The organism is Pigmentiphaga sp. MLSB6-MA01 (assembly GCF_058793475.1).
On record NZ_JBXAFV010000012.1, the window covers coordinates 165,284 to 213,724 of the forward strand.

Below are 48,441 nucleotides of genomic sequence, written 5' to 3' on the forward strand. Positions count from 1 at the left end.
GACCGGAAGTGTCAGGCTGAACAGTTGCGCATCAAATTAAGCAGTTTCCGTGCCAGCGATGGCTTCCACGGTTTGCCGACCCGCTTGTGCAGGGCGGCGCGGCATTCTCGCATATCGGCACGCCGGGAAGATGTCAGGCCTCGCACCACCATGAAGCAAATCCCGGCAGAGAATTCCCAATATTGGTGCACAAAGGGGAATAAGGCCTATTTTGCACCAAAAAAGTGCAGATGTGCCGCGCGATGGCGCGGCATGCACATTTGCGGGCGCCGTTTCCCGCCACTCACAGAAACAGGCCCTGGAGATCGTTCAGGAAACGCCGCCCCAGCGGCGTCGCCCGGATGCGGGTCGGATCCTCGTCCAGCAGCCCCCGTTCGACGGCGCGGGCAAGCGGCCGGGCAATCGTGGCCAGGTTCAGGCCGGTACGCTCGGCGAAGCTCGCCGCCGGCACGCCGTCGGCCAGCCGCAGCGCATTCAGCATGAACTCGAAAGGCAGTTCCTTCGCCTCCACCAGTCGTGATTCCGCGAGATGCGTGGCAGCGGCCGCGGGGTCCAGCAGCGCGTCCATCCACGACTGGGGATTGCGCACCCGCGCCTCGCGCAGGATACGGTCGTGGAACGACAGCTTGCCGTGCGCGCCCGGACCGATGCCCAGGTAGTCGCCGAACTCCCAGTAGTTCAGGTTGTGGCGGCAGCGGGCGCCGGGCCGGGCGTAGGCCGAAATCTCATAGTGGTCGTATCCCGCCCCGGCCAGCCGCGCCTCGATGCGGTCCTGCATCTCGAAAGCCGTATCGTCGTCGGGCAGTTCCGGCGGGTACTTGGCGAAGACCGTGTTCGGCTCCAGCGTCAGGTGGTACAGGGACAGATGTTCCGTCCCGAAGGACAGCGCCGTCTCGACATCGTCCAGGCAGCCATCCAGCGTTTGCCCCGGCAGCGCGAACATCAGATCCAGGTTGATCCGTTCCACGTGGCGCTGCGCGATGGCGATCGCCTCGCGCGCGGCGCGGCCGTCGTGGATACGGCCCAGCGCCCGCAGGCGGTCGTCGTCGAAGCTCTGTATGCCCAGCGAAATGCGGTTGATCCCGCTGGCCGCGAAGTCGGCGAAGCGCGCGGCCTCGACCGTGCCGGGATTGGCCTCCATCGTGATTTCCGCGTCGGGCAGGAGCGGCAGCCGCGAGCGCAGCAGCGCCAGCATGGCGTCCATCGTGGCGGCCGACAGGAGACTGGGCGTGCCGCCGCCAATGAAGACCGACACCACCTTGCGCCCCCATACCTGTGGCAGGCTCTGGTCGAGATCCTCGGTCAGCGCCTGCAGATAGCGATCCTCCGGCAGCTCGTCGGGCGCCGCATGCGAATTGAAATCGCAATAGGGGCACTTGCGCACGCACCAGGGCACATGCACGTACACCGACAGGGGCGGCAGGCTGGTCAGCAGGCTCGGGCCGGGCGCGAACGGCATGGCCGCGCGCGCCACGGGAGCCCCCTGCCCCGCCGGCCGGATCGGGATCGATCGGGCCATCAGAACGTATCCAGCTTGCTCATCAGCACCGCCAGCGCCTGGGCGCGATGGCTGATGCGGTTCTTCTCGTCGGCGGACAGCTCGGCCGCCGTGCGGCCCAGGCCGGGCAGCAGGAAATGCTGGTCGTAGCCGAATCCACCTTCGCCGCGCGGCTGCTCGACGATCTCGCCCCACCAGAGCCCTTCGCCGATCAAGGGCTGGGGGTCGTGCGCCGAACGCACCAGCACCAGCGCGGCGTAGTAATAGGCCCGGCGGTCTTGCGCGCCCCGCAGGCGCTCGACCACCAGCGCATTGTTGGCGGCGTCGGATTTTTCGCCGCCGTTGCGCGCCGCGTAGCGCGCCGAATAGACGCCGGGCTCGCCGCCCAGCGCCGTGACGCATACGCCGGAATCATCGGCCAGCGCGGGCAGGCCGGTCAGCTGGCTGGCGTGCCTGGCCTTGGCCAGGGCGTTCTCGATGAACGTGGCGTGGGGTTCCTCGGCCTCGGGCACGCCCAGGCTGCCCTGGGGCACGAGCTCGAAGCCGCGCGGCGCCAGCAGCGACGAAAATTCGCGCAGCTTGCCCGCGTTGTTGGAAGCCAGGACCAGTTTTCCTGCCATCGTTCGCTCCGGTCTCGCGGGCATCAGCGGCCCGGATACGGCTGGGCCAGCGCCTCGCGCTGCAGGCGCACGAGATCGGCGATGCCGGTCTCGGCCAGGCCCAGCAGCGCATCCATCTCCTGGCGCGAGAACGGCACGCCCTCGGCCGTGCCCTGGACTTCGACATACGCGCCGCTGCCCGTCATGACGACATTCATGTCGGTCTCGCACTGCGAGTCCTCGGCATAGTCCAGGTCCAGGACCGGCTGCCCCTGGTAGATGCCCACCGACACCGCGGCCACGTGGTCGCGGATGGGCGAGGCGGCCAGGGCGCCGCGCGCCATCAGCAGCGCGATGGCGTCGCTGGCCGCAACGAAGGCTCCGGTGATGCTGGCCGTGCGGGTGCCACCGTCGGCCTGGATCACGTCGCAATCCAGATGCAGGGTGCGCTCGCCCAGTTTTTCCAGGTCGAACACGGCACGCAGGCTGCGGCCGATCAGCCGCTGGATCTCCTGCGTCCGGCCGGTCTGCTTGCCCTTGGCCGCCTCGCGGCCGCCGCGTGTATGCGTGGCGCGCGGCAGCATCCCGTATTCGGCCGTGACCCAGCCCTGCCCCATGCCCTTCAGGAAAGGCGGGACCTTGTCCTCGACGCTGGCGGTACAGATCACCTGCGTGTCGCCGAAGCTCACCAGCACCGACCCTTCGGCATAGCGGGTGTAGCCGCGCTGCAGGGAAACGGGACGCAGCGAATCGAGGCCGCGGCCGGACGGCCGGGCAAAGGCGGAAGGGGCAATGCTCATGAAAAAACTCCAGATCGGCGGACGGACCGGCGCGCCGGCGCCCAGGACGCATGGGCCGCGCCGCGGCGGCCGGATACGGACATTGTACGGGCAAGGCCCCACGAATCTTCCCATGCGATTTATCATGCTGGCTCATGCCGACAAACGCACCGGCCCCGTCGCCGTGCACGTCGGCCTTGCCCACGTCCTGACAGGCTTTCGCCATGATCCGTAGCATGACCGCCTTCGGCGCCGCCCGCGCCGACACCGAACACGGTTCGGTGTCCATCGAACTGCGCAGCGTCAACAGCCGCTTCCTCGATCTTCACTTCCGCATGCCGGACGAGCTGCGCGCGCTGGAATCCCCGCTGCGCGAATTGCTGACCAAGGCCGTGGCGCGCGGCAAGATCGAAGTGCGGGCCTCCATCCAGCGCCGCCTCAGCACCGACCCCGAGTCCATCAACGTCGCCGCCCTGGAACAGGCCGCCACGCTGTTCCGCAAGGTCCAGGCCGTGCTCCAGGACGTCCAGCCTCCGCGCCTGTCCGAACTGCTGTCCTGGCCCGGCGTGCAGGCGGCCGAGGAATCCGAAGACACCTGGCGCGAAGCCGCCCTGCGCGCCGCCGGCGAAGCCCTGGCCCAGATGCAGGACGCGCGCGACCGCGAGGGCGAACGCCTGGCCGCCATGCTGGTCGACCGCGCCGACTCGGTCGCGGCCATCGTGGCCGAGGTCGAGCAACGCATGCCCCAGCTCGTGCAGGAATACCGCGAACGGCTCGCGCGCAAGCTGCGCGACACCGTCGAGGCCGCCTTCCCCGGCGGCTTCCAGAACATCCGCGGCGAAGAACTGTCCGAGCGCCTGGCCCATGAAGCCACCCTGTTCGGCCTGCGCATCGACGTGGCCGAGGAACTGTCGCGCCTGCACTCGCACCTGGCCGAGCTCAGGCAGTTGATCGGCAAGGGCGGCGCGGGCAAGAAGGCCGACAAGGGCAGCGCCGGCAAGCGGCTGGACTTCCTGTTCCAGGAAATGAACCGCGAGGCCAACACGCTGGGGTCCAAGGCCGGCGGGTTGGAAGTGACGCGGGCGGCGATGGACCTGAAGCTGTTGATCGAGCAGATGCGGGAACAGGCGCAGAACATAGAGTGAGGTTTCAGGACGGTACATGCCCCCGGAAAACCAACGCACCTCCTGATGGCCACGCCCTATAAAAACCATTAAAATGGCACTTATATAGGTTTTTATGGCATAAAAGTCATAATAATGGTACTAAATCTAGCTCCGTCTGGCGAAATACTTCAGGTGCTGGGCCAACGCGTGCGTGCGCAGCGGTTGGCCCAGGGGTTGCCCCAGCGCGAGTTGGCGCAGATGGCGGGTCTTTCGTTAGGCGCACTGCGCAAGCTGGAAAGTAGCGGCCAGTCTTCGCTGGAGACCCTGGTTCGCACGGTGCAGGCGCTCGGGCTGGTCAATGAGCTGGAGGATTTGTTCGTACTCAAGCGCCAGTCCATCGCCCAGATGGAAAAAGCCGAAGCAGCCAGCCAGCGGCAGCGAGCCAGCCGCCGAAAAAGCACATGAAACGCCTGGCCGTCCACTACTGCGGCTGGGGCGAGGACCTGCCACTGGGCTTGCTCGCCGACGATGGCACCACGCTCCTGTTCGAATATGCGCCCGAGGCGCTGGCGCAAGGGCTGGAACTGTCACCGCTGCACCTCAAGCTGCGTGCCACCGCCTACGGCGACTTCCCCCCCCATCTGCTCCGCCTGCCAGGCCTGATCGCCGACAGCCTGCCCGATGGCTGGGGCCTGCTGCTGATGGACCGGCTGTTCCGCCAGCAGGGCCTGCGCCATCCCGGCCCGCTGGATCGCCTGGCCTTCATCGGGGATCGCGCCATGGGTGCCCTGCGCTTCGTGCCGGCTGCAAAGTTTGATGCCGAGGAGCCAGACTGGAACCTGTTGGCCTTGGCCCAGGAAAACGAGCGCGCCCTGGCCGGTGAAGCAGGAGTCGCCTTGCGCGAGCTGGCGCTGACGGGGGGTTCCCCGCAAGGCGCACGGCCCAAGGCGCTCGTGCAATACGACACAGGATCGGGCCACGTCAGCACGCGCGGCGACGCTTCAGGCGAACCCTGGCTGGTGAAATTCCCCGCCCTGGGCGAACACAAAGAGGTCTGCGTCATCGAGCAGATGTATGCCGAACTCGCTCGCGACTGCGGGCTGGAGATGCCTGCCAGTGCATGGTTCGATCTATCGTCCAAACTAGCCGCCTTCGGCGTGGCACGCTTCGATCGCGAACAAGGTTTGCGCGTGCCGGTGCACAGCCTGGCGGGTCTGCTACAGGTGGACTTTCGCCTGCCTGGCAGCGCGGACTACACCGCCCTCCTGCGCGCCACACGCCTGCTGACCCGCGACGAGCGCGAGGTGGAGAAGGCTTACGCGCGAGCCGTCTTCAACGTGCTGTTTCACAATCGCGACGACCACCCGAAGAACTTCGCCTGGCGCCTCGGGCGGGATCGGCGCTGGCGGCTGGCCCCGGCCTTCGACCTGACCTTCAGCGAAGGCCCCATGGGCCAGCACCACATGGATGTCTGCGGCGAAGGCCGTGCCGTGAAACGAAGCCATCTGCTGCGCCTGGCCTCGGAGGGTGGCGTGGCGGCGGAGGCAGCCGAAGTCACCATTGACCGGATGCTGGCGCAGGCGGCGACCTTCTCTGAACGTGCGACGGCGTATCCGATCCGACGAAAGACGGTGCGGTTGATGAAAGCATCGATCCACGACTGCCAAGAGAAACTCATGCGGGGGTGATGAATGCTGACGGGACTGCAGGATAGCCCCATCCCACCTCGGGGCCCCTGAATAAAGGCTGCCCTACCGTGAACCGCATTAAGCAAAGCTTGCCAGGAGTAGCATTGTTCTCCAAGACCCCGTAGCCATGAATGCCACGGCACGCGGTCGCGACTTCCGTTCCGCCCCTTTCTTTCCATCGGAGCAAATGCCTTGCTCGACCGGACCAACGCCCTGCCCGGGCACGCCGACCCCGCCGCCCGCGGCACTCAGCTCGCCGCCTTCGCCACCCATCCGGACGCATTCGACGCGCGCCTCTTCGCCCGCCTGCTGGCCGCCCGCGAAGTCCGGCACGAACTGCCTTTGCTGGGGTTGCCACAGGACATATTGCGGGACCTGTACCTTCGATGGTTCCCCGGCGCTCCCCTTCCCCCGCTGCCGGCGCAACCCGAGGCCGGCACCACGTTCACGGCCAACCTGCGCGCCCACATGCTGGCCTGGCGCAACCCGGCATTGCCGGCCGCGGACACCGCCTGCCTGGCGACGATCATCGCCCACGCCTGTCTGCGGCCCGACCACCTGTGGCGCGACCTGGGGCTGGCGGGGCGCGACGACGTCACGCGCGCGCTGCACCGCTACTTCCCGGGGCTGCCCGAGCGCAACACAGGCGACATGCGCTGGAAAAAATTCCTGGCGCACGACCTGGCGGTCACGCGCGGGGAAACGCCGCAGCCCGCGCCGGGCTGTCCGGGCTGCGAGGAATACGGGCGGTGCTTTCCGAAGCGCCTGCGCTAGACCGCACGCGGAAGGATCACGCGTCTTCCGGCCCGCTCGCCGGCCGGTCGACATGCCCAAGATCGCGCCCCGGGTCCAGCCTGTCGCGCACACGCTGCTTGAGCGCCTTGGCGTCCGGGAAACCGCCGTCGGCCTTGCGGTCCCAGATCAGTTCACCGTCATAGCGGATCTGGAACACCCCGCCCGTGCCGGGCACCAGCGCGACCTGCCCCAGGTCCGTGCCGAAGGTGGAAAGCAGTTCCTGCGCCATCCAGGCCGCGCGCAGCAGCCATAGGCACTGCGTGCAATAGGTGATGGAAATCGCGGGTCCATTCATGGCGGAACCTCCTTCAGGCGGGCGGCAGCAGCGCGTCCAGCCGGGCTTGCAGCAACCGGGGAAAATGCGGCCGCCAGCGGGCATTGGCGGGCGAAGGATGCGGCAAGGGATGCAAGCGCAGGACCCGCTCCCGGCCCCCCGCGCGCAGGGTCACGGCAACGCTGGACTCGTACTTGTCCTCGCGCCGCCAGAATTCGCGCACGGCGGCCAGTTCGTCGCCGGCAAGACCGATGCTGAACCATTCGAAGGCTTCGTTGCCCAGGGTGATGACATCGCCGCCGCGCCATTGCGCCGACAGTATCTGCCGGATCAGCGGCTGGAACCGCTGCCGTACCGCGGGCGGCCACGCCTTGTTGTGCAAGGGCTTGTAGGGCACGGTGCTGATCCAGAAGCAATCCGCGCCGACGCGCAGGCCTTCGTCGAACGAATATGGCCTATCCGGCGCCAGGTGGCGGAGCAGTCCGGCGCGCAGCAACTGGCCCGAGCTGCCCACGAAGGGTTGCCCGTGCCTGACCTCGTCCCCGCCCGGATCCCGGCCGAAGAAACACAATGGCGCGTCGACAGGTCCCAGACCTAGAATAGGAACGAGCGGATCGCGGCCGGCGGCGGCATAGGCCTCGGCGTCGATGCGATCAAGACCGGCGGCCAGGCGGCGGAAGGCGGCAAGTTGTTCGGCGTCCAGGGGCATGGCGGGGCGAAACGAGAACCGGAACGGCATTGTAGGGTCGGCCGGCGCGAGGGAGAAGCAGCGCATGGGCAAGGCGAAAAGCATGGCTCCGATACGTGTGGGCATAGGCGGATGGGTGTTCGAGCCCTGGCGCGGCAGTTTCTATCCCGAGGGCCTCGTGCAAAGCCGCGAGCTGGACTATGCCAGCCGCCACGTGACCTCCATCGAGATCAACGGCACGTTCTACGGAACGCAGAAACCGGCCAGCTTCGCGCGCTGGCACGACGAGACGCCCGAGGATTTCGTGTTCGCGATGAAAGGACCCCGTTTCGCCACCAACCGGCGCGTGCTGGCCGAGGCCGGTCCTTCCGTCGACAAGTTCCTGGCCAGCGGCCTGGTGGAACTGAAGGACAAGCTCGGCCCGATCAATTGGCAGTTTCCGCCCACCAAGAAGTTCGACCCCGAGGACTTCGCGGCCTTCCTGGCGCTCCTGCCTCCGGAGTACGAGGGACGGCGGCTGCGCCATGCGGTCGAAGTGCGGCACGAAAGCTTCGCGGTGCCCGGGTTCGTCGATCTGCTGCGCCGGCACGAGGTGGCGGCGGTCGTGGCGGACAAGGACGGCGTACCGCACCTGCACGACGCGACGGCGCCGTTCGTCTATGTCCGGCTGCAAGACGCGCGGGAAGACCGCGAGCTGGGCTATGCGCCGGCCGATCTCGATGCCTGGGCCGGACGTGTCCGGGCGTGGGCCGGCGGCACGGCGCCGGCCGACCTGCCCTGCCTGGCCGCCCCGCCGGCCAAGGCCGCGCAGGGACGCGACGTGTTCGTCTACATGATCAATGGCTTCAAACCCAAGGCGCCGGCCGCGGCCATGGCCTTGATCGAGCGGCTGGGCTGAACGATCCACTGTCGATTCACCCCGCCAGCGACGCGCCTCCGCAGACCTGGATATCCTGTCCCGTGATGGCCGCTGCGGCATCCGACAGCAGGAACCCCACCAGCGCCGCCACTTCGGCCGGTTCGATCAGCCGGCCCAGCGGCGGCAGGCGTGGCGCGCTGGCGGCACGGCCGGGATCGTCCAGCATGGCCGTGCGCGTGGCGGCGGGCGACACCACGTTCACCGTCACGCCGCATGCCGCCACTTCGGCCGCCCAGCTGCGCCCGAGGGCCACCAGCGCGGCCTTCACCGCGGCGTATTGGCTGCGCCCGGCCATGCCACGGGACACGCGGCTGCCGATCAGCACCACCCGGCCCCGGCCGCGCGCCGCCATCGCGGGCACCATGCCATCGGCGAGCTGGGTGGCCGCGGCCACGTGCAGCCGCCACATCAGGTCGCCCGCGGCGCCGTCCAGGCGGCCCAGCGGCGCGGTCCGCATGATGCCCGCCGCGTGGACCAGCGCATCGCAGGCCGACAGGCCGGGCAGCACCCCGGCGATGGCGCCGGCATCCGCGAGATCGACCGCCCGGCCTTCGAAGCACGGGTGACCCAGGGTTGCCGCCGCGAGATCCAGCCCGACGACGCGCCAACCCCGGTCCAGCAGCGCCGCCGCCACCGCCCGGCCGATGCCGGCGCTGCTGCCCGTCACGACGGCGCACCGCTCATTCCGCACGGATGTTGCCCTCGACAATGATCTTCTTCGCCCGCGCCATGTCCTCCTGCTGGAAGCGCGCGAAGTCCTCGATGGAGCCGGCCTTCAGGACCAGCCCCTGCTGCTCCAGCTTCTCGCGCATGCCCGCCTCCAGCGCCTTGTTGACTTCCGCGTTGAGCTTGTGGGCAATGTCCATCGGCAGCCGGGCCGGGCCCCACAGGCCGTACCAGCTGTAGAACTCGTAGCCCGGCACGGTCTCGCCCACGGTGGGCACCTCGGGCAGTGTCGGCACGCGCGAGCGCGAGGTGACGGCCAGGATCTTCAGCATGCCGCCCTTATGGTAGGACATCGCCCCCAGGATGGGATCGATGAAACCGGAGATCTGGCCGCCCACCAGATCCTGGTAGGCCGGCGCGGATCCCTTGTAGGGCACGATCAGATAGTTCATCTGCCCCGCCCGGCGCAACAGCTCGGTGGCGAGCTGGCCCGCCGAGCCGGTCGAGCCGACCGCGAAGCTGAGCTTGCCGGGATTCTGCCTGGCGTACTCCAGCAGGCCCTTGACGTCGTTGAACGGCAGCGATTTGTTCACCGCCACCGACAGCGGCGCCTGGGCCACCAGCGAGATGGGCTGGAAGTCCTTCTCCATGTCGAAGGGCGCGGATTTCATGGTCATCGGCGTGGTGGTCACCGTCGATGCATTGAACATCAGCGTGTAGCCGTCGGGCGGCGCCTTGGCGACGGCGGCCGCGCCGATCATGCCGTTGCCGCCGGCCCGGTTCTCCACCACGAACGACTGGCCGGTCTGCTCGCTCAGGCGCTGCGCCAGTTGCCGCCCCACCGTGTCCAGCGTGCCGCCGGGCGGGAACGGAATGATGATGCGCACCTCGCGGGCGGGATACGGCTGCGCCGATACGCCACCGGGCAGGCACAGGGCCGCGGCCGCCAGCCCGGCGGAGAGAAATACCCCCACGCCTGCCGCTACGCGGCGGCGCTGCCCCCCGAGGAGGCGCTTTTTGCCTTGGGACGGCCCGGCGGCAAGAAAAGGTCTGCGTTGCATGCTTGTCTCCGTCTTGTTCTATGTCTGGTTGCAATCAGGTCAGCGCCGCAGCAGTCCGGCCTGCTGCACCGCCGCGCGCAATGCCGCCATTTCCCTGGCATCGGGCGCCTCGGTAGGCGGACGGACGGTCGCGTCGTCCAGCACGCTGGCCAGATACATCCCGGCCTTCATGCGCGCATGGGCCTCGCCCGTCGGTTCGCCGCCGCCGTACACGGCATCCTTGAGCGGCGTGATGATCGACTGGATCCGCTGCGCGCCCTTCAGGTCCCCTTCCTGCACCGCGCGCCACAGGTCGCCGATCAATTGCGGAATGAAGGTGGCGAAACCCACCAGCGCGCCGTCCACGCCCTGCACCATGGACGCCAGCAGGTATTCGTCGTGGCAGGTCAGGATGGCCTTGCCAGCGTCGGCGTCGCGGATGGCCTGGATGTCGCGCGCATACTTGTTCATGTCGCGCTGCCCGACCTTGAAGGCCTGGACGTACGGCAGCCGGGCCAGGTCGGCCAAGAGGGCCGAGGAATACGCCGCGCGCGTCCAGGCGGGATACACGTGGCAGACCAGGTCGGCGCCCGGCGCCGCGCGGTGGATGGCGTCGAAGTATTGCAGGGCATGGCCGGACGTGAAGCCGAAGCGCAGCCAGTGGTGCGGCGGCATGACATCCAGCCCGGCCGCGCCCGCCTCGACGGCGGCGCGCGCGTGCTCGGCGGCCTCGGACAAACCTTCGCAGACGATCGAGGAGATCACCGGCAGCCGGCCCCGCAGCTCGTCGGCGACAATGCGGGTCACGGTGGCCCGCTCCGCCGGCGTCAGCGAAAAGACCTCGCCGGTGTGGCCGTTGGTCATGACCGCGACCACGCCGTCGTGGCCGGCCAGCCAGGCGGCCAGTTTGCGCAGGGCGGGTTCGTCGATGCGGTGATCCGGGGTGAAGGGGCAGGCAATGGCGGGGATGATGCCGCGATAATTGGCGATGGAAGGCAAGCGGGTCTCCATGAGGCTGCGGTGAGTAGAATCCATCATTGCCGGCCGCCCGCGCGCCGTCCAATACTCGAAATGCATACAACTATCGCGGAGACGAGACCCCTCGATGGGACCGGACAATCGCCCCCTGGACCTGGAATGGCTGGAAGATTTCGTCGCGCTGGCCGACAGCGGCAACTTCTCGCGCGCGGCCGAGGCCCGCGCCATCGCGCAGCCGGCGTTCAGCCGGCACATCCGCGCGCTGGAGGAATGGGTGGGCGCCGATCTGATCGACCGCGGCGCGCACCCGGCCACGCTCACTCCCGCCGGCCGGCGCCTCCTGCCCCTGGTCGAAGACGTGCTGGCCCGGCTGGTGGCTGCCCGCATCAAGGCCCGCATGGCCCATGACCAGAGCGTCGCCAGCCTGCGCATCGCGGTCACGCACGCCTTGTCGCTGTCTTTCCTTCCCGGGTGGCTGGCGCGCCTGGAAGCCAGCCTGCAACTGGGCGCGGTCGAGATGATGTCCGACGGCACGGCCGCGTGCGAAGAACTGATGCTGCAGCGCAAGGTCCAGTTCCTGCTGTGCCACGCCCACCCCGCCCTGCCCGGCCGGCTGGACGAAGCCGCCTATCCGGTGGTGCGGCTGGCCGACGATGCGCTGGTCCCCGTCTGCGTCCCCACACCCTCGGGTACCCCCCGCCACGACCTGCGGCAGGATGCACCCATCCCGCTGCTGGCCTATGGCGAAGCCTCGGGGCTGGGCCGCATCCTGCGCGCCGGGCTGGGCGCCGCGGCGCGCGACCCCAGGCTGCATCCGGTGTTCACCGCGCCACATGCCCTGCTGCTGGAAGCCCTGGCCCTGGAAGGCCGGGGCGTGGCCTGGCTGCCCCGCAGCCTGGCGGCGCCGGCGCTGGCCGATGGACGGCTGGTCGAGGCCGGAGATGCCTCCTGGCGCGTCGCCATCGAGATCCGCCTGTACCGGCAGCATGCCGACATGGCCTCGGCCGCCGAATCCCTGTGGCAACTCGCGCGGCAGGGTGACGCGCCGGCCCTGGCCTAGGCCGGGGCCGGTTCACGCCGAACCCCGGGCCCGGGGCATGGCTTCAGAACACGCCGCCCACGCCCACGAAGGCCCCGACGCCGTTGCCGCTGCCGGCCAGTCCGCCCTCCACGCTCCACGCTCCGCTGGGGGCCGTGTGGCGCAGGCTGACGCCAAGCGCGCTCTGGCCCTTGTAGTTGGCGACATTGGCGGCATAGCTGAACTTGCCGGGCACGAAGGGCGCCTGGCGCGCCGCCATGGCCGCGGCCGTGCCTGCGTAGGCATGCTTCTCGACATTGTCGATGCGGTCGCTCAGCCCGCCCAGGGACCGGTTGAGCGTGGACATGGCGCCGCGCAGTTGATCGACGTTGACCGCGTCGTTGCCGGCGCTGCCCGCCGCCACGCCCGTGACCTGCCGATTGCCCACGTTCAGCTCGCCCGACGAGTTCTGCGGCGCGGCCAGCCCGTAGGCCTCGTAACCGGACTGCGCGCCACGGTCGGCCGTCGAACCGGCTCCCAGCGCCACGCTGTTGGCCGCGCTGGCGCGTGCATCGGTGCCGATGGCGACGGTGTTGTCGGCCATGACCTCGCGGCCCGCCCCGTTGCCCAGCGCGACGTTGCCGCTGCCTTGCACCTTGAAGCCCGCCCCCACGCCGGTGGCGATGTTTCCGTCGCCGACCACGCCACGGCCAGCTCCCAGCCCGCTCGCCTGGTTGTTGCTTCCGGCGACGTCCGTGCCGGCGTAGGCGCCGGTGGCGGCGTTGTAGTCGCCCTGGACGTTCTGCCCGGCATTCATGCCGCGTGCCTGGTTGGCGTCGCCCCGCACGTTCTGGCCGGCATTCTGGCCGTCGGCCTGGTTGCTGTTGCCGACGACGTCGCGCCCGGCCTCCTGGCCGTAGGCCTGGTTGGAATCGCCGGTGACGTTGCGCCCGGCGTTCGATCCCATGGCCTGGTTCTGGTTGCCCACCGTGTCGGTACCAGCCCAGAAGCCGATGCCGCTGTTGTAGTCGCCCGTGACATTCTGCCCCGCGCTGCGGCCGAACGACTGGTTCCATCCTCCCTTGACGTTGATGCCCGCGTAATAGCCAATGGCCTGGTTGGCGTTCTTGCCGCTGACGTTGGTGCCGGCCCCTTCGCCCATGGCCAGGTTCCAGTTGGTCGACACGTTGTTGCCCGCGCCCTTGCCGAACGCCTGGTTCACATTGCCGGTCACGTTGCGGCCGGCGTTGGTGCCATAGGCGCTGTTATCGGAACCGGTCACGCCGGTGCCCGCCCAGAAACCCACGGCATTGTTGTAGTTGCCGGTCACGTTCTGGCCCGCGCTGCGGCCGATCGCCTGGTTCCATCCTCCCTTGACGTTCTGGCCGGCATTGAAGCCGATGGCCTGATTGGCATTGCCGCCCGACACATTGGTACCGGCCGCTTCGCCCACCGCCAGGTTCCAGTTGGTCGATACGTTGTTGCCCGCGTCCTTGCCCAGCGCCTGGTTGTTGCTGCCCGTCACTGCGGTCGTGCCGGCATTGTTGCCGATGCCGAGATTGTTCTTCGCCGGGTCCCAGGCCACGGGCTGCGCGGCGCACAGCGCCGAAACCGTGGACAACGCCAGCGCTGCCCCCAGGCGCGCCAGGCCCCGGCCCCCCAGGAACGGCGAGCGGATCGAATAAGGATTCGTCATGGTCTCTCCCTCCCTCAAGCGCCGAGCTGGGTAGCCATGGCGGGATCGCTCACGCTCGGCTTGCCCGTCTCGACCCGGCCCGCGAAGCGCCGCTCGAAGCCATCGCCCTTCACGGTGAAGTCGTACCAGCGGCCGCTGTCGGCCAGCTCCCAATGCTTTTCCGCGACGCCGCCGGCCGGTGCCTCGATCGTCCACGGGCCATCCTTGCGATAGGCGTTGGACACGATGCCGAGGCTGGCCACGGCCGTGCCGCCGTTGTGCACCTTGGCGTAGACATTGCCGTTCTGCGCGTCATAGCAGACCTGCACCTCGGGCCGCGCGGCCGCCGCGGCATGGCGCGTGGCGTTGCCCTGGAAAGTCCGGACGAATCCGTTCGTGCTGTACACCCACAGGTCGTAGTCGCCGCCGTCCCCGCCTGTCGTCCAGGTATCTTCCAGCATCTTGCCCGCCTCCACCGTATAGCGGCGCGGAATCAGATCCAGGTGCTTCTTGTCATACACGTGGAACACGGCCCCCGCCTTGCCGGTGTTGCTGAACAGCAGCCTGACCACGCCACCGGCCTCGACCCGCGCGCTCACATGCAGTTCATACGGCAGCGCGCGCGAGTACCGCACGCCCGCCTCCTGGAACAGCGGTTGCGGCATAGCCGGCGGCTCGGCCTTGGGCATGCTCCGCTGCTGCGCCTCCAGCGCGGCGAAATTGCTCATGTCGGGCAACGACGGGAACGACGGATCGTTGGGCGCGGCGAAATCGAACGCCGAGGTCAGGTCGCCGCACACCGCGCGGTGCCAGGGGCTGATGGCATCGATGCGGACGCCGAAGCGCTGCTCCAGGAAACGGCCGACCGAGGTGTGGTCCATCGCTTCCGAACACACCCATCCTCCCTTGCTCCAGGGCGAGATCACGTACATCGGCACGCGCGGCCCCAGGCCCCACGGGCGCGTCGTGCCCGATATCGTGTCGTCGGCCTTCAGGTACTTGCGCGCGGGGTCGTAGAAATACTCGCCGTCCAGCGCCACCGTGGACTTGCCCATCAGCTTGCCATCGGCGTCATAGGACGGCACGGCGGGCGGCGGCAGATGGTCGAACAGGCCGTCGTTCTCGTCGAAGGTCATGAAAAAGACCGTCTTGCTCCAGACCTCGGGGTTGGCGGTCAGCGCATCCAGGACCTGCGAGATGTAGTCGGCCCCCTGGGCGGTGCTGCCCCCGCCCCCGGGGTGTTCGGACACCGCTGGCCACGGCAGCACCCACGACACTTCGGGCAGCGCGTCGTTGCGCACGTCCTCGGCCAGGCGCGCCAGACTGAAGTCGGACATGCCCTTCTCGTACAGGGGCTGGCCCGGCCTGGATTCGCGGAAGCTCTTGAACGCCAGGCCACCGTGCATGGCACCGGTCCAGTTGTTGTTCGGGTCCTGGTAGATGCGCCAGCTCACGCCCGCCGCTTCCAGCACGTCGGGAATCGTCGCCCACTTGAAGGCCGATCCCTGGTAGGTGTAGCCCGGCGTGGGCAGCGCACCGGTGATCCAGCAGCGCAGGTTGTTGGGCTCGGAATCCGAGTCGGTACAGTTGATGCCCAGGCGCCCCAGTTCCGGACTGAAGTTCGAACCCGACCAGAACACGATGCGGTTGGGATCGGTGCCGGTGGTGATCGAGCAGTGATAGGCGTCGCAGATCGTGAAGGCATCGGCCAACGCGAACTGGAACGGCAGATCCTGGCGTTTGTAATAGCCCATCGAATACGGCAGCTTGTGCTTGGCCCACGCGCCGAACTTGCCCTGGTTCCACGCGGCCTGCGCGTCCGAGAAACTGTGCGGCGTTCCCGGCACGAAGATGGCGTTCATCGTCTCCTTGTCCAGGTGGTACGGCGGGATCTCCTTGCTGCCGTCGGATTGGTACCAGACGGACTTGCCGCTCTCGAGCGGGATGGGGAAGCGGTCGCCGAAGCCCCGCACGCCGCGCAGCGTGCCGAAGTAATGATTGAACGCGCGGTTCTCCTGCATCAGGATGACGATGTGCTTGACGTCCTTGATCGTGCCGGTTTCGACCGCGGCCGGCACGGCCAGCGCGCGCTGGATCGATGCGGGCAGCGTCGCCAGGGCCGAGGTGGCGCCCATGGCGCCGGCGGATTTGCGCAGGAAGTCGCGGCGCGACGAAGAAGACGGAATATTCGACATATCGGTTCTCGGGTCGGGAATGGGAATGGGACGGACGCCGTCAGGGCGCGCAGCGCAGCGAAGTCTTCGGCGGCTCCGGGTCGCCCGGGTTGCCGGGACCGGGCCCGGTCGAGGGGCCGCCATCGCCGCCGCCTCCGCAGGCGGCCATCGTCAGGCACAACAGCAGGCCGGCCAGCATCGCGCGGCCGTACGGCAGGATTCGTTCTTTCATGGGGTAGCTCCGGGTAGGACGGGAAAAAGCCGGCTCAGCCCAGCCTCTTGCGCAGCCGCGCGGCCAGTTGATCGAGCAGGAAGACGGTGATGAAAATCGCGACCAGGATGGTCCCCACGTGGGCGTACTGGTACATGTCGTAGCGGCCCTTGAGTTCCTGGCCGATGCCGCCCGCCCCCACCAGTCCCACCACGGCCGCCATGCGCACGTTGCGGTCGAGCACGTACAGCGTGTAGGCGACGAACTGCGGCATGACCTGCGGCAGCACGGCAAAGCGCATGATCTTCAGCTTGCCGGCGCCGATGGCGCGCAGCGCCTCCTGGGGCTTGTCGTCCGCGGTCTCGATGTCCTCGGCGTAGAACTTCCCCAGGAAACCGCACGAATGCAACGCCAGCGCCAGCACGCCGGCGATCGGACCGAATCCATAGGCCAGCACCAGGAACAAGGCGCTGATCAGTTCTGGCACGGCCCGCATCAGGCTGACCAGGCCACGGGCCGTCACATAGGCGGCGCGGTTGGAGGTGAAGTTGCGGGCGCTGCACCAGGCCAGCGGCGCGCTCAGCACCACCGCCAGCAGCGTGGCCCAGAAGGCGATCTCGATGGTCTCCAGCATCTTGAACGCCACGTGCCGCAGGTACCCCAGGGGTTCGACCAGGTATTCGCGACGGGTGCGCGCCTCCTCCATCGCCAGCGTGTCGGGGTTGAGCCGGGGCTCGCCGACCTCGATGGTCTCCAGGTGCGAAAACCAGGGCAGTCCATTCCGGTCGAAATCCTCGATGCGGGCGACTTCGGTGCGCTCGGACACCTGCAACGGGAACATGGTCGAAGCCAGCTTGCCGAAACCCGACAGCACCTGCGAATCCTCGCGCAGGCCCACGGCCGCCAGCAGTGCCTCGCCGCTCAGCGACAGCATGCGTCCCATCTCGACCCGCTGGGCGGCGAAGCAAGCGGCCAGCGCCAGCAACAGCACCAGCAATACCGTGCGCAGGCGATACGGCGGGGGAATCTGCCAATCCGCGGGAGAGCGTTCGATCAGATTCACGATGCCACCTCCCGCAGCATGGGCTGGCCATCCCTGGCGTGCCCGTAGACCGTGCTCAGCACCGGGGGATGACAGGCGGCCGGCGGTCCGTCGAAGACCATGCGTCCATGGCGCAGCGCCACGATGCGATCGGCATACTCGCGCGCCAGGTCTACCTGGTGCAGGCTGCACAGCACGGTCGTGCCGCGCTCGCGCGCATGGCGCCGCAGCAGGTCCAGCACTTCGCGGCTGGTGCGCGGATCCAGGCTGGCCACCGGTTCATCGGCGATCACCACGGGCGGATCCAGCATGAAGGCGCGGGCAATGCCCACCCGCTGCTGCTGTCCGCCCGACAGATCGCGCACGCGCCGCGCCAGGTGCGCCTCGTCCAGCCCAACGGCCGCGACCAGCTCGCAGGCCTTGCGGCGCAAGGGCGCTGGAAAAAGCCCCAGCATCGCCGCCGCGGTCCCCACGCGCGGCAATGCGCCGCACAGGACATTGGCGGCCACGGTGGACCGGGGCACGAGATTGAACTGCTGGTGGATCATGCCGATGCGCGCGCGCACGCCGCGCAGGCTGCGGGGCTCGACCCGCACGCCAGCCACCCGGACCGTGCCGCCGGACGGCGTCACCAGGCCGTTCACCATGCGCAGCAACGTCGACTTGCCCGCGCCCGAGGATCCGAGCACGACGCAGAACTGCCCCGCCGGCACCGCCAGCGACACCTCGCGCAAGGCCTGGGTGCCGTCCGGATAGCGCACCGCCACCGCATCGAACTCCAGCATGTCCATCGCCGGCTCCGGTTCCCTGGACCTCGGGCTCAACGCTCGGACGCCTTCTTCAGGATCTCGCCCTTGAGCTCATCCGACAACAGCGCCAGCTTCTCGGCCGCGACGTTGAACTCGGCCTCGGAAAAACGGGTATCGAAGGCATCGACCTTCTTGCCGCCGTAGCCGCGGATCATGTCGGGCGTCACGCCGGGCGCCTTGTGCACGGTGGCGAAGGCCTCCTTCAGGCGGGCCTTGAGCGCATCGGGCAGCTTGGCGTTGAGCGCCAGCGGCGGATAGGGAATGGGCATGCTCTTGGCCACCACCTTGACCGTGCGCGGATCCACCGCCCCCTGCTTGACCGCCTTCTCGTAGGAATCGAACGACAGCGCGGCCACGTCCACCTGCCCCTGGACCAGCGCGGCCAGGCTGTTGGCATGGCTGCCCGTCATCCGGATGGCGGACAGGTCCTTGACCGGATCCAGTCCGGCGTCCATCAGCATCGCGATCTGGAAAGTGAAGCTCGACGCCGAGTTGACGTCGCCGAAGGCCATGCGCCGGCCCTTGACGTCCTTGACCGCCTGGATCGGCGCGTCGGCCTTGGCGAACATACCGGCGTAGTAGACCGACTGGCCGTTCTCCACGCCCACGGCCAGCAACTGGGCGCAGCCGCGGCGATTCGCCTGCACATAGGCCACCGGGCCGAAGAAGGCCACGTCAGCCAATTGGTTGCACATCGCTTCCACCACGGCGCCGTAGCTCTGGCCCACTTTCAGATCGAAATTCAGGCCCGTCATGCGCGACACGGCATTGAAGACCGGCTGGTAGTCGGCCTTGGTGCCGGTCTCGGTGCCGCCATCCGCGGGAATGAGCATGACGCGCAGCGGATGCGCCTTGGAACCATCGGCGACGGATTGGGCGAAGGAGGCGGGAGCGAAGGCCAGCATGGCGGCAAGCAGGAAGGCGCGTTTCATCGGTGGAAACCTCGGGAGCGGTCTGGAAAGGGCCGGCGCGCATGGCACCGACAGGAAACGGACGCCAGCTTAGAGATCCCATATGACAGCAAAATGAACATTGCTCATTTTGATTTCTGTCAAACATTGAAATAAACTCAATTCCTTGACGACCTCCGCCGACGGCCTTCTTTTCTTTCATGACCGCCCATACCCCTGCTCCCGCTTCCTCCGGTGCCACGCCGGCGCACCCCGCCCCCGCGCCCGCCTGGCTGGCGCGGCACGAACACTTCCTGCTGGACCTGGACGGCACCCTGATCCGCGAGAACGAACCCATGGAGGGCGCGGCGGACCTCCTGCACCGGCTCGACGGCCGCTACGTAGTGGTCTCCAACAATTCCACCGACACCGCGCAGGGCCTGTCGCGCAGGCTGGCCCGCCTGGGATTGCGGATATCGCCAGACAAGCTGGTGTTGGCCGGCCAGCTCACCATCGACTTCCTGGCCTCCTCGCGCCCCCGGGCACGCCTGCAGCTACTGGGGTCCATCGCGTTGCGCCGCTACGCGCGGCGGCAGGGATGCGTGCTGGTCGAACAGTCGCCGGACCTGGTGGTGCTGGCGCTGGACAAGCGCTTCACCTATGCCAAGCTCAGCGCCGCGGCCAACGCGGTGGCCGGCGGCGCAGAACTCGTCGCCACCAATGGCGATCTGCACCACCCCGCCCCGGGCGACGCGCGGGTGCCGGAAACCGGCACCTTGCTCCATGCGGTGGCGGCCTGCGCGGGAATCGCGCCCACGCTGGTGGTGGGCAAACCGGAAAACATGCTGTTCGCGGAAGGCCTGCGCAGGCTGGGAGCCAGGCCGGAAGACACGCTGGTGATCGGCGACAACCCGGCCACCGACGCGCAAGGCGCGGCGCGCCTGGGCATGCGCTACCTGCTGCTGGGGCGCGGCCCGGAGGCCGATTCGATATCGCCGGCGGCCCTGCTGGCGCTGGACCACGCCGGCCACGTCCAGGCACCGGCGCAGGCCGCGGCCAATCTCAATATCGCTTGATCGACAGCACGCTGGACGTATGGCGCAGGGTCTCGACGGCGTTGTCGTAGTCGGTCAGCGCCAGGCAGGCGATCAGGACATCGATGATCGCCAGTTGCGCGAGGCGGCTGGTCATGGCCTCGGTGCGAAAGCGCGTCTCGCGGGCCATGGTGAACAGCACCACGTCGGCGAAGGCCTGCAGCGGCGATTTGCCGAAATTGGTGATGCAGATGGTCTTCGCGCCCGACTCCTTCGCCAGCCGGGTGGCCGCCACGGTCTCGTGCGTGCTGCCCGAGTGCGAGATGGTCAGCGTCGCGACATTGGGCCCCGCCAGCGCGGCGCTGATGGCCTGCACGTGGGAATCGACCACGGCCTTGACGTTCATGCCTATGCGCAGCATGCGGTACTGCGCGTCCTCGGCGATGGGCGCCGCGCTGCCTATGCCGTAGATCTCGATGCGTTCGGCGGCCCGCAGGCAGGCCACCGCCCGCTGGATGGCACGCGCGTCGAGCGCCGCGCCGGTGTCGTGCAGGGTCTGGATGTTGCTCTGGAAGATCTTGCCCATCACCGTGGCCGTGCTGTCCTGTGGATCCAGGTCCTCGTGGATGATCTGGACCGGCTGCACGATCTCCTGCGCCAACAGGATCTTCAGTTGCTGGAAGCCCGTGGCGCCCACGCTCTTGCACAGGCCCACCACGCTGCCCTCGCTGGCTCCGGTGCGCTCGGCCACCTCGCTGACCGACATGTGCACCACTTCCTGCGGGGACTGCACGATGAAGTCCGCGATGCGCTGCCCCGCCGGCCCCAGCGACGGACTGATGCTCTTGATGCGCGACAGCACCGCCGAGATGGACGCCCCCTGGCGTTCGGGCTTGGCCGGGCTGGCCGCGGCCTTGGCCTTCGTCACCGGACCATCCTGGTCGTGGACGGCGCCGGCACGGCGCGGGACAACGGAGGCGGGAAGATCGGCGGCATGGAAAGCCCTCGGGCAAAGCGGCAAGCGTATGCGCGCATCATGACACAAAACGGCATGCGCACGCCCGTGCAGGCGGCGCCTCAGGACGGCGGTGGCCGCTTTTTGTCCAGCCGCCGCAACTGCACCTGCATTTCCTTGACGGCCTGCACGCTGCCCTTGGCGGTGGCGGCCTCGATGCCGCCGCTCCAGGCCGCGCGGGCTTCTTCCTCGCGGCCCAGCGCCAGCAGCGCCTTGCCGAGCTGCTTCCACGCGGCGGCGTAGCCGGCATCCAGCTCGACCGCCCGCCGCAGGTGTTCGGCGGCCGAGGCGGCATCGTCCTCTTCGAGGTAGAGGTTGCCCAGCGTGAACCGCAGCAGCGCGTTGTCGCGGCCGGCGGCGATCATTTTCAGGAAATTGTTCTTGTCCATGGCCTTGGCATCCACCGGCCCCGGGGGGCCGCCATGGTCAGGATAACGCGAACGGCGCGCCGCCGCTCAATAGCGCTCCGGCACCATCATGCTGTCCGGCACCGGCAGCCGGATGTAGTCCTCGTGGCGGACGCGCTGGGGCAGATCGATGTGGGGATGGGGGATGTCGTGATAGGGAACCAGGCTGAGCAGGTGGTCGATGCAGTTGAGCCTGGCCTTCTTCTTGTCGACCGCCTGCACCACCCACCACGGCGCCTCGTCGATATGCGTGCGCTCCAGCATGACCTCTTTCGCGCGCGTGTAGTCCTCCCACCGCCGGCGCGACTCCAGGTCCATGGGACTGAGCTTCCACTGCTTCAAGGGATCGTGGATCCGGCCCAGGAAGCGCAGGTGCTGCTCGTCGTCGGTGATCGAGAACCAGTACTTGACCAGTTGTATGCCCGAGCGGACCAGCATTCTTTCGAACTCGGGCACCGAACGGAAGAACTCCTCGTACTCGTCGTCGTTGCAGAACCCCATCACCCGCTCGACGCCCGCGCGGTTGTACCAGCTGCGGTCGAACAGCACGATCTCGCCCGCGGCGGGCAGGTGCGGCACGTAGCGCTGGAAATACCACTGGGTGCGTTCGCGGTCGTTGGGCGCGGGCAGCGCGGCCACCCGGCACACGCGGGGATTCAGGCGCTGGGTGATGCGCTTGATCACGCCGCCTTTCCCCGCCGCGTCGCGGCCTTCGAAGATGATGACGACCTTGTGGCGGGTATGCACGACCCAGTCCTGCAGCTTGACGAGTTCGGCCTGGAGCCGGAACAACTCGCGGAAGTACCGGCGCCGCGCGTCACGGTCCTCGTCCATCCGGGCCGGCTGGCCCTCGGCGTCCCACTCGCGATCCTCGAATTCGATCTCCAGCTCCTCGTCGTAGCTGTCGATCAGGTCGCGGTGGATGCGGTGCATCAGTTCTTCGTGGTCGGAAATCGGCTGGTAGCTCATGGGACGGTCGCAAAGGTCGGGCCAACACCTCTTTTTGCTACACGGACATGACATGGTCATGACACGCGTGCCCATGCCCTGGCCGTTCCTACTGCACCCGGCCGTACCACCACAGCGACAGCAGGCCCGACAACACCGCCAGCAAGGCGCCCAGCGCGGTGAACAACGCCGTGATCTCGACCACGTCGCGCTTGTCGAACGCCAGCCGCGCACTGAGCGAGCGATACACCTTCCTGAGTTCGCCCGCGTCCTGCGCCTGGAAATACTGCGCGCCGGTCATGTCGGCGACCTTCTTCAGGACATCCTCATCCAGCCGCACGCGCATGGACCAGCCGTCCGCAGACAGCGTCGTGCCCTCGGGCGTCCCGACGCCCACGGTGAATATCCGCACGCCGTACCCCGCGGCGACCTCGGCCGCCTTCAGCGCATCCGGCCCCGTGTTGTTCTGGCCATCTGACAGCAACACGATGGCGCCCGAAGGGTAGGATCCCGGAACCGCCGCGTCGCCCCGCCCCGCCGCGGACAGGTCCGGAGACAGCGGCCCCCGGGCGCTGCCGCCGTCCAGGAACCGCTCGACGTCGATGCCCGCGTTGGGCAGCAGGGTTGCCAGCGCGATGATCAGGCCGCTGCCGAGCGCGGTGCCGCGCTGGGGCTCCAGGCGCTCGATGGCCGCGACCACGTCTTCACGCTTGCGCGTGGGCGACTGCACCACGGCCGCCGCGCCGGCCACCGCGACCACCGACACGCTGACGTTGGCGGGCTGGCCGTCGACGAACGCCTTGGCAGCCCGCTGGGCCGCGTAGATCCGCGTGGGCTTGATATCGTCGGCCCGCATGCTGCCTGACATGTCCATGGCCAGCACCACGGTCTCCAGCCGCGACGGCAGCATCATCAGCGCCTGCGGACGGGCCATCGCGACAATGAGCGAGCACAAGCCGAGCAACAGCAACAGCGGCGGCAGGACGCGGCGCAGCCGGGACGGCCGCACGCTCGCGCCCACGACATCCAGCGCGGGATAGCGCAGGGCCATGCCGCGGCGCAGGCGGTCCAGCCGCCAATAGCAGAATGCCAGCGGCGGCACGAGCACCAGCAGCCAGAGCATCTTGGGCCACAGGAAACTCAGGGCGGGAAGGTTCTCCATGCCGATGCGTCCCGGTTCAGAGGTCTCGGGCCCAGGGCCCGTTCAGTCCACCCACGAGCTGGCTGCGCCGGCGGCGCAGCCGCATGAAATGCAGCAGCGCCTGGTCCAGCCGCTCGTCCGTCGCCAGCTCCAGGCAATCCACCCCCGCCTCGGCCAGGGCCTTGCGCAGGGCCGTCTCGCGATCGGCGGCGGCGGCGGAGAACCGCCGGCGAAAGCCGGGGTCGTGGGTATCGACGAAGAGCTGCTCGCCGGTCTCGGCATCCTGCAGCACCACCAGCCCGAGATCGGGCAAGGCCTGTTCCAGGGGATCGTACAGACGCACCGCGACAACCTCGTGGCGTTGGGCCAGCACGCCCAACGCCTGTTCCCAACCCGGGGCGCTGATGAAATCCGAGACGACGAACACCACCGACCGCCGCCTGATGGCGGACAAGGCGTGCTCCAGCAGGTCGCCCAGCCTCGTCTCGCCCGATTTACCGTCGGTCCGCACGGCGCCGATGCGATCCAGCAGGTGCAACACGTGGCGCCGGCCGGTGCGGGCGGGGACCGCTCCCTGCCCCGGGCCACCGTACAGGACCGCCCCCACCCGGTTGCCGTAGCGCGTCAGCAGGCGCGCCAGCACGGCCACGAAGCCGGTCAGCACCGCCCGCTTGCGCACGCCGGCCGAACCGAAATCGATCGAACCCGACAGATCCAGCAGAAACCACGCGGATACCTCGCGGTCCTCCTGGAACTCCCGCACGTGAGGCGCCTGCAGGCGCGCCGTGACGTTCCAATCGATGTGGCGGACGTCGTCGCCGGCCTGGTACTCGCGCAAGTCCGCCAGGTCCAGGCCGAAGCCACGGAACAAGGTGCGATAGTCGCCCTGCAGCGCGCCATCCAGCCGGCGGATGACCGTCCACTCCAGGCGGCGCAGCAGTTCCTCGGCGTCGCCCCTGGGCGGGACCGACGCGGCCGCCGCGTCGTTGGCCGGCTCTGCCGGCCGCTTACTGAACCGCCGCAACCCGAACATGCGAGTCCAATGGCCGCTCGGGGGCCGGCAGGGTTTGCAGGATGCGCGTGATGATCTGATCGGACCCGAGTCCGTCGGACAACGCCTCGTACGACAGCACCAGCCGGTGCCTCAGCACGTCGGGAATCAGGTCGACCACATCGTCGGGCAGCGCATAGTGGCGTCCGCGCAGGAAGGCAAGCGCGCGCGCCCCCTCGACCAGATTGATGGTGGCGCGCGGGCTCGCGCCGAAGGTCAGGTAGCGCGACAGGTCCGACAGCCCGTAGGCCCCGGGCCGGCGCGTGGCGGCCACCACCTTCACCGCGTACTGCACGAGGCCGGGATCGACGTACACCTTGCGGCATTCCGCCTGCAGCTGCGTGAGCTGCTCGGTGACGGCGACCGGCTGCACCTGCACCGGCGGTCCCGTGACCCGGTCGACGATGACGAACTCCTCTTCCTCGCTGGGATAGCCGACGATGACCTTCATCATGAAACGGTCGACCTGCGCCTCGGGCAAGGGATAGGTGCCCTCGGTCTCGATCGGGTTCTGCGTGGCCATGACGAGGAACGGCGACGGCACCTTGTGGGTCTCGCCCGCGATGGTGACCTGCCGCTCCTGCATGACCTCCAGCAGCGCGCTCTGCACCTTGGCCGGGGCGCGGTTGATCTCGTCGGCCAGCAGCAGGTTGGCGAAGACCGGCCCCAGCACCGTGGAAAAATCGCCGGTGCGCTGGTTGTACATGCGCGTACCCACCAGGTCCGCCGGCAACAGGTCCGGCGTGAACTGAATGCGCTTGAACGTGCCCCGCAGGGTCTTGGCCAGCGTATTGACGGTCAGCGTCTTGGCCAGCCCCGGCACGCCTTCGACCAGCAGGTGCCCCTGGGCCAGGATGGCCACCAGCACCCGTTCCAGGAAGTGGTCCTGCCCAACCACCACGCGCTTGACCTCGTACAACAGCCGCTCCATCAGGTTGGCGCTGTCTACGGCACTCATGGGCTTGTCGTTCATAGGCGTCCTGTCGTGGAAAGTCAGAAGGGAGGCATGCCGACCGCGCTGCCGGCGCTTTCGATCGTGGTGGCGAAGCCGATGCCGACGAAGGTGCCGGCATTGGTGGGATTGAGAATCGCGGTGACGATGCCGACGACCTCGCCGCTCATGTTCACCAGCGGTCCCCCGGAATTGCCCGGATTGGCGGCGGCGTCGAACTGGATCAGCCGCGTCAACACATGCCGCCCTTCGGTCGAGACGAACTCGCGGTTCAGGCCCGAGACCACGCCGGACGACACCGACGGCCCGATACCGAACGGAAAACCCACCGCCACGACCTCGTCGCCCGGCACGAGATCCAGGCTGGATCCCAGCGTGGCCGCGGGCAGGTCGTCGGGGATGGATTTGGCGCGGATCACGGCAAGATCCTTGTCCGGCTGGATCGCGACCACCTCGGCATCGGCCTCGTAGCCGTCGAAGAACGTGACCTTCAGGCGCTTGGAGCCGGCGATGACGTGAAAGTTGGTCAGGATCACCCCGCTGTCGACGATGACCACGCCCGAGCCGATGCTGCCTTCGTGCCTGGGCGCGTTGCCTTCCTCGTTCCTGGCCGTCTGCTTGTCCTTGCCCTTGTCCCGGGGCTTGCCGCCGGCCTTGGGCTTGGCGCCCGGGGGCGCGGCCGGCTTGGCCTTGCCGGCGCCGTCCGCCTCTTCCTCATCGCCGTAGCCGCGGATCTGCACCACCGACTGGCGCACGGCCTCGGCCGCCTTGGCCGGCCGCGAGGGCAGCGTCTTGTTCTCCAGGGTGTGCAAGACCGCCGAGTCGATGTCCTCCTGGGTCAGCTGCCTTTGCTGAGGCTGCGACAAGACGAACACCAGGCCGCCCGCGACCGCCAGCAGGGCCAGGCCGAAAAAGGCGGAACGGTATCTGGCCGTCCAGCCCCAAAACCGTCCCGGCCATCCCGGACGGCGCGCGGCATCGGCCTCGGCCTTCGGCGCGGCATCGACCGAAGGGGGCCTGGCGGTCCTGCTGTATAGGGCAACCCGTTTCATCACTACCGTCCAGCTTGGCGTTCTTCACGGAATGCGGTCGCGCCTCCCGGGGCACGGCCAAAATAAGGTAACACTTAAACGACGTCCATGGGCAGATACCTTTACCGCCGCAAGGGTTCATGGGCATACTAAAGACAACGTTGCACACTCCCGCGCGCCAAGGAGCACTCATGCGGTTTCTCTGGCCCGATCTGCTCTGGCTACAGCTCCTCGTTCCCCTGCTCGTAGCCCTCTACCTGTACGCGCTGGCCCGCCGCAAGAAGACGGCCATCCGCTATGCCAGCCTGAGCCTCGCCAAGGTCGCCATCGGCCCCGGCCAGCGGCTGCGACGCCATATCCCGCCGCTGCTGTTCCTGCTCGCCATGTCGGCCGCGCTGCTGGCGTGCGCCCGCCCCACCGCCACCGTCACCCTGCCCTCGGACAGCCTCACGGTCGTCCTGGCGGTGGACGTGTCGCGCAGCATGCAGGCTGCCGACATCGCCCCCAACCGGCTGGTGGCCGCGCAGATGGCGGCCAAGCGCTTCATAGCCGAACTGCCGTCCAACGTCCGGCTGGGCATCGTCTCATTCGCGGGCACCGCCGCCGTCGTGCAGACGCCCACGGACAACCGGCAGGATATGGTCGAGGCCATCGACCGTTTCCAGTTGCAGCGCGCCACCGCCACCGGAAGCGGGCTCATCCTGGCCCTGTCCATGCTGTTCCCGGACGACGGCATCGACCTGGAATCGGTCATCTTCGAAACGCCGTCCATCCGGGCGGGACGGCGCGCCATCCCGCTCGACCAGGCGGGCGCCGCCGAAGCGGCGAAGAAAAAGCAGAAGGAACTGCAGCCCGTGCTGCCGGGCTCGTACACCTCGGGCACCATCATCCTGCTCAGCGATGGCCGGCGCACCACGGGTCCGGATCCGCTGGACGCCGCGCGCATGGCCGCCGAGCGGGGTGTGCGCGTCTACACCGTGGGTTTCGGCACCCAGCAGGGCGCCCCCATCGGCGACGAAGGCTGGTCCTTCTTCGCCCGCCTGGACGAACCCACGCTGCGCACGGTCGCGCAGATGACCGGAGGCGAGTATTTCCTGGCCAGTTCCGAGGCGGATCTCAGTTCGGTGTACCGCAACCTCAACGCCAAGTTCTCGATGGAGCGCAAGGAAACTGAACTCAGCGCGCTGCTGAGCGCGGCCGCGGTCGTCCTGCTGACCCTGGCCTGCGTGCTGTCGATGCTCTGGTTCCAGCGCAGCCGCTAGCACACCGCTTTGTTGCTCTGCCATGACAGGCCGCTGTCAGCAGATTGCAATGCGGGCCCGATATAAATCGGGCCATGAATCTCGCGATCATAGGGGCCGGCTACGTCGGCCTGGTTACCGGGGCCTGCCTGGCCGACGTGGGCAACCGCGTCGTCTGCGTCGAGCGCGATGCCCAACGCCTGCGCATCCTGCGGGACGGCGGCGTTCCCTTTTTCGAACCCGGGCTGGCCGAGCTTGCCGCGCACAATGCGCAGGCCGGACGCCTCGCCTTCACCGACGACCTGCCCGCCGCGCTGCGCGACGCCGAAATCGTCTTCATCGCGGTCGGCACGCCGGCCGGTGAAGACGGCTCGGCGGACCTCGGCCACGTGCTCGACGCCAGCGCCGCCCTGGGCCGGTCGATCTCGCGCGACATGGTGGTCGTCATCAAGTCGACCGTCCCCGTCGGCACCTGCCATCGCGTGCAGGCGCTGCTCGAGGAAACCCTGCGCGGCCGCGGCGTCGCCTGGCGCGTCTCGATCGCCTCCAATCCGGAGTTCCTGAAAGAAGGCAGCGCGGTCGACGATTTCCAGCGCCCCGACCGCATCGTGATCGGCACCGAGGACCCTCGCGCGCTGCGGCTGATGGCGGCCTTGTACTCGCCCTACAACCGCAATCGCGACCGCCTGATCCACACCGACGTACGCTCGGCCGAATTCACGAAATACGCCTCCAACGTCATGCTGGCCACGCGCATCTCGCTGATGAACGAGCTGGCCAGGATCGCCGAGAAAGTCGGTGCCGACATCGAGGCCGTCCGCCACGGCACGGGCGCCGATCCGCGCATCGGCCACCACTTCCTGTACGCGGGCGTGGGCTACGGCGGTTCGTGTTTTCCCAAAGACATCCAGGCGCTGGCCCGGCTCGCCGCCGACCACGGCGAATCCACGCCCCTGCTGAACAGCGTGCAGCGGGTGAACGAAGAGCAGAAACGCGTCATGGCGGCGAAGATACGGCAACACCTGGGGCCTTCGCTGCAGGGCCGCTGCATCGCGCTGTGGGGCCTGGCCTTCAAGCCCAACACCGACGATATCCGCGAGGCGCCCAGCATCGCGCTGGTGCGCGAACTGGTCGCCGACGGCGCGACCGTGCGCGCGTACGACCCGGCCGCCGCCGACAATGCGCGCCGCGCCATCGACCATCCGGGCCTGGTCATCGTTCCCAGCGCGCAGGCGGCCTGCGAAGGCGCCGACGTACTGGCGGTGGTCACCGAATGGCGCGAGTTCAAATCGCCCGACTTCCGGGGACTGGCGGGACAACTCAAATCCCGCGCGATCTTCGACGGCCGCAACCTGTACGATCCCGAGTACGTGGAAAGCTGCGGCCTTTCCTACTATGGCATCGGCCGCGGCAGCCGTCCCACCCGTGCCTCGCAAGAAGGCGTGGACACCCCGGCGGTCACGACCGGCTACTGGTAGCGGCCCGCGACGCGCGGCCGCGCGCGGCCAGGATGGCCTGCAGTTCGGTGTCCCAGGCCGGGGGGTCCGAGAAACGCTGCGCCAGGAAATCGAGCAGCGTGCGCAGCGTGGGCGGCATGTGCTTGCGCGAGGTGTAGACGCCATACAGGGTCATGTCGCGCGGCGGGCTCTCGGGCAGCAGCACACGCAAGCGCTCCGCGCGTACCAGCTCGCCCACCGCATAGGTTGGCAGCATCGCGACCCCGGCCCCGCACACCGCCGCCTCGACCAGCGTGGTCGCCTCGTTGGAACTGATGTTCCCGCCCACCGCGACCGACACCGGCTCGCCCGCTCGGACGAAATGCCACAGGCTTTTCCCCGTGTACGAATGGGTCAGGCAGTTGTGCAGGCTCAGTTCTTCCAGCCTGCCGGGCGCGCCATGCTGACTCAGGTAATCGGGCGAGGCGCACAGCGCCGAACGGCAGACCGCCAGCCGGCGCGCGATCAGGTTGGGATCGAGGTCGTTGGTGACGCGCAGCGCGAGGTCGATACGCTCATCGACCAGATTCACGGTGCGGTCGGCCATGACCATGTCCACCGCCACATCGGGATACATGCGGGTGTAGTCGACAATGGCCGGAGCCAGGTGAGACTGGCCGAAGGACGTGCTGGCCGTCACGCGCAGCACACCCCGCGGCGCGCTGTCCGGACTGGATACCGCGCCGCGCATGTCGCCCTCGAGCTCCAGCATCTGGCGGCACCGGGCCAGCACCTCCGCACCGGCCGGGGTCAGGCTCAGCCGGCGCGTCGTCCGATGCAGCAGGCGGGCGCCCACCCACTCCTCCAGTTCGGCCAGGTAGCGCGACACGGCTGGCCGCGACAGTTCCAGCGCCTCGGCCGCGGCGGACTGGCTGCCCCGGTCCACCACCTCGACGAATACACGCATTGCGCTGAGTCTGTCCATGATCCGACCGGTTCCAGCAACAAATAATTCTCGATTCTACGGTTTTTACTATCGTTTTTTGCAATTATCCTGACAGATAGCGAAAATCCGGACGCCGCGCGTCCCCCTACCCATCATGACAACGACCAGGCTTCATTACATCTACGATCCCCTCTGCGGCTGGTGCTATGCATCGGCCCCGCTGGTGGCGGCGGCCCGCGACCTGCTGCCCGTGGCCGCGCACGGCGGCGGCATGATGGCCGGCAGCAACCGCCAGCCCGTGACCGACCGGCTGCGCAACTACGTCATGCCCCACGACCGACGCATCGCGGCCATGACCGGCCAGCCTTTCGGGCAGGCCTATTTCGACGGCCTGTTGCGCGACCACGGCGCGGTGTTCGACTCCGGACCGCCCATCACCGCCATCCTCGCCGCGCTTGACACGGGCGGCGAAGGGCGTGACCTCGACCTGCTTGCCCGCCTGCAACGCGCCCATTATGTCGAAGGCCGGCGCATCGCCGACGCCGACGTCCTGGCCGAGATGGCGGCCGACATCGGACTGGACCGGCAGGCCTTCGCCACGGCATATGCCGCGCGGGAAGGGGCGCCGACGCGCGCCCACATCGCCGAGAGCCGCGCCCTGCTCGCCCATGCCGGCGGCCAGGGCTTCCCGACCTTCGCGCTGGAACGCGACGGCCGATTCCGCGCGCTGGACACCGGCCGCTTCCTCGGGCATGTCGATGAGTGGCGCACCGCGCTGGCCGGGATGCTGGAATAAGGGGGCGGCGGCCTACAGGTACCTGGCCAGGAACGCTTCCATCGCGGCGTAGAACTCGAACTGGTTCTCCTCGTTGTGGAAGCCGTGCCCTTCGTTGTCCTTGACCATGTATTCGACCTCCACGCCGCGCTGGCGCAACGCGGCCACGATCTGGTCGCTCTCGTCCTTGTTGACCCGAGGGTCCTTGGCCCCCTGGGCCACGAACAATGGCGCCTTGATCCTGTCGACGAAGAAGACCGGCGATGCCGCATGCAGCATCTCCTGGTCCCGCTCCGGATCGCCGACCATCTCGTGCATGGAGTCCAGGAACGGTTTCCAGTACGGCGGAATGGTGTCCATGAACGTGAAGAGATTCGATACCCCCACATAGTCCACCGCCGCCGCGTACAGGTCCGGCGTGAAGGCGATGCCGGCCAGCGTGGCGTAGCCGCCGTAGCTGCCGCCATAGATGGCGATGCGCGCGGGATCGGCGATGCCCTCGCGCTTGAGCCATTCGACGCCATCGGTGATGTCGTCCTGCATGGCCCGGCCCCATTGCCTGAACGAGGCCTCCCAGAACTTGCGCCCGTACCCGGTGGAGCCGCGGAAATTCATCTGCAGCACGGCGTAGCCGCGGTTGGCCAGGAACTGGACTTCCGGGTTGTAGCCCCAGGTGTCGCGCGCCCACGGTCCGCCATGGGGATGGATGATGACCGGCAGGTTGCGCGGCGTCACGCCCACCGGCAGCGTCAGGTAGCCATCGATCTTGAGGCCGTCGCGCGCGGTATAGCGCACGGGCTTCATCGGCGCCATGTCGCGTTCCAGCAGCCATGGCTGGATCTCGCCCAGCTTGGTCAGCTTGCGCGAGACGGCGTCGTACAAATAGCGCGCCCCCTGGGTGCGATCGTTGTAGGCCGCCACGACGAACCGGGTCTCGTCCCGCGTTTCGCTTTGCAGCGCGACCTCATAGCCGCGCAATTGGCTTTCCAGGTCCGCGTAGATCGCGGCGGCGGCCGGATCCAGCACCTGGCGCTGCGCCTTCCAGGTCACGTATCCGATTTCCGTCAGGACCTTGCGGTGGTGCGAATAGGCCAGCCCCGAGACATCGACCTCGGGATGCTCGAATATCAGCGCGCCCTCGCGCGCGGTATGCGGATCGAACTCGAACAGCGCGGCCTTGTCGCGGCCCCGGTTGGAACTGACGTAGATGCGCTTGTTGTCGAACGTAAAGAACAGCGGCGCCACGCTCTCCTTGAAGTCCGTGGTCAGGATGGGGCGGAATTCCTCGGCCTCGGTGTCGCGATAGAGCAAGGTGTTGTTGACACCGTCCGTGGCCACCGCCAGCCGCAGCCGGCCATCGTGATCGGTGGCCCACCCGGTGATGTTGCCCGGGTTCTGCGCGATCAGTTCTTCCTTGCCGGTGGCCACCTCCACGCGGAACACGTCGAATACCTGCGGGTCCCGCCGGTTGTGGGACAACAGCACGTGGGCATCGTCGTCGATCAGGTCGTCCACCACATCGGCGCGCACGCCGTCGTAGGGCGTGAGGTCGGTGGGCGCGCAAGCGCCTTCCAGCGGCACGGACAGCAGATGGAAGTTCTCGTCGCCGCCGAAATCCTTGATGTACAGGATGTGGCCCGCGCCCTTCCAGAAGAATCCGCCCACATCCCGTTCGGCTTCCCCGGTCAGCGCCCGCGCCGGGCCGGCGGGAACGCCCTGTTCGTCCAGCGCCTGCACGTGCACGTTCTGGCGGCCCTGGGCCGGCGCCAGGAAGGCCAGGTGCCGGCCGTCGGGCGAAATGCGGTAGCTGGAACGTTCCGGCTTCCGGAAAAAGTCGCGCACGTCGTAGCGCTTGACGAGCCGTATGGCAGGAGGGGAAGTCGATGTCATGGCGCGATCCGCGGTAGGAAGGGAATGATCGGAAAACATAGCACAGCGACACGCCCCGGCCATCGCGACCCGCCTTCGCAGCATTTTGTTTCAGTCGTCCGGAACACTTGGCGTGATGTACCCTCCAATACATACCATACCGGCGGCCTCCGGCCACCGTCCGTCCAGGGAGATCCCATGCTCGACTCGCGTCCCGCCACCCAAGCCCTCGCCCCGGCCCGCCACCGCCTGGCGTGGCTCGCCTGCTGGGCCACCGCGCTGGCCCTCGCGTTCTTCGCCGCCGGCCAGGCCCGCGCACAGGCGCCCGACCCGCAGGATCCGCCCAACGTGATCATCCAGAAGGCGGCCAACAACGTGCTGGACCGCATCCGCAAGGACCAGGAGTTGAAATCGGGCTCGCCGGAGAAGATCAACCAGGCCATAGATGAACTCATCCTGCCCTACGTGGACTTCGAGAAGACCACCCGGCTGGCCGTGGGCCGCTACTGGCGCCAGGCCACGCCCGAGCAGCGAACCGCGCTGGTGAAGGAATTCCGCAACATGCTGGTGCGCACCTACGGCGGCTCGGTCTCCACCATCACCCCGCAGGCCCGCGTCGACATGCGCCCCTTCCGCGCCGAACCCGGCGCCACCGACGTCGTGGTGCGCACCACCGTCACCGATGGCCAGCGCGACCCCATCCCCGTCGACTACCGGCTGGAGAAAAGCGACCAGGGCTGGAAGATCTACGACCTGAACGTGCTGGGCGTCTGGTTCATCCAGAACTACCGCGACCAGTTCGCCTCCATCGGCTCGCAAGGCGGCGTGGACGCCATCATCAAGGCCCTGCAAACCAACAACCAGAAGATGAGTACGGGTAGATAACCCCCCTACGCCCTTACGGGCGCCCCCCAGGGGGCGATGCGGGTGGGCCGGCGGAGCCGGATCCACCGCATCCTGGGTCTTTGTGGGGCCGTCTCGGTGCGGAACGCCGTATTCTTGCGTCCCCCAAGGGCGGGGGGGATATAATATTTTTTTGTTTGCCGCTCTGATTCATGCCTCCACGCGCCGGTAACGTATTCATGGTCGTCGCGCCCAGCGGCGCCGGCAAGTCCAGCCTGGTCAACGCCCTGCTCAAGGCCAGACCCGAGATCCGCTTGTCGATTTCCTGCACCACCCGCCCGCCCCGCCCGGGTGAAACCGACGGCAAGGAGTACCACTTCGTCAGCGTCCCCGCCTTCGAGAAGATGCAGCGCGACGACGACCTGCTCGAGTGGGCCGAGGTGCATGGGAATTTCTACGGGACGCCGCGCAGCTGGATCGAGCGCCAGACCGAGGCCGGCAACGACGTCCTGCTGGAAATCGACTGGCAGGGAGCCCGGCAGGTACGCGCCAGGTTCCCCGAAGCCATCGGCATTTTCATCCTTCCGCCATCCATCGAAGCCCTGGAAACCCGCCTGCACGAGCGCGGCCAGGACGAGTCCCATGTGATCGCACGGCGGCTGCTGGCGGCCGGGGGTGAGTTCGCGCACGCTCCCGAATTCGAATATGTTATTATTAATCAAGACTTTAGCGCAGCCTTGGCCGACATGACGACGATCGTTACCGCCGCCAGGCTGCGTTTTCGTTCTCAGGCGGCCCGGCATGCCAGCCTGTTCTCGCAACTGGGCATTCCGCAAACTTCCGCACCGCGTTGACTCGCGTCCAGTACGCACAGCTTTCAGGGACCCTCATGGCACGTATCACCGTAGAAGACTGCTTGAAGCAAATTCCGAACCGGTTCAAACTGACCCTCGTGGCGACCTATCGCGCGCGGCAACTGGCCCAGGGCCATGCCCCCAAGCTCGATAGCAAAGACAAGCCGACCGTCACCGCGCTGCGTGAGGTCGCTACCGGCGTAACCGGACTGGAAATGCTGAAAAAGGTCCCCACCTGATTTCCAAGACCGTGACGGTCTTGCCGCCGGCGCCAATGCCGGCGACGCGTGGAGCCACCCGGCCCTCCCGGGAGCGCTCCTCCTGAGGCGACCATGGGATTTCCAGTCTCTTCCTCGCGTTCCGGAAGCGCTTCCGGAACACCGATAGCAGTTGCCGCCGCAGCAGGCGCCCAGGCGCTCGCCTCAGCCAGCCCGACGCCGGCTCCTGCTGGCGTATCCCTGGCCCCGCTCGCTGAAACCATTTCGCAGTATCTCAGCCCGGAAGACGTCCGCCGGGTGCGCGAAGCCTACCGTTTCTCCGACGAAGCGCACCTGGGCCAATTCCGCGCCAGCGGCGAGCCCTACATCTCGCACCCCATCGCCGTCACCGAAATCTGCGCCGCCTGGAAGCTGGACGCGGCGGCGCTGATGGCCGCCCTGCTGCACGACGTCATGGAAGACCAGGGCGTCACCAAGCAGGAACTGATCGAGCGCTTCGGCACCGAGGTCGCCGACCTGGTCGACGGCCTGTCCAAGCTGGACCGGCTGGAGTTCGCCAGCAAGGCCGAGCAGCAGGCCGAAAGCTTCCGCAAGATGCTGCTGGCCATGGCGCGCGACGTGCGCGTCATCCTGATCAAACTGGCCGACCGGCTGCACAACATGCGTACGCTGGGCGCCGTCAGCCACGAGAAACGCCGCCGCGTGGCGCGGGAAACGCTGGAGATCTACTCCCCCATCGCGCACCGCCTGGGGCTGAACATCATCTACCGCGAACTGCAGGAACTCTGCTTCGAGGCGATGTACCACCACCGCTACATGGTGTTGCGCAAGGCGGTCCTGGCCGCGCGCGGCAACCGGCGCGAACTGGTGGGGAAAATCCAGGAAGCGGTGCGCGCCGCGCTGCCCGCAGCCGGCATCGAGGCCGAGGTCAACGGCCGCGAAAAAAATCTGTACGGCATCTACACCAAGATGCTGGAACAGAAAAAATCGTTCTCGGAAGTCCTGGACATCTACGGCTTCCGGATCGTGGTCAACTCCCAGCCGGAATGCTACCTGGCGCTGGGCACACTGCACCAACTGTTCCGGCCGGTACCCGGCAAGTTCAAGGATTACATCGCCATTCCCAAGGTCAATGGCTACCAATCCCTGCACACGACGCTGGTAGGCCCCTACGGCACGCCCGTCGAATTCCAGATCCGCACACGCGACATGAACCAGGTGGCCGAGAGCGGCGTGGCGGCGCACTGGCTGTACAAGACCGCCGACGTCGACCTGAACGACCTGCAAAAGCGCACTCACCAGTGGCTGCAGTCGCTGCTCGACATCCAGCGCCAGACCGGGGACAGCAGCGAGTTCCTGGAACACGTGAAGGTGGATCTCTTTCCCGACGCGGTCTATGTCTTCACGCCCCGCGGCAAGATCATCTCACTGCCGCGCGGCGCGACGCCCATCGATTTCGCCTACAGCATCCACACCGATGTCGGCAACCAGACCGTGGCCGCCAAAGTCAACGGCGAGTTCGTGCCGCTGCGTACCGAACTCAAGAGCGGCGACGCGGTCGAGATCGTCACCGCCGAGCATTCCCGCCCCAACGCCCAGTGGCTGAACTTCGTGCGCACCGGCAAGGCCCGGTCCGAGATCCGCCACTACCTGCGCACGGTCAAGTACGAAGAATCCGTCAGTTTCGGCGAACGCCTGCTGGGCCAGGCGCTGAAATCCATGAACATGCCCATGCCGGACAGCACGGACCCGATCTGGGACAAGCTGGCGCGCGGCAGCGGCGCGCGTTCGCGCGACGAGATCCTGGCCGACATCGGCCTGGGCAAACGGCTGGCGGCGGTGGTCGCGCGCCGCTTCATGCCCGAGGGTGACCCCATCTCGACCACCGCGGAACAGGTCGAGCGCTACACGGAACAGGGCACCACGGCCCCCATACGGATCCAGGGCAATGAAGGCCTGGCGGTGCAGCTGGCGCCCTGCTGCACGCCCATTCCCGGGGATGCCATCGTCGCCTACGTGCGCCTGGGCCACGGCCTGGTCGTCCATACCGAAGACTGCCCGAACGCCCGGCGCCAGCGCGCCCGTGAACCGGAACGTTGGCTGGACGTGGCCTGGGACGACCAGACCTCACGCCACTTCACCGTCCGCATCGACGTGGTACTGCGCCAGGAGCGCGGCGTGCTGGGCCGCGTGGCGGCCGAAATCTCGGCTTCCGACGCCAACATCACCCACGTCTCCATGCAGGATGAAGCGTCGTCCACGGTGGCGGTGCACTTCACCATCCAGGTCGAAAGCCGGCAGCACCTGGCCCAGGTCATCCGCCACCTGCGGCGCGTGCCCCAGGTGCAGCGCATCATCCGCGTCAAGGGCTGAGCGGCCCGCTATTGCGGCGCCGGATAGCTCACTTCCAGGATCTCCAGCTCATCCACGCCCGCCGGCGTGCGCAGCACGACCGTGTCGCCTTCGCGCGCCTTGATCAGGGCACGCGCCACGGGCGAGATCCAACTGATCCGCCCTTGCAGCGGCTCGGCCTCGTCTACGCCCACGATGGTCACCGTGTGTTCGTCGCCGGCGCGATCCAGGTAAGTAACCGTGGCGCCGAAGAACACCTGATCGCGATTGGGCTGGGCGGAAGTATCCACCACTTCGGCGATGTCCAGGCGGCGGGTCAAGAAGCGCATCCGGCGATCGATTTCGCGCAGGCGCTTCTTGCCGTACAGATAATCGCCGTTCTCGGAGCGGTCGCCGTTGGACGCGGCCCACGACACGATCTGGACCACCGACGGCCGCTCCACGTTCATCAGATGGACCAGCTCGCCGCGCAGGCGCGCGTAGCCATCGGGCGTCATGTAGTTGCGCACTCCGGCCGGCAGGGCCAGGTGCTCGGGCAGGTCGTCGTCGTCCTGGCCCTCGGATTCTTTGACAAAAGCCTTGTTCATGGAACTCAAAACCAGTCGTGCCAGATCGGCGTCAGGTGCCTGGGCAGGGGCGGCAGGCATCCCAGGTCGACCCGGCTTTCCTCGGGACCGTGGAAATCCGAGCCGCGCGAGGCCAGGAAGCCGTAGCGCATGGCGACCTCGGCATACTCGCGGTATTGGTCGGGCGTATGGCTGCCCGTGACCACCTCGATGCCACGCCCGCCCAGTTGCAGGAATTCATCGTACAGCGCGTGGAATTGCAGCGGCGTATAGGGATAGCGGCCCGGGTGCGCGATGGCGGCCACGCCGCCGGCGCCCCGTATCCATCGCACGGCATCGGGCAGCGTGGCCCAGCGCATGGGCACGTAGCCGGGCTTGCCTTCCACCAGGTAGTTCTGGAAGACCTCGCCCACATCCTTGCACACACCGCGTTCGACCAGGAAACGCGCGAAATGCGTGCGGCTGATGAGCTGCGGATTGCCGACATGGACCAGCGCCCCCTCGAAGGCGTCCGGGATGCCGACCGCGGCCAGTTGCGCCGCCATTTCGCGGGCGCGGCGCTCGCGGCCGGAGCGCGTGTCGCGCAGCCCCTCGATCAGCGCCGCGTCGTCGGGGTCGATGCACAGGCCCACGATATGGACGGTTTCCCCGGCCCAGGTGACCGAAATCTCCACCCCTGGAACGAAACGCATGCCCAGTTCCCGCGAGGCCGCCGCGGCCGCGTGCAGGCCGCCGACCACGTCATGATCGGTCAGCGCCAATACATCGACGCCGTTGCGGCGCGCGCGCGCCGCCAGTTCGGCGGGCGGCAGCATGCCGTCCGACACCTGGGAGTGGCAGTGCAGATCGACGTTCAGGACGGGTTCCATGCTGACATTGTAGGACGACCGCCCGGCACCGTCGCAGCCCGCGCCAGGAAATCTGCTACCAGTTGCGCCACCTCGGCCGGACGATCCTGATGCAGCATGTGGCCGGCATCGGCCACCATCGCCCGTTGCAGTGAAGCAACGCAAGCCAGCCGGCCTTCGTAGCCCGGTTCGGCCACCGCCTTGGCCAGCACGGCGCTGTCGGCGGCTTCCACCCACAGCACCGGCGCGACGATCCCGCGCCAGCAGGCCAGCACTTCCTCCAGCCGATAAAGGACCCGATTGACGATCTTGTGGACGGGATCGGCGCGCAGCCGCCAGCGGCCTCCCTCGGGACAGCCATTCTCGCGGGCCAGGAACAGGGCCTTGGCGGCATCCAGCCGGGGATTGTCCCGCATCAGGCGCTGCGCATAGGCCTCGGGGCTGTCGTAATCCCCCAGCCGCGCCCCAGCCACGACCTGGTCCATCCACTGGCGCAACCGGCCCGGCGCCGCGTCGGCCGGCTGCGCCGCCAGGCCCAGTCCTTCCAGATTGACCACCGCGCCCACCCGCTCGGACCGGACGCCGGCGTACAACATCGCCATGTTGCCGCCCATGCTGTGCCCCATCAGCAAGATCGGGGCAGAAGGCGAGAAATGGCGGCAGAAAGCGTCCAGGTCGCCCAGGTATTCACCGACTTCATAGGAATCCCCACCGCCCCACTGCGTCCTGCCAAAGCCCCGCCAGTCCGGCGCCACGATATGGAAGTCGCCCGCCAGCCGGTCGGCCACGAACTGGAACGACGCGGACGAATCCATCCAGCCATGGAGCGCCAGCAGCACCGGGGCGCCGTTGTCGCCCCAATGACGAAAGTGGTGACGTAAACCCCGAACTTCCAGATACTCCGATCGATGGGCTACAAGCGGCTCGTACATGATCATTTATCGACAATTAGGGGAAATTGAGGGGAAACCCGCAAAAAGACGCAGGGGAATCGGCACCTCGCTCCCCTGCCGCAGGCACCAAAGCCATTGCGGTTATCGGTCAGGTCAGTAATGATTGCTATATCACGCAGCAAAACCCCGTCCGCCAAACAGGCCGGACCAGATCCTGAATCCAGCGGAGGGTTATGGAAGACCAGTACCAGGCACTCTACACCACGTTCCGTTGGTGGGTTCCGCAACGCCTGAACATTGCCGATGTCTGTTGCCGCCGCTGGACCGTCACCAGCGCCGACGCCCGGCGCATCGCGATCTACGCCGAAGATGCCGAAGGCCGGCGCGAAGTCTGGACCTATGGCCGCCTGCACGAATACGCCAACCGCTTCTCCAATGGCCTGCGCCGCATGGGCGTGCAGCGCGGCGACCGCGTCGCCATCGCCCTGCCCCAGCGTCCCGAGGCCATCGTCGCCCATATCGCCGTCTACCAGATGGGCGCCATCACCGTCCCGCTGTCGGTGGCGCTGGGCGCGCAGACCTACGAACAGCGGCTGCGCGACAGCGAAGCCCGGATCGCCATCGTCGATGGCGCGGCGGCGGCGGCGCTCCTGCCCGCCATCGAGCATTGCCCCCTGCTGCGCCAGACCGTCGGCATCGACCTGGACGACGAGCGGGTCCTTTCCTGGCGCACGCTGCTCGCCCGCCAGGAAAGTGCCTTCGACATGCACCCCACCTCGGCGTCGGATCCCGCGCTGCTGCTCTATACGGCGGGCGCGGGCAGCGTCCCCAAGGGCGTGGTCCTGCCCCACGCGACGCTGATCGGCAATCTGCCCGGCTTCGTCGCCGCCCAGAACTGGTTGCCCCAACCCGCCGATGTCCTGTGGACAGCCTCCGAGTGGGGCAGCCCCCACGGCCTGTTCGGCGCGGTCCTGCCCGGCCTGTATTTCGGCCAGCCGGTGGTGGGCATGCGCCAGCCGCCGGCCCCCGACGCCACCTTCTCCCTTCTCGAACGCTACCGCGTCACCAACGTCGCGCTCACCACCCGCGACCTGCGCCGCCTGCTCAAGGCCGTGCCGCGGCCCGCCGAACGCTACCGGCTGGCCCTGCGTGCCATCGCGGCCACCGACACGTCATTGAGCGCGGCGCTGTTCGAACAATGCAAGACCGCGCTCGGGGTCGAGCCCAACGAGACCTTCAGCCAGGTCGAGATCGGCACCGTCATCGGCCAGAGCAACCAGAAATGGCCCACCCGGCCCGGCAGCGTGGGCAAGCCCTACCCCGGCCACCAGATCGCCATCGTCGACGCGCAGGGTCACCCCGTCGCCACCGGCGAACATGGCGAAATCGCCGTCAATCGCTACGACATCCACGGCCATCCCGACCCGTCCTTCTTCGCCGGCTACTGGCGGGGCGAGGAAACCGGACGCCCGGTCAGCGGTACCTGGCATCGCACCGGCGACCTCGCCCGGCGGGACGCGGACGGCTACCTGTGGTACGTGGGACGCCTGGACGAAATGTTCCAGCTGGGCAGCCGCCTGGTGGCCCCGGGACCGATCGAGGACTGCCTGACCCAGCACCCCGACGTGGCCGACGCGGTGGTCGTGCCCACGCCCGACGGCAGCGGCATCAAGGCCTATGTCGTCGCCCTGGCCGTACCGGAGCAGGACAAGGCAGGACGCGAGACGGCCCTGCGGGAGGCGCTGCTGTCACAAGCCTGCGCCCAGTTCGGCCAGGACGGCGCGCCCAAGGACATCGAATTCGTCGAAGCCCTGCCGCTGACCCCCTCCGGCAAGATCCGGCGCCAGGCGCTCAGGCAGATCGAGGACGATCGCGGCCGGAAATGGCCGACTGCTCCAGCGAGCGCAGCTCCGCTTCCGTGAAGCCCGCTGCCCGGCGGGCGGGAAAATTGAACGGGCCGAACTGGCCCGGGGCGTCGTAGCGCCGGGCCAGCACGGCATAGTGATCCACGGGATCGACCCCCTCGCGCTCGCACAGATACCGGTACCAGCGATTGCCGATGGCCACGTGGCCGATCTCGTCGCGCAGGATGATATCCAGGATGCCGGCCGCCGCCGCGTCCCCCGCTCCCGCCAGCCTGGCCCGTATCGCCGGACTCACGTCCAGGCCCCGGGCCTCCAGCGTGCGCGGCACCAACGCCATCCGGGCCAGCGGATCGAACCGGGTCCGTTCGGCCATCTGCCACAATCCGTCGTGGGCGGGGAAGTCGCCATAGGCGTAGCCCAGAACCCGCAGATGTTCGGCCAGCAGGGTGAAATGCAGGGCCTCCTCGCCAGCGACCTGGAGCCAGTCCAGGTAGTAGCCAGCGGGCATCCCCGCGAAACGCCAGAGGGCGTCCAAGGCCAGGTTGATCGCGTTGAACTCGATGTGGGCCAGCGCGTGCAGCAGCGCCGCCCGCGCCTCGACCGAGGCCACGCCCCGTCCCGGCACGTCGCGCGGCGACACCAGCTGGGGCCGCGCCGGGCGGCCCGGCACCCCGTCGGGCTCTTGCAAGACGCGGCCGGCGTCCACATATACAGGCGTGGCCGCCAGCTCGCGGGTACGGGCGGCCTTTCCGGCCGGATCGTCCAGGACCAGCAGCGCGCAGGCGGCCTGCCGCAGTTCCAATTCAGCAGTCATAGGGTGCATTGTAAAATGCCGGGTTGAGCCGCTTGCCGCAGCCGCCTTTTTTTCCGAGGAAGCCTTCTTGTCCGACCAACTCAAGAAATACCTGTTCGAGGACCAGACGGTCCGGGCCGAAGTCGTGTCCATACGCGATACCTGGCGGGAGATCCAGGCGCGGCACGATTATCCGCCCGCCATCCAGAAGCTGCTCGGGGAGCTCGTCGCGGCCAGCGCCCTGCTGGCCGCCAATATCAAGTTCAACGGTACCGTGGTGCTGCAATTGCAGGGCGACGGCCCCATCGGCCTGATTGTCGTGGAATGCCACGCCGACCTGGGCATGCGGGCGACGGTCAAACTGCGCGAAGGCCACGCCGTGCCCGACGACGGCACCTTCCAGAGCCTCTTGAATCCCCACGGCGGCGGCCGCTTCTCGGTGGTACTGGATCCCCAGGATCGCCTGCCCGGCCAGCAGCCCTACCAGGGCATCGTCGCCCTGCAGGGCGAATCGGTGGCCCAGGCGCTCGAACACTACATGCAGGCCTCCGAACAGTTGCAGACGCGCATCTGGCTCGCCGCCGACACCGGCTGCGCCGCGGGCGTGCTGCTGCAGCAGCTTCCGCGCCATGGCGGCAAGACCAAGGCCGAGCCCGCCTCGGTCGCAGACGATACCTGGGAACGCGCCCAGATCCTGGCCGAAACGATCAAGTCCGAGGAACTGCTCACGCTGGCCCCCGACGCACTGGTCCAGCGCCTGTACTGGCAGGAAACCCTGCGGGCCTTCGAACCGGCCGCCGTGTCGTACCGTTGCACCTGCTCGCGCGAAAAAGTGGCGGACGTGCTGCTGCGCCTGGGCAGGGAGGAAATCGACGACATCCTGGCCGAGCAGGGACGCGTGCAGATCAATTGCGATTACTGCGTGAAGAGCTTCGAGTTCGACCCGGTCGACTGCGCGGAGCTGTTCGCGAACGCGTCGGCCAAGGTGCGGCACCAGAGCGAGGCGCGGCACTAGGGCCGCTTGTTGCCCCGACACGGCGCCTCGCCAGCCGTGGTTCCCACAATCGACGGGCCGGCGGCGCGCGGGCACGCTGGAGGGCCCCCAATGACTCTCCGCCCATGCCTTCGTCCCTGTCCCAACGCGGCGCCGCCATGGCCGAATTCACGGTCGTCGCCATTCCGCTCCTGTTCGCGGGCCTGGGCGCCTTCGAAACCGGCCGCTGGCTGGTGGTACGCCAGGCCGTGGGCTACGCCCTGTTCGAAGCGGCACGGGCCGGAACGGTAGCGAACGCCGATCCGGCCGCCATCGCCCAGGCATTCGAGCGGGCCCTGTCGCCGGCCCTGGGAATCCGCGCCATGCAAGGCCCGAACGATCAGCGGTCGGCCGTGCGCGCACGAATGGCACACTGGACCCGCGCCCATGGCCTGCGCATGGCACGCATCGAACAACTCAATCCGGCTCCCGCCAGCTTCCAGGACTTCCCGGCCCGGCGCGCGGCGGAACCCCGCGAACTCGACTACGACCACCAGCGCCTGCGTCACGACACCGTCTACCTTTCCCGCTACCGCGGCGGCGTCGGTCCGCGCTCGGGCCAGACGCTGTTCGATGCCAACACGCTGGTACTGAGGTTGACGTACCTGCACGCCCCCTACCTGCCGGGCATGCGTACCCTGCTGAGGTCGCTCGCGGACGCCTCGGAAACGGATGACCATGTGAGGCAGGCGCGCAAGGCGGGCCTCTTGGTGATACGCCGCGAGATCGCCATGCCGATGCAGTCGGCGGCGCGCGAGCATGGCAGGAGCCGGGACCTGCTGGGACCTTAGGCCCGGCCCGGTATCAGCGAGAATTGGGTGCGGCGGCCGGCCGGGCGGCCGGTTGGCCGGACGTGCCGGCCGGCACGGTACCTGCCGGCGGTGCGTCGACGATCTGCACGAAGGCCTCGTTCTGGCGCAGCATGCCGAGTTCGTAGCGGGCCCGCTCCTCGATGGCGTCGGTCCCGCTCTTCAAGTCGCGCACCTCGGCGTCGAGGGCGACGTTGCGCGTGCGCAGCTCGTCATTGGTATGCCGCTGGGCGTCGAGCTGCCGCTCGAGCTCCCAGGTGCGCAGCCAGCCGCCCTTGCCCAGCCAGAGCGGATACTGGATCATCACCAGCAGCAGGGCGATTATCAGCGTGAGCAGGCGCATGGAGGCTCTTCCCTGGACCGCGCCGCGTCAGCGGCGCGGCCGCGCGCATCAGCGCAGGTTGTAGAAAGCCTCGCGGCCGGGGTAGTGGGCGACGTCGCCCAGGTCTTCCTCGATCCGCAGCAGCTGGTTGTACTTGGCCGTGCGGTCCGAGCGCGACATCGAGCCGGTCTTGATCTGCAGCGCGTTGGTGGCGACGGCGATGTCGGCGATGGTCGTGTCCTCGGTCTCGCCCGAGCGGTGCGACACCACGGCCGTGTAGCCGGCGCGCTTGGCCATCTCGATCGCCGCGAAGGTCTCCGTCAGCGTGCCGATCTGGTTGATCTTGATCAGGATCGAGTTGGCGATGTTCTGCTCGATGCCGCGCTTGAGGATGCTGGTGTTGGTGACGAACAGGTCGTCGCCCACCAGTTGCACCTTCTTGCCCAGTTGTTCGGTCAGGTACTTCCAGCCGTCCCAATCGTTCTCGGCCATGCCGTCCTCGATCGAGATGATGGGGTACTTGTCGCACCAGGCGGCCAGCATGTGGGTCAGTTCCTGGGCGCTCAGGGTCACGCCCTCGCCTTCCAGGTGGTACTTGCCGTCGCGGAAGAATTCCGAGCTGGCGCAGTCCAGGCCCAGGGCGATCTGGCTGCCGGGCTCATAGCCGGCCTTCTCGATGGCCTGCAGTACGAGCTGGATGGCCGCTTCGTGGTTCTCGACGTTGGGGGCGAAGCCGCCTTCGTCGCCCACGGCGGTGGACATGCCCTTGTCATGGATGAGTTTCTTGAGCGCGTGGAATACCTCCGCGCCCATGCGCAGCGATTCGCGGAAACTGCTCGCGCCAACGGGCAGGATCATGAACTCCTGCATGTCGAGGTTGTTGTTGGCGTGCGCGCCGCCGTTGATGACGTTCATCATCGGGACCGGCATGCTCATCGCGCCGCTGCCGCCGAAGTAGCGGTACAGGGGCAGGCTGCACTCCTCGGCGGCGGCCTTGGCCACGGCCATGCTGACGGCCAGCATGGCATTGGCGCCCAGGCGCTCCTTGTTCTCGGTGCCGTCCAGCTCGATCAGGGTACGGTCCAGGAAGGCCTGCTCCTGCGCATCCAGGCCCATCAACGCTTCGGCGATCTCGGTATTGACGTTTTCGACGGCCTTCAGCACGCCCTTGCCCAGGTAGCGCGACTTGTCGCCATCGCGCAACTCGATGGCTTCGCGCGCACCGGTGGACGCGCCCGAGGGCACGGCGGCGCGGCCCATCGCGCCCGATTCCAGCAACACGTCGCACTCGACGGTGGGATTGCCGCGGGAGTCAATGATCTCGCGCCCGATGATGTCTACGATTGCGCTCATAGGAGTCCAGTCTCAAGAAAGTTATTGGAAATCGTTTTCGAGGAACCCGTGACGCTTGGTCACGCGGTCGAGTTCTATCAGCGATGCCAGCAGGTCGCCCATGCGCGCCAGCGGAACCGCGTTGGGCCCGTCGGACTTGGCATGGGCCGGATCCGGGTGCGTTTCCATGAACAGGCCCGACACGCCCACGGCCACCGCCGCCCGCGCCAGCACCGGCACGAATTCACGCTGCCCGCCTGAAGTCGTGCCCTGCCCGCCCGGCAGTTGCACCGAATGCGTGGCATCGAACACGACCGGACAATCCGTCTCGCGCATGATAGCCAGCGAGCGCATGTCCGACACGAGATTGTTGTAGCCAAACGATGCGCCGCGCTCGCACACCAGGATGTTGCCGCCGTCGCCGCCGGCCTCGATCGCGGCTTCGCGGGCCTTGGCCACGACGTTGATCATGTCGTGCGGCGCCAGGAACTGGCCCTTCTTGATGTTGACGGGCTTGAGCGTGGCGGCGCAGGCGCGGATGAAATCGGTCTGGCGGCACAGGAAGGCGGGCGTCTGCAACATGTCCACCACATCGGCCACGGGACGGGCCTGCTCGGTTTCATGCACATCGGTCAGCACCGGCACGCCGACCTGCGCCCTCACCTCGGACAGCACCTTCAGTCCGAAATCCATGCCCATGCCGCGGAACGACTTGCTCGAGCTGCGGTTGGCCTTGTCGAACGAACTCTTGTAGATGAAAGGGATGCCCAGCTTGCCGGTCAACTCTTTCAGGACGCCGGCCGTATCGATCGCCATCTGCTGCGATTCGATCACGCAGGGTCCGGCGATCAGGAAGAACGGCTTGGCAAGGCCGATCTCGAAGCCGCAGATCGGATAGCTGCGGGTCGAGGCGTGCGGGTCTTGGCTCATGGTGACCTCCAGGCGGCTCAGCCCTGATCCGCCGCCACGCGCTGCAGCTTGTGCTTGCGCGCCGCGCGGATATAGGCCGAGAACAGCGGATGACCGTCGCGCGGCGTGGACGTGAATTCGGGGTGGAACTGCACGCCCATGAACCACGGGTGATCGGGCAGCTCCATCATTTCCGGCAGGTTCTCGGTGGGCGTGCGCGCGCTGATGACCATGCCGGCCTCCTCCAGCTTGGGCACGTACACATTGTTCACCTCGTAGCGATGGCGGTGGCGCTCGTTCACCTCGTCGCCGTAGATGTCGTGCGCCATCGTGCCGTCCTTGACCGGGCAGCGCTGCGCGCCCTTGCGCATGGTGCCGCCCAGGTCGGAAGTATTGGAACGGCGCTCGACGCGGCCCTCGCGATCCATCCATTCGGTGATCAGCGCCACCACGGGATGCTGGGTATCCGGATCGAACTCCGTGCTGTTGGCGCCGGCCAGGCCGGCCACATGGCGGGCGAACTCGATCACCGCCAGTTGCATGCCCAGGCAGATGCCCAGGTAGGGAACGCCGTTCTCGCGGGCGTAGCGGATCGCCTGTATCTTGCCCTCGGTCCCGCGCTTGCCGAAGCCGCCGGGCACCAGGATCGCGTCGAACTTGCCCAGCTTGCCCACGCCCTCGCTCTCGATTTCCTCGGAGTCGATGTAGTCCACCACCACCTTGCAGCGGGTATGGATGCCCGCGTGCACCAGCGCTTCCGTCAAGGATTTGTACGACTCGGTCAGGTCCACGTACTTGCCGACCATCGCGATATGCACTTCGCCCTCGGGGTTCTCGCGGGCATGGACCAGTTGATCCCACATGGACAGATCGGCCGGCTGGGGCTGCAGCCCCAACGTCTCGCAGACCAGCTCGTCCAGGCCCTGCTTGTGCAGCATGGCGGGGATCTTGTAGATGGAATCGACGTCCCAGACCGAAATGACCGCGTCCAGCGGCACGTTCGAGAACATCGAGATCTTGGCGCGCTCGTCGTCCGGGATGGGACGGTCGGCACGGCACAGCAATGCATGCGGATAGATGCCGATCTCGCGCAGCTTCTGCACCGAGTGCTGCGTGGGCTTGGTTTTCAGTTCGCCGGCCGAGGCGATGAAGGGCACCAGCGTCAGGTGCACGAAGGCCGCGCCGCCGCGCCCCAGGCGCAGGCTCATCTGGCGCGCGGCTTCCAGGAAAGGCAGCGACTCGATGTCGCCCACCGTGCCGCCGATCTCGACGATGGCGACATCGGTCTCGCCATCCCAGGCCGCCGATGCGCCGCGCGCGATGAAGTCCTGGATCTCGTTGGTGATATGCGGGATGACCTGCACGGTCTTGCCCAGGTAGTCGCCCCGCCGCTCCTTGCGCAGCACCGATTCGTAGATCTGGCCGGTGGTGAAGTTGTTCACCTTGCGCATGCGCGCCGAGATGAAGCGCTCGTAGTGGCCCAGGTCCAGGTCGGTCTCGGCGCCGTCTTCCGTGACGAAGACCTCGCCGTGCTGGAACGGGCTCATCGTGCCGGGATCGACGTTGATGTAGGGATCGAGCTTGAGGAGGGTGACTTTGAGGCCGCGCGATTCGAGAATAGCGGCCAGAGACGCGGCGGCAATGCCTTTCCCCAGGGAAGACACCACGCCACCGGTAACGAATACATACTTGGTCATTGCCAATGGCGCCCGGTTTTTGCCGAGCGCTTGCGGGAAATCGGAATTATAGCGGGAGTTGCGAAAGCCCGCGATCCGGGCGCGCGTAACCTTTGGCGACAAAAAGACATGGAGCCCCCCTACGCCCTTCGGGCGCCCCCCAGGGGGCGATGCGGGTGGACCGGCGGAGCCGGATCCACCGCCTCCTGGATCAACTGCCTAGGCTGAATCGACCTTCATGAATGTCTGGGATCGGGCTCTTGAACCGTCCTTGACCGGTGGGGTGGGGCGGCCCGCGGTGGGGCGCAGCGAAGCCGGTCCCGCTACGCGGGACTTCCCGGAGTTGGCGCGGTTGGCGGGGCGGGCGTGAACTCGCGCGGGAATAGCCCCCCGGGCTATTCCTACTGCCGCGCTCACACATGCACGCCCTTGC

48 protein-coding genes are annotated in these 48,441 nt (G+C 67.7%); 17 read left to right on the plus strand and 31 right to left on the minus strand.

Annotated features, from left to right (window positions below; all coding sequences use genetic code 11):
- Positions 1-283: 283 nt before the first annotated feature.
- The 3 genes from hemW to rph are packed head-to-tail and all read right to left on the minus strand — an operon-like array spanning position 284 to position 2,897.
- Positions 284-1,519 (minus strand): radical SAM family heme chaperone HemW, encoded by a 1,236-nt coding sequence (hemW, locus tag AC1Q6E_RS19940; RefSeq protein WP_152797238.1) that lies wholly within the window; start codon positions 1,517-1,519, stop codon positions 284-286.
- Positions 1,519-2,118, minus strand: coding sequence for an RdgB/HAM1 family non-canonical purine NTP pyrophosphatase (gene rdgB / locus AC1Q6E_RS19945; protein WP_492573386.1), 600 nt, complete (start codon positions 2,116-2,118; stop codon positions 1,519-1,521). Before rdgB ends, hemW begins: the two co-directional genes overlap by 1 nt.
- 23 nt (positions 2,119-2,141) lie before the next feature.
- Positions 2,142-2,897, minus strand: a complete 756-nt coding sequence (rph, locus tag AC1Q6E_RS19950) for a ribonuclease PH (RefSeq protein ID WP_152797243.1) — start codon at positions 2,895-2,897, stop codon at positions 2,142-2,144.
- 203 nt (positions 2,898-3,100) lie between these two features.
- Here rph and AC1Q6E_RS19955 point away from each other — a divergent pair, with 203 nt between their 5' ends.
- From AC1Q6E_RS19955 to AC1Q6E_RS19970, 4 genes are all read left to right on the plus strand, one after another.
- Positions 3,101-4,021, plus strand: coding sequence for a YicC/YloC family endoribonuclease (locus tag AC1Q6E_RS19955; RefSeq protein ID WP_296556076.1), 921 nt, complete (start codon positions 3,101-3,103; stop codon positions 4,019-4,021).
- 153 nt (positions 4,022-4,174) lie between these two features.
- The gene (locus tag AC1Q6E_RS19960) at positions 4,175-4,447 is read left to right on the plus strand and encodes a helix-turn-helix domain-containing protein (RefSeq protein ID WP_296556074.1); all 273 of its coding nucleotides are present in this window, start codon (positions 4,175-4,177) and stop codon (positions 4,445-4,447) included.
- Complete coding sequence (locus AC1Q6E_RS19965; protein WP_492573387.1) at positions 4,444-5,670, plus strand: type II toxin-antitoxin system HipA family toxin; 1,227 nt, start codon at positions 4,444-4,446, stop codon at positions 5,668-5,670. Before AC1Q6E_RS19960 ends, AC1Q6E_RS19965 begins: the two co-directional genes overlap by 4 nt.
- 192 nt (positions 5,671-5,862) lie before the next feature.
- Positions 5,863-6,444: a nitrogen fixation protein NifQ gene (locus AC1Q6E_RS19970; RefSeq protein ID WP_152797251.1), complete on the plus strand. Its 582-nt coding sequence runs from the start codon at positions 5,863-5,865 to the stop codon at positions 6,442-6,444.
- Between the two features lie 16 nt (positions 6,445-6,460).
- On the opposite strand, the gene AC1Q6E_RS19975 is transcribed toward AC1Q6E_RS19970, so the two are convergent.
- Entirely contained in the window at positions 6,461-6,760 is a 300-nt protein-coding gene (locus tag AC1Q6E_RS19975) for an Rdx family protein (RefSeq protein ID WP_152797253.1), read from the minus strand.
- A 13-nt stretch (positions 6,761-6,773) separates the two neighbouring features.
- Complete coding sequence (locus AC1Q6E_RS19980) at positions 6,774-7,532, minus strand: uracil-DNA glycosylase family protein (protein ID WP_296556069.1); 759 nt, start codon at positions 7,530-7,532, stop codon at positions 6,774-6,776.
- Between AC1Q6E_RS19980 and AC1Q6E_RS19985 the strand changes: the two genes are divergently transcribed.
- The gene (locus AC1Q6E_RS19985) at positions 7,531-8,325 is read left to right on the plus strand and encodes a DUF72 domain-containing protein (protein ID WP_366058667.1); all 795 of its coding nucleotides are present in this window, start codon (positions 7,531-7,533) and stop codon (positions 8,323-8,325) included. The two genes, AC1Q6E_RS19980 and AC1Q6E_RS19985, sit on opposite strands and share 2 nt — an antisense overlap.
- A gap of 16 nt (positions 8,326-8,341) precedes the next feature.
- On the opposite strand, the gene AC1Q6E_RS19990 is transcribed toward AC1Q6E_RS19985, so the two are convergent.
- From AC1Q6E_RS19990 to AC1Q6E_RS20000, 3 genes are read right to left on the minus strand one after another with little or no spacing between them, the layout of a single operon-like run.
- The gene (locus AC1Q6E_RS19990) at positions 8,342-9,037 is read right to left on the minus strand and encodes an SDR family oxidoreductase (protein WP_296556066.1); all 696 of its coding nucleotides are present in this window, start codon (positions 9,035-9,037) and stop codon (positions 8,342-8,344) included.
- Positions 9,027-10,073 (minus strand): Bug family tripartite tricarboxylate transporter substrate binding protein, encoded by a 1,047-nt coding sequence (locus tag AC1Q6E_RS19995; protein ID WP_296556065.1) that lies wholly within the window; start codon positions 10,071-10,073, stop codon positions 9,027-9,029. Before AC1Q6E_RS19995 ends, AC1Q6E_RS19990 begins: the two co-directional genes overlap by 11 nt.
- 39 nt (positions 10,074-10,112) lie before the next feature.
- On the minus strand, positions 10,113-11,051 hold the full coding sequence (locus AC1Q6E_RS20000; protein WP_492573388.1) for a dihydrodipicolinate synthase family protein: 939 nt from the start codon (positions 11,049-11,051) through the stop codon (positions 10,113-10,115).
- A 106-nt stretch (positions 11,052-11,157) separates the two neighbouring features.
- Between AC1Q6E_RS20000 and AC1Q6E_RS20005 the strand changes: the two genes are divergently transcribed.
- Entirely contained in the window at positions 11,158-12,090 is a 933-nt protein-coding gene (locus AC1Q6E_RS20005) for a LysR family transcriptional regulator (protein WP_492573389.1), read from the plus strand.
- A 43-nt stretch (positions 12,091-12,133) separates the two neighbouring features.
- Here the strand turns inward: AC1Q6E_RS20005 and AC1Q6E_RS20010 are convergent, their stop codons facing one another.
- The 6 genes from AC1Q6E_RS20010 to AC1Q6E_RS20035 are packed head-to-tail and all read right to left on the minus strand — an operon-like array spanning position 12,134 to position 18,891.
- Complete coding sequence (locus AC1Q6E_RS20010; protein ID WP_492573390.1) at positions 12,134-13,744, minus strand: YadA family autotransporter adhesin; 1,611 nt, start codon at positions 13,742-13,744, stop codon at positions 12,134-12,136.
- A 14-nt stretch (positions 13,745-13,758) separates the two neighbouring features.
- The gene (locus AC1Q6E_RS20015) at positions 13,759-15,918 is read right to left on the minus strand and encodes a phosphocholine-specific phospholipase C (RefSeq protein WP_492573391.1); all 2,160 of its coding nucleotides are present in this window, start codon (positions 15,916-15,918) and stop codon (positions 13,759-13,761) included.
- Between the two features lie 40 nt (positions 15,919-15,958).
- A complete protein-coding gene (locus tag AC1Q6E_RS20020; RefSeq protein WP_296556062.1) occupies positions 15,959-16,129 on the minus strand; it encodes a hypothetical protein in 171 nt (56 codons plus the stop codon).
- Between the two features lie 34 nt (positions 16,130-16,163).
- Entirely contained in the window at positions 16,164-17,171 is a 1,008-nt protein-coding gene (gene phnE, locus AC1Q6E_RS20025) for a phosphonate ABC transporter, permease protein PhnE (protein WP_492573392.1), read from the minus strand.
- A complete protein-coding gene (locus tag AC1Q6E_RS20030; protein ID WP_492573393.1) occupies positions 17,168-17,941 on the minus strand; it encodes a phosphonate ABC transporter ATP-binding protein in 774 nt (257 codons plus the stop codon). The genes phnE and AC1Q6E_RS20030 overlap by 4 nt, the downstream gene beginning before the upstream one ends.
- 29 nt (positions 17,942-17,970) lie before the next feature.
- Positions 17,971-18,891, minus strand: a complete 921-nt coding sequence (locus AC1Q6E_RS20035; RefSeq protein ID WP_152799228.1) for a phosphate/phosphite/phosphonate ABC transporter substrate-binding protein — start codon at positions 18,889-18,891, stop codon at positions 17,971-17,973.
- A 179-nt stretch (positions 18,892-19,070) separates the two neighbouring features.
- On the opposite strand from AC1Q6E_RS20035, the gene AC1Q6E_RS20040 reads away from it, so the two are divergent.
- Positions 19,071-19,925: an HAD-IIA family hydrolase gene (locus AC1Q6E_RS20040; protein WP_152799230.1), complete on the plus strand. Its 855-nt coding sequence runs from the start codon at positions 19,071-19,073 to the stop codon at positions 19,923-19,925.
- Here AC1Q6E_RS20040 and AC1Q6E_RS20045 read toward each other — a convergent pair.
- The 7 genes from AC1Q6E_RS20045 to AC1Q6E_RS20075 all read right to left on the minus strand — a co-directional run bounded on the left by AC1Q6E_RS20045 (position 19,912) and on the right by AC1Q6E_RS20075 (position 26,449).
- Positions 19,912-20,811, minus strand: a complete 900-nt coding sequence (locus AC1Q6E_RS20045; RefSeq protein WP_296556058.1) for a MurR/RpiR family transcriptional regulator — start codon at positions 20,809-20,811, stop codon at positions 19,912-19,914. The two genes, AC1Q6E_RS20040 and AC1Q6E_RS20045, sit on opposite strands and share 14 nt — an antisense overlap.
- 149 nt (positions 20,812-20,960) lie before the next feature.
- The gene (locus AC1Q6E_RS20050; protein WP_152799232.1) at positions 20,961-21,287 is read right to left on the minus strand and encodes a tetratricopeptide repeat protein; all 327 of its coding nucleotides are present in this window, start codon (positions 21,285-21,287) and stop codon (positions 20,961-20,963) included.
- Between the two features lie 66 nt (positions 21,288-21,353).
- Complete coding sequence (gene ppk2 / locus AC1Q6E_RS20055; protein ID WP_152799235.1) at positions 21,354-22,274, minus strand: polyphosphate kinase 2; 921 nt, start codon at positions 22,272-22,274, stop codon at positions 21,354-21,356.
- Positions 22,275-22,362: 88 nt separating this feature from the next.
- Entirely contained in the window at positions 22,363-23,415 is a 1,053-nt protein-coding gene (locus AC1Q6E_RS20060) for a VWA domain-containing protein (RefSeq protein WP_296556054.1), read from the minus strand.
- A gap of 16 nt (positions 23,416-23,431) precedes the next feature.
- Complete coding sequence (locus tag AC1Q6E_RS20065) at positions 23,432-24,427, minus strand: DUF58 domain-containing protein (RefSeq protein WP_492573394.1); 996 nt, start codon at positions 24,425-24,427, stop codon at positions 23,432-23,434.
- A complete protein-coding gene (locus AC1Q6E_RS20070) occupies positions 24,402-25,403 on the minus strand; it encodes an AAA family ATPase (RefSeq protein ID WP_492573395.1) in 1,002 nt (333 codons plus the stop codon). The genes AC1Q6E_RS20065 and AC1Q6E_RS20070 overlap by 26 nt, the downstream gene beginning before the upstream one ends.
- Before the next feature lie 35 nt (positions 25,404-25,438).
- Positions 25,439-26,449, minus strand: a complete 1,011-nt coding sequence (locus AC1Q6E_RS20075; protein WP_492573396.1) for a S1C family serine protease — start codon at positions 26,447-26,449, stop codon at positions 25,439-25,441.
- Positions 26,450-26,619: 170 nt separating this feature from the next.
- Between AC1Q6E_RS20075 and AC1Q6E_RS20080 the strand changes: the two genes are divergently transcribed.
- A complete protein-coding gene (locus AC1Q6E_RS20080) occupies positions 26,620-27,690 on the plus strand; it encodes a VWA domain-containing protein (protein ID WP_152799243.1) in 1,071 nt (356 codons plus the stop codon).
- A gap of 74 nt (positions 27,691-27,764) precedes the next feature.
- Positions 27,765-29,147, plus strand: coding sequence for a UDP-glucose dehydrogenase family protein (locus tag AC1Q6E_RS20085; protein WP_492573397.1), 1,383 nt, complete (start codon positions 27,765-27,767; stop codon positions 29,145-29,147).
- Here AC1Q6E_RS20085 and AC1Q6E_RS20090 read toward each other — a convergent pair.
- Entirely contained in the window at positions 29,128-30,090 is a 963-nt protein-coding gene (locus AC1Q6E_RS20090; protein ID WP_296556051.1) for a LysR family transcriptional regulator, read from the minus strand. The two genes, AC1Q6E_RS20085 and AC1Q6E_RS20090, sit on opposite strands and share 20 nt — an antisense overlap.
- Positions 30,091-30,205: 115 nt before the next feature.
- Between AC1Q6E_RS20090 and AC1Q6E_RS20095 the strand changes: the two genes are divergently transcribed.
- Positions 30,206-30,847 carry a thioredoxin domain-containing protein gene (locus tag AC1Q6E_RS20095; RefSeq protein ID WP_152799251.1) on the plus strand — a complete coding sequence of 214 codons (642 nt, stop codon included), beginning with the start codon at positions 30,206-30,208 and terminating at the stop codon, positions 30,845-30,847.
- Positions 30,848-30,859: 12 nt separating this feature from the next.
- Here AC1Q6E_RS20095 and AC1Q6E_RS20100 read toward each other — a convergent pair whose 3' ends face one another.
- Positions 30,860-32,716, minus strand: a complete 1,857-nt coding sequence (locus AC1Q6E_RS20100) for an alpha/beta hydrolase family protein (protein WP_296556047.1) — start codon at positions 32,714-32,716, stop codon at positions 30,860-30,862.
- A 177-nt stretch (positions 32,717-32,893) separates the two neighbouring features.
- Between AC1Q6E_RS20100 and AC1Q6E_RS20105 the strand changes: the two genes are divergently transcribed.
- The 4 genes from AC1Q6E_RS20105 to AC1Q6E_RS20120 all read left to right on the plus strand — a co-directional run bounded on the left by AC1Q6E_RS20105 (position 32,894) and on the right by AC1Q6E_RS20120 (position 36,983).
- Positions 32,894-33,580 carry an MlaC/ttg2D family ABC transporter substrate-binding protein gene (locus AC1Q6E_RS20105; RefSeq protein ID WP_152799256.1) on the plus strand — a complete coding sequence of 229 codons (687 nt, stop codon included), beginning with the start codon at positions 32,894-32,896 and terminating at the stop codon, positions 33,578-33,580.
- Positions 33,581-33,750: 170 nt separating this feature from the next.
- Positions 33,751-34,392 carry a guanylate kinase gene (gene gmk, locus AC1Q6E_RS20110; RefSeq protein ID WP_296556045.1) on the plus strand — a complete coding sequence of 214 codons (642 nt, stop codon included), beginning with the start codon at positions 33,751-33,753 and terminating at the stop codon, positions 34,390-34,392.
- A gap of 35 nt (positions 34,393-34,427) precedes the next feature.
- Entirely contained in the window at positions 34,428-34,631 is a 204-nt protein-coding gene (rpoZ, locus tag AC1Q6E_RS20115; protein ID WP_152795014.1) for a DNA-directed RNA polymerase subunit omega, read from the plus strand.
- A gap of 93 nt (positions 34,632-34,724) precedes the next feature.
- Positions 34,725-36,983, plus strand: a complete 2,259-nt coding sequence (locus AC1Q6E_RS20120; protein ID WP_296556043.1) for a RelA/SpoT family protein — start codon at positions 34,725-34,727, stop codon at positions 36,981-36,983.
- 8 nt (positions 36,984-36,991) lie between these two features.
- Here AC1Q6E_RS20120 and greB read toward each other — a convergent pair whose 3' ends face one another.
- From greB to AC1Q6E_RS20135, 3 genes are read right to left on the minus strand one after another with little or no spacing between them, the layout of a single operon-like run.
- Positions 36,992-37,549, minus strand: a complete 558-nt coding sequence (gene greB, locus AC1Q6E_RS20125; protein ID WP_152795010.1) for a transcription elongation factor GreB — start codon at positions 37,547-37,549, stop codon at positions 36,992-36,994.
- A 5-nt stretch (positions 37,550-37,554) separates the two neighbouring features.
- On the minus strand, positions 37,555-38,397 hold the full coding sequence (locus AC1Q6E_RS20130) for a 3',5'-nucleoside bisphosphate phosphatase (protein WP_152795008.1): 843 nt from the start codon (positions 38,395-38,397) through the stop codon (positions 37,555-37,557).
- Positions 38,382-39,215: an alpha/beta fold hydrolase gene (locus AC1Q6E_RS20135; protein WP_492573398.1), complete on the minus strand. Its 834-nt coding sequence runs from the start codon at positions 39,213-39,215 to the stop codon at positions 38,382-38,384. Before AC1Q6E_RS20135 ends, AC1Q6E_RS20130 begins: the two co-directional genes overlap by 16 nt.
- Before the next feature lie 287 nt (positions 39,216-39,502).
- Between AC1Q6E_RS20135 and AC1Q6E_RS20140 the strand changes: the two genes are divergently transcribed.
- Complete coding sequence (locus AC1Q6E_RS20140) at positions 39,503-41,191, plus strand: acetate--CoA ligase (protein ID WP_152795003.1); 1,689 nt, start codon at positions 39,503-39,505, stop codon at positions 41,189-41,191.
- Here the strand turns inward: AC1Q6E_RS20140 and AC1Q6E_RS20145 are convergent.
- Positions 41,121-41,957 (minus strand): ferritin-like domain-containing protein, encoded by an 837-nt coding sequence (locus AC1Q6E_RS20145; protein WP_492573399.1) that lies wholly within the window; start codon positions 41,955-41,957, stop codon positions 41,121-41,123. The genes AC1Q6E_RS20140 and AC1Q6E_RS20145 overlap by 71 nt on opposite strands.
- Before the next feature lie 58 nt (positions 41,958-42,015).
- Here AC1Q6E_RS20145 and hslO point away from each other — a divergent pair, with 58 nt between their 5' ends.
- Positions 42,016-42,942 (plus strand): Hsp33 family molecular chaperone HslO, encoded by a 927-nt coding sequence (hslO, locus tag AC1Q6E_RS20150; RefSeq protein WP_296558832.1) that lies wholly within the window; start codon positions 42,016-42,018, stop codon positions 42,940-42,942.
- Positions 42,943-43,046: 104 nt separating this feature from the next.
- A complete protein-coding gene (locus AC1Q6E_RS20155; protein ID WP_492573400.1) occupies positions 43,047-43,751 on the plus strand; it encodes a TadE/TadG family type IV pilus assembly protein in 705 nt (234 codons plus the stop codon).
- 13 nt (positions 43,752-43,764) lie between these two features.
- On the opposite strand, the gene ftsB is transcribed toward AC1Q6E_RS20155, so the two are convergent.
- From ftsB to pyrG, 4 genes are read right to left on the minus strand one after another with little or no spacing between them, the layout of a single operon-like run.
- On the minus strand, positions 43,765-44,112 hold the full coding sequence (gene ftsB, locus AC1Q6E_RS20160) for a cell division protein FtsB (protein WP_152794995.1): 348 nt from the start codon (positions 44,110-44,112) through the stop codon (positions 43,765-43,767).
- 48 nt (positions 44,113-44,160) lie between these two features.
- The gene (gene eno / locus AC1Q6E_RS20165; RefSeq protein ID WP_152794993.1) at positions 44,161-45,444 is read right to left on the minus strand and encodes a phosphopyruvate hydratase; all 1,284 of its coding nucleotides are present in this window, start codon (positions 45,442-45,444) and stop codon (positions 44,161-44,163) included.
- A 21-nt stretch (positions 45,445-45,465) separates the two neighbouring features.
- Entirely contained in the window at positions 45,466-46,353 is an 888-nt protein-coding gene (kdsA, locus tag AC1Q6E_RS20170; protein ID WP_152794991.1) for a 3-deoxy-8-phosphooctulonate synthase, read from the minus strand.
- 17 nt (positions 46,354-46,370) lie between these two features.
- Positions 46,371-48,029: a CTP synthase gene (gene pyrG / locus AC1Q6E_RS20175; protein ID WP_152794989.1), complete on the minus strand. Its 1,659-nt coding sequence runs from the start codon at positions 48,027-48,029 to the stop codon at positions 46,371-46,373.
- Positions 48,030-48,441 lie beyond the last annotated feature (412 nt).

Bases quoted from the DNA above. Each gene is read 5' to 3' on its own strand.
- hemW (WP_152797238.1), bottom strand. From the start codon at position 1,519: ATGGCCCGATCGATCCCGATCCGGCCGGCGGGGCAGGGGGCTCCCGTG.
- rdgB (WP_492573386.1), bottom strand. From the start codon at position 2,118: ATGGCAGGAAAACTGGTCCTGGCTTCCAACAACGCGGGCAAGCTGCGC.
- rph (WP_152797243.1), bottom strand. From the start codon at position 2,897: ATGAGCATTGCCCCTTCCGCCTTTGCCCGGCCGTCCGGCCGCGGCCTC.
- AC1Q6E_RS19955 (WP_296556076.1), top strand. From the start codon at position 3,101: ATGATCCGTAGCATGACCGCCTTCGGCGCCGCCCGCGCCGACACCGAA.
- AC1Q6E_RS19965 (WP_492573387.1), top strand. From the start codon at position 4,444: ATGAAACGCCTGGCCGTCCACTACTGCGGCTGGGGCGAGGACCTGCCA.
- AC1Q6E_RS19975 (WP_152797253.1), bottom strand. From the start codon at position 6,760: ATGAATGGACCCGCGATTTCCATCACCTATTGCACGCAGTGCCTATGG.
- AC1Q6E_RS19985 (WP_366058667.1), top strand. From the start codon at position 7,531: ATGGCTCCGATACGTGTGGGCATAGGCGGATGGGTGTTCGAGCCCTGG.
- AC1Q6E_RS19980 (WP_296556069.1), bottom strand. From the start codon at position 7,532: ATGCTTTTCGCCTTGCCCATGCGCTGCTTCTCCCTCGCGCCGGCCGAC.
- AC1Q6E_RS19995 (WP_296556065.1), bottom strand. From the start codon at position 10,073: ATGCAACGCAGACCTTTTCTTGCCGCCGGGCCGTCCCAAGGCAAAAAG.
- AC1Q6E_RS20005 (WP_492573389.1), top strand. From the start codon at position 11,158: ATGGGACCGGACAATCGCCCCCTGGACCTGGAATGGCTGGAAGATTTC.
- AC1Q6E_RS20010 (WP_492573390.1), bottom strand. From the start codon at position 13,744: ATGACGAATCCTTATTCGATCCGCTCGCCGTTCCTGGGGGGCCGGGGC.
- AC1Q6E_RS20015 (WP_492573391.1), bottom strand. From the start codon at position 15,918: ATGTCGAATATTCCGTCTTCTTCGTCGCGCCGCGACTTCCTGCGCAAA.
- AC1Q6E_RS20020 (WP_296556062.1), bottom strand. From the start codon at position 16,129: ATGAAAGAACGAATCCTGCCGTACGGCCGCGCGATGCTGGCCGGCCTG.
- AC1Q6E_RS20030 (WP_492573393.1), bottom strand. From the start codon at position 17,941: ATGGACATGCTGGAGTTCGATGCGGTGGCGGTGCGCTATCCGGACGGC.
- AC1Q6E_RS20035 (WP_152799228.1), bottom strand. From the start codon at position 18,891: ATGAAACGCGCCTTCCTGCTTGCCGCCATGCTGGCCTTCGCTCCCGCC.
- AC1Q6E_RS20040 (WP_152799230.1), top strand. From the start codon at position 19,071: ATGACCGCCCATACCCCTGCTCCCGCTTCCTCCGGTGCCACGCCGGCG.
- AC1Q6E_RS20050 (WP_152799232.1), bottom strand. From the start codon at position 21,287: ATGGACAAGAACAATTTCCTGAAAATGATCGCCGCCGGCCGCGACAAC.
- ppk2 (WP_152799235.1), bottom strand. From the start codon at position 22,274: ATGAGCTACCAGCCGATTTCCGACCACGAAGAACTGATGCACCGCATC.
- AC1Q6E_RS20060 (WP_296556054.1), bottom strand. From the start codon at position 23,415: ATGGAGAACCTTCCCGCCCTGAGTTTCCTGTGGCCCAAGATGCTCTGG.
- AC1Q6E_RS20065 (WP_492573394.1), bottom strand. From the start codon at position 24,427: ATGTTCGGGTTGCGGCGGTTCAGTAAGCGGCCGGCAGAGCCGGCCAAC.
- AC1Q6E_RS20070 (WP_492573395.1), bottom strand. From the start codon at position 25,403: ATGAGTGCCGTAGACAGCGCCAACCTGATGGAGCGGCTGTTGTACGAG.
- AC1Q6E_RS20075 (WP_492573396.1), bottom strand. From the start codon at position 26,449: ATGAAACGGGTTGCCCTATACAGCAGGACCGCCAGGCCCCCTTCGGTC.
- AC1Q6E_RS20080 (WP_152799243.1), top strand. From the start codon at position 26,620: ATGCGGTTTCTCTGGCCCGATCTGCTCTGGCTACAGCTCCTCGTTCCC.
- AC1Q6E_RS20085 (WP_492573397.1), top strand. From the start codon at position 27,765: ATGAATCTCGCGATCATAGGGGCCGGCTACGTCGGCCTGGTTACCGGG.
- AC1Q6E_RS20090 (WP_296556051.1), bottom strand. From the start codon at position 30,090: ATGGACAGACTCAGCGCAATGCGTGTATTCGTCGAGGTGGTGGACCGG.
- AC1Q6E_RS20095 (WP_152799251.1), top strand. From the start codon at position 30,206: ATGACAACGACCAGGCTTCATTACATCTACGATCCCCTCTGCGGCTGG.
- AC1Q6E_RS20100 (WP_296556047.1), bottom strand. From the start codon at position 32,716: ATGACATCGACTTCCCCTCCTGCCATACGGCTCGTCAAGCGCTACGAC.
- AC1Q6E_RS20105 (WP_152799256.1), top strand. From the start codon at position 32,894: ATGCTCGACTCGCGTCCCGCCACCCAAGCCCTCGCCCCGGCCCGCCAC.
- gmk (WP_296556045.1), top strand. From the start codon at position 33,751: ATGCCTCCACGCGCCGGTAACGTATTCATGGTCGTCGCGCCCAGCGGC.
- rpoZ (WP_152795014.1), top strand. From the start codon at position 34,428: ATGGCACGTATCACCGTAGAAGACTGCTTGAAGCAAATTCCGAACCGG.
- AC1Q6E_RS20120 (WP_296556043.1), top strand. From the start codon at position 34,725: ATGGGATTTCCAGTCTCTTCCTCGCGTTCCGGAAGCGCTTCCGGAACA.
- greB (WP_152795010.1), bottom strand. From the start codon at position 37,549: ATGAACAAGGCTTTTGTCAAAGAATCCGAGGGCCAGGACGACGACGAC.
- AC1Q6E_RS20130 (WP_152795008.1), bottom strand. From the start codon at position 38,397: ATGGAACCCGTCCTGAACGTCGATCTGCACTGCCACTCCCAGGTGTCG.
- AC1Q6E_RS20140 (WP_152795003.1), top strand. From the start codon at position 39,503: ATGGAAGACCAGTACCAGGCACTCTACACCACGTTCCGTTGGTGGGTT.
- AC1Q6E_RS20145 (WP_492573399.1), bottom strand. From the start codon at position 41,957: ATGCACCCTATGACTGCTGAATTGGAACTGCGGCAGGCCGCCTGCGCG.
- AC1Q6E_RS20155 (WP_492573400.1), top strand. From the start codon at position 43,047: ATGCCTTCGTCCCTGTCCCAACGCGGCGCCGCCATGGCCGAATTCACG.
- ftsB (WP_152794995.1), bottom strand. From the start codon at position 44,112: ATGCGCCTGCTCACGCTGATAATCGCCCTGCTGCTGGTGATGATCCAG.
- eno (WP_152794993.1), bottom strand. From the start codon at position 45,444: ATGAGCGCAATCGTAGACATCATCGGGCGCGAGATCATTGACTCCCGC.
- kdsA (WP_152794991.1), bottom strand. From the start codon at position 46,353: ATGAGCCAAGACCCGCACGCCTCGACCCGCAGCTATCCGATCTGCGGC.
- pyrG (WP_152794989.1), bottom strand. From the start codon at position 48,029: ATGACCAAGTATGTATTCGTTACCGGTGGCGTGGTGTCTTCCCTGGGG.